Origin of the sequence: Pseudomonas svalbardensis (assembly GCF_030053115.1) — a bacterium.
Taxonomy (GTDB): domain Bacteria; phylum Pseudomonadota; class Gammaproteobacteria; order Pseudomonadales; family Pseudomonadaceae; genus Aquipseudomonas; species Aquipseudomonas svalbardensis.
This window is the reverse complement of record NZ_CP125619.1, coordinates 3,966,757-4,024,427: the sequence shown is the minus strand read 5'-3', so window position 1 is coordinate 4,024,427 and position 57,671 is coordinate 3,966,757. Positions and strand designations below refer to the sequence as shown.

Sequence of the window (57,671 nt, the reverse complement as noted above, 5' to 3'; positions counted from 1 at the left end):
CATGTGCGCCTTCCGACGAAAAAAGGGATGCGTTGTCATGTCGAACACAGCCGAGCGGGTCAACCTCATCGAGTCCCAGGTGTTGTCCCACGACTGGTACCTGCTCAAGAAAATCACCTTCGATTACCTGCGCAACAACGGCGAATGGCAGCGCCAGACCCGCGAGGTCTACGACCGTGGCAATGGCGCGGCGATTCTGCTGTTCAACCGTGAAAAGAAAACCGTCGTGCTGACCCGGCAATTCAGATTGCCGGTGTTCGTCAACGGCCACGATGGGTTGCTGATCGAAGTGGCGGCGGGGCTGCTCGAAGGTGCGGTGCCTGAAGAGCGCATCCGCGAAGAAGCGGAGGAAGAAACCGGTTATCGCGTGCACCACGTGCACAAGGTGTTCGAAGCCTACATGAGCCCCGGTTCGGTGACTGAAAAACTGCACTTCTTCATCGCTGAGTACGATGCCGCGTCTAAGGTCAGTGATGGCGGCGGACTGGAGGAGGAGACCGAGGAGCTGGAAGTGCTGGAGTGGAAGTTCGACGACGCGCTTGAGGCGTTTTATCGCGGGGAAATCTGCGATGCGAAGACCATCATGCTGTTGCAGTATGCGGCGATGAAAAACATCTTCGCCGACGCTTGAGCGTTAAATCAAAACAACTCCCCCGTCCTGCTGTTGCCCGACCACTCGCATCCTTCCAGCGTCAACAACCGTTCCTTCGCCTCAAGCCCACCGGCGAACCCCGTCAATTTCCCCGACGCACCAATCACCCGATGACACGGCGCAACAATCGATATCGGGTTTTTGCCGTTGGCCGCACCCACCGCGCGGACCGCATTGGGGTTGCCGATCTGCTCGGCAATCTGGGTGTAACTGCGGGTCTCGCCGAATGGAATGGTCAGCAGCGCCGCCCAGACCTTCTTCTGGAATATCGTCCCGGAAAAGTCCAGCTCCAGCTCGAAATGATCGCGCGTGCCGGCGAAGTATTCCTTCAACTGCTGAGCGGTGCGCAGCAGGATCGGGTTGTCCGCCGCTTCGCTCATCGGGCCGAGCCGTACGCGGTTTGGCTTGTCGTTTTCCCAGAGGATAGCCGCCAGTCTTGAGCCGTTCGCGACCAGCTTCAACTCGCCGACCGGGGAGGCCAGGGTGATGTAGGTGAACGTCATGCCGGGGGACTCCGTGGATGGGCTGAGCAGGAGGCCAAGCATACTGCCTCGACGGGGAGGCGCAATACGCAATCCCAGCCATACTTGCCTCTGCTCTTGAAGCCTTCCCTCTGTTTTTTTACAGAGCCTAAAAACAAAAAGAGACCGACTCATGAAGTTCGAACCTTTTGCCAAATCGCTGATTGCGACCTCATTGGCGCTCAGCTGCCTCAGTGCTTACGCGGCCTCTGTGGCGCCGGTTGCGGCCGAAAACGGCATGGTCGTTACCGCCCAGCATCTGGCCAGTCACGTGGGCGTCGATGTGCTCAAGAATGGCGGCAACGCCGTCGATGCCGCGGTAGCGGTCGGTTATGCGCTGGCGGTGGTTTATCCCGCGGCGGGCAACCTGGGCGGCGGCGGTTTCATGACCATTCAGTTGGCGGACGGGCGCAAGACCTTCCTCGACTTCCGCGAAAAAGCACCGCTGGCCGCCACCGCAGACATGTACCTCGACAAGGAGGGCAACGTCGTCCCAGACCTGAGCACCCGTGGCCATCTGGCGGTCGGCGTGCCGGGCACCGTGTCCGGGATGGAACTGGCGCTGTCGAAATACGGCACCAAACCCCGCAAGGAAGTCATCGCCCCGGCCATCAAGCTCGCCGAAGACGGTTTTGTGCTGGAGCAGGGCGATGTCGAATTGCTGGAGTACGCCACTGATGTGTTCAAGAAAGACATCAAGGATTCCGGTGCGATCTTTCTGAGCAACGGCGAGCCAATGCAGGTCGGTCAGCAACTGGTGCAGAAGGATCTGGCTAAAACCCTGCGGGAAATCTCCGAGAACGGCGCCGACGGCTTCTATAAAGGCTGGGTCGCCGATGCCATCGTCACCTCCAGTCAGGCCAACAAAGGCATCATCACTCAGGCCGACCTCGACAAATACAAGACCCGCGAACTGGCCCCGATCGAATGCGATTACCGCGGCTACCACGTGGTTTCAGCGCCACCGCCAAGCTCCGGCGGCGTGGTGATTTGCGAGATCATGAACATTCTCGAAGGCTATCCGATGAAAGACCTGGGCTATCACTCGGCCCAGAGCATGCACTACCAGATCGAAGCGATGCGTCACGCCTACGTGGACCGCAACAGCTACCTGGGCGACCCGGATTTCGTGAAGAACCCGATCGACCATCTGCTGGATAAAAACTACGCCACCAAAATCCGCACCGCCATCGATCCGCAAAAGGCCGGTGTGTCCCGCGAGCTCAAACCTGGCGTAGCGCCCCATGAAGGCAGCAACACCACCCATTACTCCATCGTCGATAAATGGGGCAACGCGGTCTCGGTGACCTACACCTTGAACGACTGGTTCGGCGCCGGCGTCATGGCCAGCAAAACCGGGGTCATCCTCAACGACGAAATGGATGACTTTACCTCGAAGATCGGCGTGCCGAACATGTACGGTCTGGTGCAAGGGGAGGCCAACGCCATCGCGCCCGGCAAGGCACCGCTGTCGTCCATGAGCCCGACCATCGTCACCAAGGACGGCAAAGTGGTGATGGTCGTCGGCACCCCCGGCGGCAGTCGCATCATCACCGCGACCTTGCTGACCATGCTCAACGTGATCGACTACGGGATGAACATCCAGGAAGCGGTCGATGCACCGCGTTTCCACCAGCAGTGGTTGCCGGAAGAGACCAACCTTGAGACCTTCACTACCAGTCCCGATACGGTGAAGATGCTCGAAAGTTGGGGGCACAAGTTTGCCGGACCACAGGACGCCAACCATGTGGCGGCGATTCTGGTAGGCGCACCGTCGCTTGAAGGCAAACCGGTCGGCAAAAACCGCTTCTATGGGGCGAACGATCCACGTCGTAACACTGGGTTGTCGCTCGGTTATTGAGGCAGATCCGAGGCCATCCAAATTCTTGAGGGTGGCCTCAGATTCCGTAGCAGCTGTCGAGCCTGCAAGGCTGCGTTCGACTGCGCAGCCGTCGTAAATCGGTTGACCGCGTTCATTCAGGTAGACCACATTTGCTGGATTACGACCGCTTCGCGCTCGAACGCAGCCTCGCAGGCTCGGCAGCTGCTACAAGTTAAAAGGGGAACGGATTCGAAATCCGTTGCCGATTCACCGACCCATCCAGGAAGGAAGCTCATGGCTACCGCACTGCTGATCATCGACGTCCAGCGCGCCCTGTGCACTGGCGAGTACGCCTGTTTTGAGATCAAGCGCGTTATCGAGAACATCAACGACCTCAGTGCCAAGGCTCGCGAAGCAGGCATCCCGGTCATCCTCATCCAGCACGAAGAAAAGGGCGACCTGCTGCAACACGGTTCCGAAGGCTGGCAACTGGCCGAAAACCTGAAGACTTCGCCGCAAGACCTTCGCGTGCGAAAAACCAATAGAGACTCGTTCTACCGGACCCACTTGCAAGCCCAATTGCAGGATTTGGGCACAGACCGCCTTATCATCTGCGGGCTGCAAACCGACTATTGCATCAACGCCACTGTCCGCCAGGCCCTGAACCTGGGCTATGACGTAGTGCTCGCCGCCGATGCGCATTCCACCGTCGACAACGGCAACCTCGCCGCCGAAGACATCATCGTTGAGCACAACGCAGACCTGGCGCACTTGACGGGGCCCGTGGCGCGGATCGACGTTATCCCGACCAGCGAAATCCATATCTGAAACTGGCGAGGGGCTTGCTCCCGTTGACGCTTACACGGCCCCGAAGATGTCGATCAATTCAGTCAAAAAAGCACTCACCAAATCCCGCTGACGCGCCGAATGCCTGACCGCCGCATGAAAGCCGACCTCATAGTGCAACAGCTCGGGATTCAGCGGATGCAACTGCCCCAACTGTTCATGCTTCGCCGCATAGTGCTGCGGCAGAAAGCCCAAATGCTGGCCTGACAGGATGAGCAGGGCAGCGCCATCCATGCTGTCCGTGAGTACCGTCAGGCGTTCAATCGAGGTGGGCGCCGGCATTTCCGGCAAAGGATGGCTGGGCCATACCCAATCGTAATCGCTGACGTCATCCCGGGTCAGCTCGCCCACTTGCTCGAACAGCGGATGAGTGGGGGCGCAGTAGGCGATCTGGGTTTCCTGGAACAACGCAAAGTAATCAATGTTGGGCAGGCGGTGCCAGAAATAGCCGATCGCCAGATCGATATGGCCGTTGATGATTTTCTCTTCCAGCAGCGATGACGACAGCTCTGTGAAATGGAAATACAGCCCTTCATGTCGGGACCGTAACCGCGCAATGGCCAGGGCGATTTTCTTGTTGGCAACCGGATCGATTTGACCGAGCAGGCCGATGTTGATGTTGCCCGACACCTTGCGATTGATGTGCTGGACTTCAACCCGGAACCCCTCGGCAGCCGCCAGTAACCGACGGGCCGCCTCGACAAACTGGCTGCCTTTGGGTGTCACCGAAAATCCACCGCGCCCGCGTTCGCAAAGACGAAACCCCACCCGCGCTTCCAGCGTTGCCAATTGCGCACTGATGGTGGGTTGCGTGGTATTGAGCGCCGTTTGCGCGGCCGAGATCCCGCCCGCCTCAACGACGGTCAGAAATACCCGGATCAAACGCAGATCCAGCTCCGATACAGTTCCCAGCATGCGTGCTCCCGATACTCACTTACATAGACGTGGATCTATGTGAACAGTGTGCCTGCGATATTTTACAGCCCTGACCAACGCTCTACATTGCAATGAAACCGGCGCCTTGCCCATAAAAACAACAATCACCAGCATAGGAACACTCATATGTCAGGGTCCCCTCAATCTGCGCACGCCATCGAGGCGAGCAGCGGGTTGGCCATCGAAGGCCACTCGATCGATTACATTCCGGAAAACGAACGTCACGCCAAGCTCAGCAGCCAGGGCCCTTTCTGGTTTCTAGGCAATTTCCACTTCTTCACCATCTCCATCGGGTTTGTCGGCCCAAGCCTTGGTTTGTCGGCGCTGTGGACGATGTTGGCCGGTGCGCTGGGCATCATGTTCGGCACCATTTTCATGGCGTTTCATGGCTCGCAAGGTCCGGAAATGGGCCTGCCGCAAATGATCCAGTCGCGTGCGCAGTTTGGTTATCGCGGGGTGATCCTGGCCTTGATGGCGACGATGTTTGTGTTCGTCGGTTTCAACGTGGTGAACATCTCGCTGATCATGAACGGCCTCGAACATGTGTTTGGCATCGACCCGACCATCGTCGCCATTGCGGTGGTGCTGATCGGCGCGCTGCTGTCGATCTACGGCCATGACCTGATGCACAAAGCCTTCAAGTGGGCGTTGCTCGCAACGTTGCCGCTGTATGCGCTGGTCACCATCGCCTTGATGTTCGGCGCAGGCCAGGAGGGCGTCACTCCGGCGACCGACCTGGGTTTCAGCTGGATTGCATTCGCCACACTGTTTGCCATTGGCGCGAGCTACAACATTTCCTATGCGCCTTATGTCTCTGACTATTCCCGCTACCTGCCGAAAAATACCAGTCGGCCAAAACTGATCGCCGCCGTATTTATCGGCGCTTCGTTGTCGGGCGGCTGGATGATCGGCCTCGGGGCCTGGCTTGCTCAGCAACTGAAAGCGGCGGATGCGCTGGTGGCGCTGAACCAGGTCGGTTCTTCGATGATTCCAGGCCTGGGCAATGTGTTGGTGATCGTTTCGGTGGCGGGCTTTCTGCCGATCATTGCGCTCAACACCTACAGCGCCATGCTGACGTTGCTGACGGGTGTGGATTCGATCAAAAAAATCACGCCGACACCTCGCGCCCGAGTGATGTCGATCTCCGCGATCAGCGTCATTTTGTTGATCTGTGTGCTGTCGATCAAAGGCGATGGGATCGCCCTGTTGAACACCTTCCTCGTACTGCTGCTGTACTTCCTCGTGCCGTGGACCGCGGTCAATCTGGTGGACTACTTCTTCGTGCGCAAAGGCCGCTACGCGATCCCGCATTTCTTCACGCCGAAGGGCATTTACGGCGCCTGGCAATTTCGCGGCATCGTCTCTTATCTGATTGGCTTCGCCGCCATGGTGCCCTTCTTCTACATCTTTGATGCGGCGGCCGGCAAAGAGGTGTTCGTCGGGCCGCTGGCGCGGATGCTGGAAGGCGTGGATATCGCCTGGCTGGTTGGCCTGGTGGTCTCGGGCCTGACGTATTACCTCCTCAGCCGTTCGATAGACCTTGAGTACGAACACCGGATTATCGACTCGATCACCGAGAGCGACATTGTTTCCATGGCTCATCAGTCTGTGGAGGAGGGGCGTTGAACAGCACCAAAAGTACCGTGGTCGCCTGCTGCCAACTGGCGCCAAAAATAGGCGACCTCGCTTACAACCGGAAGCTGACCGAACGGGCGATTCGCTCGGCGGCCTACCAGGGCGCCCAGGTGGTGGTGCTACCTGAGCTGGTCCAGAGCGGCTACTTGTTTGCCGACCGCAGCGAAGCCCTGTCCCTGGCGGAAACCGTCGAAGGGCCGACCTTGCTTCTGTGGACGGCGCTGGCCCGGGAATTGAACATCGTCGTGGTGGGTGGATTCTGCGAGCGGTTAGCCGGCGATAAACTGGCCAACAGCGCGGCGATGATCGATGCCCAAGGTCTGCGCGCCGTGTACCGCAAGGCGCACCTCTGGGATGGCGAGAACGAAATCTTCAGCGCCGGAAACGACGCGCCGCCGGTTGTAGAAACCGTTCATGGACGGATCGGCATGCTGATTTGCTACGACCTGGAATTCCCCGAGTGGGTGCGACTCCCGGCGCTGGCCGGTGCGGACCTGCTCTGCGCACCGGTGAATTGGCCCGATGGGCCACGGCCTCAAACCGAGCGTCCGGCCGAAGTTGTGCGAGTCCAGGCCAACGCCTCGGTCAACCGAATGTTCATCGCCGCCTGTGATCGGCATGGTCATGAACGTGGGGGCAGTTGGGTGCAGGGCTCGGTGATCGTCGATGCCGATGGCTACCCTGTGGCAGGGGGGGCGGAGCAGGGTGGCGAGCAGATTTTGTTGGCGACGCTGAATCTTGCTGAGGCGCGGAACAAGCGAATCAGTGCACGTAATGATTTGCATCTGGATCGGAGGTCGCAGTTGTATGGGTTGAGTAGTTTGGTTGAGTAATGCAGGCGGATGAAGCGGCGCATCCTCGAAGGTGGGCGAAGGGAACGCTGTTGCGTGCCCGGGTTCTGCCGACCACCTTGTAAAAATTGCCGCGCTGGTGAAAGTCAGTTGGTGACCAACAGTTCCGGGCCGAGGTAGTCGTTGATGTGGTCGATATCGTCGTCGCCCAGACTGCCCACCGAAGAGGCCAGACGCAGGCGCGACATCAAGTAGCGCAGCTTGGCCTCGAACAGATCGTGACGCGCAACGAAGAGCAGCTCTTCGGCATTGAGGACATCCGAGTTGGTGCTGGTGCCTCCTTCTTTGAAGCCTTTGCGTGTCGAAGTCAGCGAGCGTTCGTTGGACTCCACTGCTCTCTCCAGCGCTTGAATACGTGTGGCGCCGCTCTGTACGCCGCGATACTCACGGGTGGTACCGGTGATGACTTCCTGGCGCGTGGCGTCGAGTTCGTCCAGGGCCTTATAGCTATTGGCACTGGCCTGGCGGGTCAACGCGCTGGTGCCGCCACCGCTGTACAACGGGAAGTTTACTTCCAGCCCGATTGAGCCGTAGCGGTTGCGTTGATTGAGCTCGGAGATTGATTGACTATCGCCCGCGGTGTAGCCGGCAACGAAATCCAGTGTCGGCCAGTGGCCGGCCCTGGCGCGCTTTACTTCTTCTTCGGCGAGGTCGCTGCTATGACGGCGCGCATGGATCAGCGGGCTGTCGCTCTGGGCTTTGACCAACCAGTCCTGCAGGTTGCTCGGTAGCAGCGGTGGCGTATTGAAGCTCGGACGCAAGGTGGTCAGGGATTCGGGGGTTTCTCCGATGTACTCCTCAAGCTTGCGGCGCGCATTGACCAGGTTGTCCTGCGCTTCGATCAGCTCAACCGCGGCGAGGTCGCGGCGAGCGACCGACTCGTCGATGTCGGTGACGGTGCCGGCCCCCAGCTCCATGCGCCGTTTCGCCGAGGCGAGTTGCTCATCGAAGGCGCTCAGCTTGGACTTGGCGAGGACGATGGTTTCGCTGGCCAAAAGCACGTCGAAATAGCTTTCGGCGAGGCGCACCGCGGCGTCCTGACTCTTGGCATCGAACACCGCGACGCTGTAGTCGGCACGCTGTTTACCTTGGCGGTACTCGGCCATTTTCTGTTTGTTGAACAGCGGCTGGCGCAAGCGCACGTTAGCGCCCTTGGAGTCGTAGTCGAGATCCCTTTCGACGCCGCTCTGGCGCTGGGTGCCATTGACCTTGTTGTCGTAGGCCGAGGCACTGATCTGCGGTAGCAAACCCGCCATGCCGATGGCGCGGTTTTCCACACCAGCCTCCTTTTCATGCACGGCGGCGCGATAGACAGGGCCTTGATACTGCAACAGATCCCAGGCTTGTTTGAGGTCCATGGCGCTGGCCGGGAGGGACAGCGCCAGCAGGCAGAAGATCAGGCAATGACGGTCCATTTCATTGTTCCTTGAAGGAGCTGTCAACACGCTCAAGCATTGGTTTGAGAAGATAGCTCATCATGTTGCGCTCGCCAGTCTTGATGGTGACGCTGGCGGGCATACCGGGACGAATGTGATTGCTGCCAAGAAGGCTCATACCATCGGGCGTGACTTCTACCTGAGCCAGGTAGAACGGTTCCTTGCTTTCCTCGTCGAGCAGGCGGTCTGCGGAAACGGTTTTCACGCGGCCGGGTATGTTCGGCGTCTGGGCATGGTTGAAGGCCGGGAAGGCAATGTCTACGGCCAGGCCGGGGACCATCTTGTCGATGGCCTGCACGGGAATCATCGCGTCGACCTGCAGCGGTTCGTTGTCCGGAACGATTTCCATGATCTTGAAGCCGGGCTGAATGATCCCGCCGATGGTCGCAATGCTCAGGGACTGGACGATGCCATCGATCGGCGAGCGAATTACCGTGTGGGTCACTTCATAGTCCAGCGCACGCAAGCGGTCGGCCAGGGTGGTGTTTTCCTTGGCGGTGTCGGTGAGCTGCGATTCGACTTCCTTCTGGTAATCGTGCTGGCGCTGCAGGATGCGCAACTTGATTTCGGTGGTCTGGCTACGTATGCGAGCGATGTTATTGAGGTTCTCGGCCTGGCCGGCGGAGAGGTCGGCATTGCTGCGTTCCAGTTCAAGCAGACGGTTGCGCGGCACATAGCCTTCGGCCGCCAGCACGCGGGTGCCTTTCAGTTCCTGGTTGAGGAAGTTGATCTGCGAGGCGCGGGAGCCATAGACCTGCTGCAGTCCCTTGAGCTGCACCGCCGACGCCGCGAGGTTTTCCTGCAGGATGCTGATTTCGCCAGCGAGGCCGGCGCGCCGGGTGTCCAGCAGGCGTTGTTGCAGACTCATGGCGGCCACCAGGCGGTGGTCATTCCCGAAGCGCTTGAGCAATTCGGGATCGTAGTTCACCACATCGCGGCCGTCACGTTCCGCTTCCAGGCGGTTTTCCACCGTCTTGCTGACGATGTACTGGGCGCTGACCGCACCCTGTTCGGCAGCGGCACGCAGCGAGTCAAGGCGGACCACCTCCTGGCCCTTTTTCACTGAATCGCCTTCGCGAACAAGAATGGCCTCCACGGTGCCGCCGCTCAGATGCTGCACGGCTTTGCGATTGCTGGTGACTTTTACCGTGCCTGTCGCCACCACGCCGGCATCCAGCGGCGCCAGCCAGGACCACAGGAGGAAACCGCCGAAGCCGGCGAGCATCAGCAACATGCCCCAGCGCACGGGCTTACCGACGTCCAGATCCACTTCGTTCCTGGGATCGGCGAGAATCATGTCGGTGTGTTGGTTCATTTGCATGATCGTTTACTCCCGTGCTTTGACGGAGGCCAGCGGAGTTGACGCGCCTGCAGGCATCACACTGGCCTTGCGCAGCGCTGCGAATACTTCGTCGCGAGTGCCGAGCATCTGCACGCCGCCGTCGCGCAGCATCAGCACCTTATCGACGGCGCAGAGCACATTGGGACGGTGGGAAATCAGAATGACGGTGGCGCCGCGGTTTTTGAGTTGGGCCAGCGCATCGACCAAGGCCTTTTCACCGACGTCGTCGAGGTTGGCGTTCGGCTCGTCCAGCACAATCAGATTGGGTTCTCCATACAGCGCGCGGGCCAAGGCGATGCGTTGCTTCTGGCCACCGGAAAGCGGGCTGCCATCGGTGCCCAGACGGGTCTCATAACCCTGCGCAAGACGCAGGATCATCTCGTGGACTCCAGTCGTCCTGGCGGCGCGGATGACCGCGTCGCTGTCCACTTCGCCAAAGCGCGCAATGTTGTCGGCGATGGTGCCTTCGAACAGCTCCACGTCCTGTGGCAGGTAACCGAGCCAGGGGCCAAGTTCGCCCTTGTTCCAGGTGAATATGTCCGCGCCGTCCAGGCGCACCTTGCCGGCCTGTGCCGGCCAGACGCCGACCAACAGGCGGGCGAGGGTGGATTTGCCCGAGGCGGATGGACCGATAATGCCAAGGCTTTCGCCGGGGGAAAGGTTGAAGCTCACCCCGCGCAGAATCGTGTTGCCGGTGCCGGGGGCGCCGGCATACACATTCTCCACCGCCAGCATGCCCAGCGGCCGCTGCAGCGACATGCTCGGTGGCCGGCGCGGATAGTCGTTCAGCATCTCGTTCAACCGGCCCCAAGCCGAACGGCAGCCAAGCAGCTGCTTCCACGACGCGATGACTTGTTCCACCGGGCCCAGCGCGCGGCCGGTGAGGATCGAGCAAGCAATCATCATCCCGGGGGTGATCTTGCCTTCGATCGCCAGCAGCGCGCCGGCGCCGAGGATCAGCGACTGCAAAGTGATACGCACGAAGCGCCCGGTGCTGCTGATCAGGGCGGCACGGTCGGAGGCCAGGGTCTGCATTTCCAGTATGCGCAAATGGCTTTGGTACCAGCGCTTGCCGATCGACGGCAGCATGCCCATGGCCTCGATGACCTCGGCGTTGCGCAGGTTGTTGTTGGCGTAGCTGGCGGAGGAGAGGGCGGCTTGATTGGCTTCGGTCAGTGGCTTTTGCGTCGCCTTCTCGGTGAGATAAGCCAGGCCCACCAGAATCAGCGAGCCGATCAGCGTGATCAGTCCGAGCAGCGGGTGGATCAGATAGGCGACCAGCAGGTAGATCGGCGTCCATGGCGCATCAAAGAAAGCGAACAGGCCATTGCCGGTGAGGAACTGACGCACCTGCGCGAGATCCTGCAGGGCCTGGGCCGGATTACCACCGGCGCGGCTCAGGTTACGCTCGAATGCTGCGGTGAAAATGCGTCGATTGAGGTCCATGTCGAGGCAGTTGCCGACCCGGATCAGCACGCGGGTGCGGAACATTTCCAGCGTGGCCATCAGCATGAACAGGCCTATCACCAGAATGGTCAACATCGTCAACGTTGTGACGTTGCGACTGACCAAGGCCCGATCATAGACCTGCAACATATATATAGCTGGCGTCAACATCATGACGTTGATCACGCCGCTGAACCCTGCGAGCGAGTAAAAACTGCGGCGAAGTCGAAAGAGAGCGTCAGCCAGTTCTGATCGAGTGCTCGATTGTTTGTGCATTTTGGGTGACCCCTCTTCAAAAAGCCGTTTGCCCTTGCGGCGCAACAACTAACAGATGCAGTTCCGCAGGCAGCTGGTTGAGACGCAGGTTGGTCGCTCTAGGGGCGCATCACCTGCAAATCACTGCGTCGCTCTCATGGCTAGCAGCGTAGGTGTGGTCGTAACAATCTGAAATAACATTTCGCTCTAATGCTGCGAATGAATTCCTATAAGTCTCATAAAAACAGCTAGTTAATAGGTCAATCACCAGTCGTCTGTTTTTCGTGTCGTAAAATTGACAATTTTTCGCTATGGAACTTTAGTCTCAGTCATTGAGGGGGCCGGCCGCCTGGAGTCTGTCAACTTTTTGGCAACGCAAGGCGTCAAGATTTTCCCGATGGAGCACACATGTCGATGATTTCGTTCTTCTGCAGAGTGAAGGGGATGTTCAAGAAGTTCGCCTTTTCTTCAAGTTTCCATGGCCCTCCCAGGGCACGGGTTCGCTCTGCCTAATCGCTTAGTGAGCCATTCTTTCGCGAATTCCAGGCGTGCATCCCGGGGGGCCGTGTAACGGCTTTGCCATCCCGCGCCAGCGCTCGCCCAAAAAAAAGAACCAACACACTGCGCAAGCCAGCACCGGACTGGGCGTGGGAGGATTCTTATCGTCCCGTGCCCTTCCCCAAAGAGATCGAGGGCAATCTAAATGGCCAATTTCAACAAGTCGGACCTGGAGTTCATCCTCAAGCAAATCTTCATCGCAGAAGCGCATGCCGACGGCGCCAGCCTCAGTGATTTGCTACCCAACAGCCAGGTGCCATTCGGCCTGCGCACCGTCGATGGCAGCTACAACAACCTGGTCGCCGGGCAAACCGAATTTGGCGCCGCGGACAATTCCTTCTTGCGTCTGCTTGATGCCCAGTATCGAGCGGCGTACGCCGGGACAGGAACGGTGGTCGACCCGCAGCCACGGATTATCAGTAACCTGATTGCCGACCAGACCGCTAACAACCCGGCCGCAGTAGCGGCGAACGGCGGTGCAAACCCGGTGATCAGCCCCGGTCTGGATGGCGTGTTCGGTACGGCTGACGACAAGGAAGTGTTCTTCATCCCCAACCAGTCGCCGGACGTTGGTCTGACCGCCGGCTTCAACTCGTGGATGACCTTCTTTGGCCAGTTCTTCGACCACGGCCTCGACCTGCTCAGCAAGAGCAGTACCGACTTCGTGTTTATTCCGCTGCAGCCGGACGATCCGTTGTTCGTGCCGGGCAGCCCGACCAACTTCATGGTGCTGTCACGGGCAGTGCATACCCCCGGCGCGGACGGAATACTCGGCACTGCCGATGATGGCCAGCCCAACACCACCTCGCCGTTCGTGGACCAAAGCCAAACTTACAGCTCGCACCCCTCGCATCAGGTGTTCCTGCGCGAGTATGTCCTCAACGCGGCAGGTGACCCTGTTGCAACGGGGCGCTTGATTACCAACCGCGATCTCGGCGCCGACGGCAAGTTCGGCACTGCCGATGATGGCGATGGCGAAAATGGCGGCATGGCGACCTGGGCAGTGGTCAAGGCCCAGGCCCGTGACATTCTCGGTATCAACCTGACCGACGCCGATGTGCACAGCGTGCCGCTGCTGGCAACCGATGCGTATGGCAGCTTCATCCGGGGGCCGAGCGGCATGCCACAGGTGGTGATGCGCGTTAGTAACGGTGCTGACGGTATCGCCGGGACGGCTGATGACGTCACGCAACTGGTCGAAGGCAACCGGGATGCTCCGATCAGTCTGGCCAGCGCTGTGAGCACCGGGCATGGCTTCCTCGACGACATCGCCCACAATGCCGCGCCGGTAGTCGTCGGCGGGGTTCTGCAGGCGGATGCTGACGCCGATATCGGCAATGCGCAGCCCGTTGGCGCGGGCGGCAAAAACCTGACCTACGACAACGAACTGCTCGACGCTCACTACATTGCCGGCGACGGCCGGGTGAACGAGAACATCGGCCTGACCACGGTGCACCATGTGTTCCACTCCGAGCACAACCGCCTGGTCCAGCAATCCAAGGACACCCTCCTTGCCGCCGGCGATCTGGCCTTCCTCAATGAGTGGCTGGTGGACGACGTGACCGCGATACCGACTACACCCGCCGAAATCGCGGCGTTGGTGTGGGACGGCGAACGCCTGTTCCAGGCCGCCAAGTTCGGCACCGAGATGCAGTACCAGCACTTGGTGTTCGAGGAGTTCGCGCGGACCATTCAGCCGCAGATCGACGAATTCCTTGCACCCAACGGGTATGACACCTCGATCAACCCGGCAATCCTCGCCGAGTTCGCCCACGTGGTGTACCGCTTCGGTCACTCGATGTTGACCGAGACCGTCGATCGCTTCGACCCCGAGTTCAATCCGCTCCTCACTGACCCGAACAACCCGGACTCGCAACTTGGTCTGATCGCGGCCTTCCTCAACCCGCTGGCGTTTGTCGGCAGCGGGGCGACTGCGGACGAAGCGGCAGGGGCGATCATTCGCGGTGTGACCCGTCAGCTCGGCAACGAGATCGACGAGTTCGTCACCGAAGCGTTGCGCAACAATCTACTCGGTCTGCCGCTCGATTTGCCGGCCTTGAACCTGGCGCGTGGTCGCGACACTGGCATCCCTACGTTGAATGAAGCGCGCCGTGAGATGTACGCATCAACCGGCGACAGCCAACTCAAGCCGTACATCAGTTGGGCTGACTTTGCGGACCACCTCAAGCACCCCGAGTCGTTGGTCAACTTCATCGCTGCCTATGGCACGCATGACACGATTACGGCGGCGACCACACTGGCAGACAAACGCGCTGCAGCCTTGGCGCTGGTATTCGGCGGTACTGGTTCACCGGCTGACCGCCTGGACTTCCTCAACAGCACCGATGCCTATGCTAACGTAACGCTGGCCGGCAAGGATGGGCTGCTGGGTACTGCCGACGACGTGACGGGTGTGACGATCACGGGTCTTGACGACATCGACTTCTGGGTCGGTGGCCTCGCCGAGCAGAAAATGCCGTTCGGCGGCATGCTCGGCTCGACGTTCAATTTCGTGTTTGAAACCCAGATGGAGGCGTTGCAGAACGGCGACCGTTTCTACTATCTGTCGCGCGTCGCGGGCCTGAACTTCGGCACCGAGTTGGAGAACAACTCCTTTGCCAAGCTGATGATGCTCAACACCGATGTCACCCACCTGTCGAACACCGTGTTCCTGACGCCGACGTTCACCCTCGAAGTGAATCAGGCCAATCAGTTCACTAACCTTGGCGTGGACGGCAAAGCCGATCCTACTGGCGGCATCATGATCAACGGCGTGGAAATCGTGCCGCTGGTGATCCGCGACAACCCCAACACCGCAGGTCTGGACAGTAATTATCTGCAATACACCGGTGAAGACCATGTCGTCCTGGGCGGCACCGCCGACAATGACATCATCGTCTCCGGTGACGGCGATGACACCCTTTACGGCGACGGCGGCAACGACCGCCTCGAAGGTGGCGCCGGGAACGATGCGGTACTGGGCGGCGCGGGCGATGACATCATCACCGACTCGTTCGGCGACAACCGTCTGGAAGGCAATGCCGGTAACGATGTGATCGTGGCTGGCAGCATGCTGGTTGGAGGTAACCTGATCCTGGGGGGCGATGGCCAGGACTTCATCATCACCACGGAAGACGTCTCAACCACCTTCGGCGGTCAGGGTGACGATTTTATCCTCGGCGCCAAGACCAACCTGCCAGCTACCGGTGGCGAAGGTGATGACTGGATCGAGAAGGGCACCCAGGACGGTGCGCCTGGCGATAACGCCTCGCCGTTGCTCAATGACGATACGATCGGCAACGACATCTTTGTCGGTGGTGGTGGTTTCGACGAAATGATCGGCGAGGGTGGCGATGACATCTTTGTCGGCAGCGATGCCCAGGACAATATGGACGGCATGTCCGGTTTCGACTGGGTAACCCATAAAAATGACAGGGTCGGCGTGACCGTTGACCTGACCATGGCTGCGCTGGCGCAGCCACACGGCAACGCGCCAAACCAGAACAACGGGCCGTTCAATCCGGTCGGCGCGTCGCCGGCCTCGATTCTCGACCGTTTTGCCGAGGTCGAAGGCTTGTCTGGTTCGCAATTCGGCGATGTGCTCAAGGGCGATAATGTCAATGCGGTCACTATCGTCGACCACGGTGGCGCCACGGGCTCAGCGCTGACCAATGTGGCGTTGATCCGTGGACTGGAGCAGTTTCTGGCCGATGCCGGCTTGCCGACCACCGGATTTGCCACCGGCAACATCATTCTGGGTGGCAATGGCAGTGACCTGATCGAGGGTCGCGGTGGCGATGATCTGATCGATGGCGACAAATGGCTCAACGTCAGGATTGCGGTCTATGACGTCGGTGACGTCAATCATACCGGCCCCGAGATCGCCAGCTTCGACAGCATGGTCGATATGATCCCGTTCATGATCGACGGCACCTATAACCCGGGGCAACTCAAGGCCGTGCGGGAAATCCTGCCCGGCACCTCGACAGGCGGGGCGGCTTTCGACACCGCCATTTTCTCCGGGCTTCAGTCCGAGTATGTGGTGACGCGTGACACCCGCGGCACGGCCAATGTGGCGGACGATGTCTGGACGGTGACCGATACCGAAGTGGGTCGCGACGGCACCGATACCTTGCTGCATATCGAACGTCTGCAGTTCGCCGATACCCAGCAAGTGCTGGTGCCGGGGCTGAATGCACAACCGCTCGGCAGTCCAACCGTCACGGATGCAAACGGCGGCGCAATCACAGTGGGCGACACGCTGACGGTGAACGTGGCCGGGGTGCGCGATGCCAACAACATCGCGGTGGGTAATCTGCAGGGTTTTATCAACAACGCCTCGGTGTCCTACTTTTGGCAGTTCGAAGCCGACCCGGGCACCGGCATTTTCGAAGACATCATTCTGCTGCCTGCCGGTGACCTGGCATTCCAGAGCGCAGACGGCACCGCCTTCAAGGTCTCGCCTGATCTTGCCGGGCTGTCACTGAGGGTCAAGGCGATCTATCAGGATGGTCATGGCACGACTGAAGTGCTGTTCTCGCAGCCGACTGCCGTGGTGGAACCCGGCGCGCCGGTTGTGCCGACGGCCCAGACACCCGTCGTCAATGCTACCGCGGGCGGCGAGGGCCTCAACATGGTCCGCTCCGACCTCAACTTCATCCTTGATCAGATCAAGATTGCCGAGGCTGACGCGGCCGGTCAGGACATCCTTTCGCTGATCCCGAATATCCGCGCGCCGTTGGGCCTGCGTGCGGTCGATGGCTCGAACAACAACCTGATGAACCACAACGGCATCAACAATACCGAGTTTGGCGCCGCCGATAACGTCTTTCCGCGCGTGACCGATCCGGTCTTCAATCCCGCGGAAGGTGCGCCTGCCGGCTTCTTCGGCCCCGGCTCGCCGGCCATTCCGGGATCGTCGTATCAGCAGACCAGCGGCTACGTGTTTGACTCGCAACCGCGCACCATCAGTAATCTGATCGTCGACCAGACGTCGAACAACCCGGCGGCCTATGCCACGGCTTACGACCCGGGTGCGGACGGTGTGCTCAACTTCGGCGCGGAGGATAACGACGACGTGCTCAAGGATGGCACACGGATAGTCGCCAGCCCCGGCATGGATGGTCAGTTCGGGACTGCCGACGACCACGATGTGTACCTGTTCGAGAACACCACGGCGGATGCGGGGTTGTCCGCGCCGTTCAACGCCTGGATGACCTTCTTCGGGCAGTTCTTCGATCATGGGCTGGACCTGCTTACCAAGGGCGGTTCGGGCACCATCTTCATCCCGCTGCAACCGGATGATCCGCTGTATGTGCCAGGTGGCCACACCAACTTCATGGTGCTGACCCGCGCGACTAACCTGCCAGGGGCGGACGGCGTTCTCGGCACGGCCGACGACATCCATGAACACACCAACACCACGTCGCCATTCGTGGACCAAAACCAGACCTACAGCTCGCACCCGTCGCACCAGGTTTTCCTGCGCGGTTATGAGCTGACCGACAACGGCCCCATCGCGACCGGCAGGCTGATCACTAACCGTGACCTGGGGGCTGACGGCAAGTTTGGGACTGCAGACGACACCGAAATCGGTGGTATGGCGACCTGGAAAGTGGTCAAGGCGCAGGCCAACGACATTCTGGGTATCCACCTTACCGATGCCGACGTCGATAACTCGCCGCTGTTGGCGACCGACGCCTATGGCAATTTCATCAAGGGGCCGAACGGCTTCCCGATGGTCGTGATGAAGGGGGTTGACGGTCTGGGCGGCACGGCTGATGACGTTCTGGTCGAAGGCAATCCGCTTTCCCCCATTAGCCTGACCAATGCTGTGCGCACCGGTCACCAGTTCCTCGCCGACATTGCCCACAATGCAGCGCCGGTGTTCAGCAGTGGCGTGCTCGTGCCTGACGCTGATTCCGCTATTGGCAACGCAGTGCCGGCCAATCCGCACACCGGGGCCAACCTGGCCTACGACAACGAGTTGCTCGATGCGCATTACATCGCTGGCGACGGCCGGGTCAACGAGAACATTGGCCTGACCGCGGTGCATGCGATTTTCCACTCCGAGCACAATCGGCTGGTCGCGCAGACCAAGGACACCGTGCTCGATTCGGCTGACCTGGCCTTCCTCAACGAGTGGCTGCTGACCCCGGTGAGCGGTTTGCCCGCCAACCAGACGGAGATCGATGCGCTGGTGTGGAATGGCGAGCGCTTGTTCCAGGCTGCCAAGTTCGGCACCGAGATGCAGTATCAGCACCTGGTGTTCGAGGAGTTTGCCCGGACCATCCAGCCCAACGTCGACCTGTTCTTCGCACCGACCCAGGTCTATGACGTTGACCTCGATGCCTCGATCGTCGCCGAGTTCGCCCACACCGTGTACCGGTTTGGCCACTCGATGCTGACCGAGACCGTCGATCGCTTCGATGTCGATTTCAACGTGGTCGGCGATCCGAACAGTGCTGATCCTGATCAGCAACTCGGCCTGATCGCGGCGTTCCTCAACCCGTTGGCGTACGCCGCCAGTGGCGTAACGCCCGAGGATGCGACCAGTGCGATCGTGCGTGGGATGACTCGGCAAGCCGGTAACGAAATCGACGAGTTCGTCACCGAGGCGCTGCGCAGTAACCTGCTCGGCCTGCCGCTTGACCTGCCGGCGATCAATATCGCCCGTGGCCGCGACGTGGGGATTCCTTCGCTCAATGCGGTCCGCCGCGACATCTACAGCCAAACCGGTGATACCCAACTCAAGCCCTACACCAGCTGGGTCGACCTGGTGCAGCACCTCAAACATCCAGAGTCGTTGATCAACTTCATCGCGGCCTATGGCACCCATGACACGATCACGGCGGCGACCACGCTGGAAGGCAAACGCGCTGCAGCCCTGGCGCTGGTATTTGGTGGTACGGGTGCGCCGGCCGACCGTCTGGACTTCCTCAACGGCACTGGCACTTGGGCCAACGTGACGCGGGCCGGCAAGGATGGGCTGCTGGGGACTGCCGACGATCTGAAGGGCGTGACTGTCACGGGCGTCGATGCCATCGACCTCTGGATCGGCGGCCTGGCCGAAGAGAAAACTCCGTTCGGCGGCATGCTCGGCTCGACGTTCAACTTCGTGTTCGAGAACCAGCTGGAAAAACTGCAGGACGGTGACCGCTTCTACTACCTGGAGCGAACTGCTGGCCTGTCGATGAACGCCGAACTGGAAAGCAACTCGTTCGCCAAGCTGATCATGGCCAACACCTCGGCCACTCACTTGCCGGGGCTGGTGTTCTCGGACCCGGCGTTCTATCTGGAAAGGGACCAGAGCAAGCAGTACAACGATGGCCTGGGCAACGCCGATCCGCTTGGCGAGAATGGCGAGAAGGTGGTGTTCCGCGACAACCCGCTGACCGCGGGGCCGGACGCCAACTACATCAAATACACAGGTGAAGAGCACATCGTGCTGGGCGGCACCAACAATGCAGACATCCTCATCGCGAGTGAAGGTGATGACACGGTTTGGGGTGACGGCGGCAACGATCGCATCGAAGGCGGTGACGGCAACGACCAACTGCGCGGTGGCGCCGGCGACGACATCATCAGCGACCGCGGCGGCGACGATAACATCCAGGGTGGCGACGGCAACGACGTGCTGCACGGTGGCAACGGCGTCAACCTGATCATCGGCGGGTTCGGTAATGACTTCATCGTGACCGGCGAGGACGCTTCCGAGGCCATTGGTGGCCACGGCAACGACTTCATTCTGGGTAGCAAAGCCAACGAACAGGATATGGGTAACGAAGGCGACGACTGGATCGAAAAGGGCACCTCGGACGGTGCACCTGGCGACAACTTCGACCCGCTCGGCAACGACCCTGTCATCGGCCACGATGTGTTCATCGGCGGTAACGAGAACGATAAGTTCAACGGCGAAGGTGGCGACGACATCATGGTGGGCAGTCTCGGTTTCGGTGACCGCTATATCGGCGGCTCCGGCTATGACTGGGCAACCTTCAAGGGGCTCGCCCAGGGCGTGACCATCGATTTCACCGACCGCTTTTTCGATGTTCCGCCGCTGCCGGGTTCGGGTGCTTCGGCGCAGGTAAGTTTCGACATCATGGAAGGTCTGTCGGGTTCGTCCCACGGTGACTTCCTGCGCGGTGACAACGAAGATGCCACGTCTCTGCCCTCTGCGGGTGCAACCGGCAGTGTGTTGACCAACATTGACCTGATCGACGGCCTCGCTGATCTGCTGCCCGCCGGAGCGACGTTCTTCGACGGCGGCAACATCATCCTCGGCGGTGGCGGTAGCGACCTGATCGAAGGTCGCGGTGGTGACGACATCATCGACGGTGACAAGTGGCTGAACGTACGCATCAGCGTACGGGCGAACGCTGACGGCACTGGCGCGGAAATCGCCACGTTCAACAGCATGGAGCCACTGGTGCCGTTTATGCTGAACGGTACTTACAACCCGGGCCAGTTGGTCATCGTGCGGGAGATTCTGACCGGCACCGACAGCTTCGACACTGCGTTGTTCTCCGGTACTGCGGGGGAATACGGCGTCGAGATCGATGGCGACACGGTCATTGTGACCGACTCGGTGGCGGGGCGTGATGGCGTCGATCGCTTGACGGGCATTGAGCGACTGCAGTTCGCTGACGTTGCGCAGTTGTCCGGAGTGGGCACCGCGCAAAACAACGACCCATCGGGCCATCTGGCAATCCTCGATGCTGGCACCGGTGTGCGTGACGATACGCCTGTCGCCGGCCAGTTGTTGCGCGTCAGTGATCGAGCGGTACACGACGCGGACAGCCAAAGCGTAACCAATCCGACCGGTGCGGTGACTGGCGGGGTGGCTTACTTCTGGCAGGTCGAAAACATTGCCGGCTCGGGCATCTATGACGACATCACCTTCGTCGCCGCTGGCGAGGCAACGCGGGCGAGCGGCACCACCTACCGGGTGACGGACGATGTGGCGGGTCTGAACATCCGCGTCCGGGCGGTGTACCAGGATGCCAAGGGCACGCTGGAGATCGTCGACTCGTCCGGGAACAGTACACCGACCGAAGGGCCGACCGTTATCGGGCTTGCAGTACAGAACCAGCTGTTGACCGCTGACCCGACGAGCATCATCGACGCCGATGGCCTGAGCACTACGCAGTTCACCTACCAGTGGCAGGCGAACGACGGGCTTGGCTTCGTCAACATCGCCGGCGCTACCGGTAGCACGTTCGCGCTTGGCCAGGCTCAGGTCGGCCAGGAAGTGCGCGTGGTGATCGGTTACGTGGATAACTTCGGTGTGGCCGAAAGCGTTTCGTCCAACATCCTGGGGCCGGTGGACAACGTCAATGATGCACCAACTCAAGGGCCGACCGTAACCGGGCTTGCAGTGCAGAATCAGCTGTTGACCGCTGACCCGGCGAGCATCATCGACATTGATGGCCTCAGCAATCCGCAGTTCACCTACCAATGGCAGGCGAGCAACGGGCCTGATTTCGTCAACATCGCCGGAGCTACCGATAGCACGCTCGCGCTTGGCCAGGCTCAGGTCGGCCAGCAAGTGCGCGTGGTGATCGGTTACGTGGATGACTTCGGTGTGGCCGAAAGCGCTTCGTCCAACATCCTGGGGCCGGTGGCCAACATCAACGATGCACCGACAGGCGCGTTGCTGATCAGCGATACAACCCCGGATCAAGGGCAGGTGCTGACCGCGCTGACGGCCGGGATTGCCGATGCGGATGGGCTGGGCACATTCAGTTTCCAATGGCAGCAAGGTGTCGGCGCGTCCTTCACCGACATCAACGGCGCGACCGCTGCGACCTTCACCCCTGGTGCGGCGCAGGTCAATCTGCAACTGCGAGTGATCGTGCGCTACACCGATGGCTTCGGTACGCTGGAGTCGGTGACCTCGGCGGCGACGGTGGCGGTTGCGGCTCTGGGCGTGGTGCTGCAGGGCAACGCTTTGGACAACACCCTCACCGGCACCGTAGGTAACGATGTGCTGTTTGGCCTGGGCGGGAACGATACGCTGAATGGCCTCGCCGGTATCGACCAGTTGTTTGGCGGCACTGGCAACGACATCCTCAACGGCGGAGACGACAACGACGTCCTCAATGGCGAGGACGGCAACGACACCCTCAACGGTGGGCTCGGCGCGGATGCCATGAACGGCGGTGCTGGCAACGACACGTTTGTGGTCGACAACGTCGGTGACCTTGTCACCGAGGCGCTGGGTGGTGGTACCGATCTGGTACAAACCAGCCTGACAAGCTACCAGCTCGGTGCCAACGTCGAGAACCTGACCTATACGGGCGCCGGTGACTTCACCGGTACCGGTAACGCGCAGGCCAACACCATCACCGGCGGGGTGGGTAACGACCTCCTCAATGGCGGTGCAGGTGCTGACCGGATGTTGGGGGGCGCCGGCAACGATACCTACGTCGTCGATGCAGCCTTGGACGTGGTGGTCGAGGTGGCGGGTGGCGGTACGGACACCGTGCAGACTTCGCTGGCCAGCTACACGCTGGGCGGTAATGTCGAAAATCTGACCTACACCGGAGTCGGCAACTTCGTCGGCAACGGTAACGGGTTGAACAACGTCATCACCGGCGGGGGGGGTAATGACACCCTCAATGGTGGCGGCGGCAACGACCAACTGTTCGGTGGCATTGGCACGGATACCCTGAACGGTGGCACTGGCAATGACTTTATCGATGGCGGTACTGGCAACGATACGGTCACTGGCGGTGCCGGCAACGACATGATGGTTGCCAGCAGTGGCAACGATATCTTCATGTTCGCAGCGGGCTTCGGGACCGATCAGATCATCGGCTTCGATGCCGACGCGGTGGGAGGCCAGGACCGGCTCGATATTTCCGCGTTCGGCGTCACTGCTGCGACCTTTGCCGGCAACGTCATCATCACCGATGTGGGTGCGGATACCTTGATCAGCTCCGCAGGACCTGAGTCCATCCGCCTGGTCGGTGTGGCCGATGCAACAACCGTCACTGCCGCGGACTTCATTCTCGCCACTTGAGGTCCTGATCAGTACTGTCGCAGACGCGTGAAAAGCGGAGGGGAGGGCATGGATGCCCTCTCTTTTTTTCTTAAAAAAATCTGGCTGTTTGTTGAGCTGAAAATGGGTGAGCCGCCCTGGCAGGTCGGTATGTCGGACCGTAGGAAACGCTTGCTCCGGCCTTCACCCTGTAACCCAAACGTGATGAATTCTTCCCACTGACCTTAACTGCTGAACAAGCTGATAAGACTCCAGGCTGCCCCTATCGTAAAAATGAAAAGAATGAGTACCAGCGTGAGGATTAGCGGCTCGATGCGCATGAAAGTGACTCCTCGGAAGGGCTAGCAATGCGCGCCTGATCTGCGGCGCAGGTGCTAGTGAACACACAGCATTCTCTGTGCCAAAAAATTTAACAGCCTATAATTCCCCGCCGGCGGGGCAGCCTGCTTCTGTGGTCAGTTCTCCATCGGAAAAGTTGAAACAGGATGCGGGTAATACAGCCCATTTATGGGGAATTTCTCTCAACGCGGGTATGGCAATATCACTGATAGCTTCAGGTTGGTATTGGAGGCCGGTTCTGGAACGCTCTGTCCACTTATGGCCGGGATACGTGCTTGCGCCTTTCGCTACCTGCTGATATCGACCTGATGCGGACACTGAAAAAGGAACGGCGGTTGAACGAACAGACATTGTCCCAGCGCCTGGAGCGCGTGGCGGCGCATGTGCCAGCAGATGCGCGCCTGGCTGACATCGGCTCGGATCACGGCTACCTGCCGGTGGCGTTGATGCGCCGTGGCGCGATCGTGGCGGCGATGGCCGGCGAGGTGGCATTGACGCCGTTCCGCTCGGCCGAACGCACCGTGCGCGAAAACGGCCTGGACCAGCGGATCACCGTGCGCCTGGCCAATGGTCTGGCGGCGATCGAGCCGGGAGACGGGATCACGGCGATCAGCATCTGCGGCATGGGCGGCGAGACGATCCGCGACATCCTCGACAGCGGCAAGGCACGTCTGAGCGGCCAGGAGCGCCTGATTCTGCAGCCCAACGGCGGCGAGCAGCCACTGCGCCAATGGCTGATGGAAAATGGCTACCGCATCCTCTGCGAGGAACTGCTGCAGGAAAATCGCTTCGACTACGAAATCATCGTCGCCGAGCGCGCGGGGCCGGTGATGTACACCGCCGAGGAGCTTTACTTCGGCCCGCTGCAGATGCAGGCACGCAGCCCGGCGTTCCTGATCAAGTGGCAGCGCATGCTGCGCGAGAAGCAGAAGACCCTGACCCACTTCGCCCGTGCGCGGCAGGCCGTGCCCGAGGAGAAGGTGCAAGACATCGCCCGGCAGGCCCGGTGGATCACCGAGCTGCTGGCTTGAGCTCGGTCCAGGGGGTGTACGAAAAAGTCGCCGAGTGGCGATCAGGCAAGCCGAATTTTCCGAGGGCGACTATTTAGCTCCCTCGCCACAGGTCTCGCGCCGGACTTGTCAGGGCGCATTACCTCCCAGTACTAAAGGAGGTGCCAATGGAAGCTAAAGGACCATTCCAGTCTGGCGTCATAGGGTTAGGCTCAATCCCATGATCAAAAGATACCGGCTGCGATGGCCCATCCACCTCTGCATCTTAAAACACTGTTCGCCTGAACACTTGATGTAGCAAATCTCCCGCTGAACTTCGTCAATGATGACAATCAGACCAGCCTCACAGCCTGCGATATGAGTAGAAGACCTCACCTGATTTTCGGGTTTCCAGAATAAAAGAGGAATTATCATGAGCAGCACCTTCTTCATTCCATCCGTGAACATGATGGGCATTGGCAGTCTCGGCGAAGCAATGCTCGCAATCCGCAAATATGGTTTCCGTAAAGCCTTGATCGTCACTGATGCAGGCCTGGCCAAAGCCGGCGTGGCCGCCAAGGTAGCCAGTCTTCTGGCCCAGCAGGACATCAACTCCACCCTGTTTGATGGCGCCAAACCGAATCCGACGGTCAGCAATGTCGAGAAAGGTCTTGAGCTGCTCGGTCGCAGCGACTGTGATTTCATTATTTCCCTGGGCGGCGGTTCACCCCATGACTGCGCCAAGGGCATTGCCCTGTGCGCCGCCAACGGCGGGCACATCAGTGATTACGAAGGCGTGGATCAATCCGCCAAGCCACAGATGCCGTTGATCGCGATCAATACCACCGCCGGAACGGCGAGTGAAATGACCCGTTTCTGCATCATTACCGACGAAGTCCGGCACGTGAAAATGGCCATCGTCGACCGTAACGTCACCCCACTGTTGTCGGTCAACGATCCTTCGCTGATGGCAGGCATGCCCAAAGGCCTGACCGCCGCCACCGGCATGGACGCGCTGACCCACGCTATCGAAGCCTACGTGTCGACTGCGGCAACGCCGATCACCGATGCCTGTGCACTCAAGGCCGTGGAATTGATCTCGGCCAACCTGCGCACTGCCGTTGCCCAGGGTGACGACATGACCGCCCGGGAAAACATGGCCTACGCGCAATTTCTTGCCGGCATGGCGTTCAACAATGCATCGCTGGGCTATGTCCACGCCATGGCGCACCAACTGGGTGGGTTCTACGACCTGCCCCACGGCGTCTGTAATGCGATCCTGCTGCCCCATGTCGCCAGCTTCAACGCCAGCGTATGCCCGGCCCGGTTTAAAGACATTGCCAACGCAATGGGTGTCGACACTCAGCATCTGGATGCGGAAAAAGGCGCCGCCGCGGCCATCACCGCCATCCGTAAACTGTCTTCGGATGTCGGTATTCCGAGCGGTCTCGCCGAACTGGGCGCCAAGGCTGACGATATCCCGATCCTGGCAACCAATGCCATGAAGGATGCCTGCGGCTTTACCAATCCGCGTCCTGCCAATCAGGACGAGATCGAGCAGATTTTCCATACCGCGATGTAACCGATGTGAAGTGACGCCAGTGTCTAGTCCTGAACCAGGTTTACACCTGTTTCACCCTAACGCCCGATGCACCGCATCGGGCGTTTTGTACTTTAAGCAAAAGCTGCTATTGGTTTTGCGCGTTATGACAGGCGCGATTCGCGTGTCGCGCTGCTCAAGCGCTCGGCCGCTATACCGATGCGCGAAAACACCAGCCACACAAAAAGCAGCACGCTGCAGCCAATGAGGATTGATGCGACGGCAATCAATGGCTCGACTGACGGGAAGCCCTTGAGGCGCAGCGTCAGTGCGCCGAGCATCACCGGGACGCCAACGTTGTACGTCCAGAACTGTGCTGCAGCAGCGCGCCCTTCGGTGATCGACGGGTGCGCTGTGCCGATGAGTCCGAACAGTGCCATCGATACCCATCCCAACAGATTGACATGGGCATGTACCGCGAAGAGCGAGTGGTCGCCGAAAGCGCCCATCGCCACGCCCAACACGACGCCAATGGCAAAGTAGAGGGCAGCGAGCCGAAACCAGGTTGCGCGTAAGCAGCCGGCCAAAGTGTGGATGCTGCACGCCCGAGACAATGTATTGCCAGCGGTAGGCGCTCAGCACGGAGGCTTTGATTTGCGCTGTCTCATCGACACTGAACGATCGTGAAACATTTCGAATAAAGTAGTCGGCATCGGATGCCGATTGTGCCGGCAGGATTGTGTCGACGGCCGCCACCAGCGCAATCAGATCGTTCACTGCCTGGTCGCGCTCGGCCGGGGAGAGTTTCGCGTGCTCCGCCTCCCACTCCAGTTCATCGAGTACGACGTGCCGGCTTTCATCCTTCCAGTGAAATTTGAAGACATCCTTTAACAGTGGGCACAACTCCTCGCGCGGGGCGATGCTTTGCACGTAGTGCGTCTGAACAAACAGCTCGATATGACAGGTCAGCGCCAACACCGACCAGGTGCTGGCCGCCAGTACCGCGCGCGCCACATCGTTTGGATCGGCAACTTGACGATATCCCGTTGGCAATTGCGTACTAATCATCGTCTCAATGCGCCGGAACAGCTCCTGATGCTTGATCTCGTCGTTTGAAAAGCGCACCAGCGCTTCGAGTGCGAGCTGATCGTCAAAGACATGGGCCCGACCTTGATCGAGCATTTTGGCACTGATAAACGCTCGACCAGGCCAAAAATATACGCATAGGTTCGACCCTGAATCTGGCTAAGCAGGCGCGCCTCGTCCGCGGCGAGAAAGGTCAGGCGGTCGATCCGCGATAGTCAGTTAGACGTGCGCGCGACGGCTTCGGGCGCCTGGGTTGAAAGCTCATTCCGTTTCGCTGTCAGTGAGATCGCGGCGGGGCGCGTCGGCTCGACAACGGTCATCGTCAAGCTATCCGAATTGCTGTTCGTCGAAGCCGTCAGTCAGTATGTCGCGAACCTCCCGGCTGAGCGGCGCGGGTGGCTGGCGGGTTTGCGGGATCCGCATATCAGGCGCGCACTGGCGCTGCTCCATGCTCGTCCAACCGAGGGCTGGGCGGCAGAAGCCCTGGCGCTTGAAGTGGGCATGTCGCGTTCGGTATTCGCGGAGCGATTCACGGCATTGGTCGGACAGCCACCGATGCAATACCTGACGCTCTGGCGCATGCACGTGGCGGCTCAACACCTGCGCGAAGGTCGCGGTAATGTGGCGCAAATCGGCTTTGCAGTTGGCTACGAATCCGAAGCAGCATTCAGTCGCGCATTCAAACGCCAGTCCGGTATATCACCCGGCACCTGGCGCAGACAATCAGCATGAGAAGGTCCGGTGCCGATGGACACTCTGATCAAGCCAGGCAGCAAGTGTCTCCTCTTCAGCAGTGTTCAGAATGTCTCCATCTCGTGCTGTTACATCACGATGGGCATCGGTCAGATCGCTTGAGCAACGCACTGAGGACGCGCTGTCCATATAAACCGACGCCAAGACCCGACACGATGAGAACGACTGCAACGATTTTGTTAAGTGACAGGGTCTCATTGAAAATCATGACTGAACCGAGCAGGCCGAATACCGGCACCAACAATGACAATGGCGCGACGGTAGACACGGGATATCGTTTCATAAGTGAGTTCCACACCCAGTAGCCGAACAGTGTATTGGGGTATACCTGGAACAGGATCGACAGGACGGCGCGGTAGTCGAGTTGACTCACCAATGCGCTGTACCCCGTCGAGCCGTTAACAGCGTAATCAAGCGCGAAAAGAGGGATGGGCGAAAACGCGCTCGACCACACCAGGAAAGCGAAGACCTGCGTGGTCCTGGCTTTTTTGTTGATCACGTTGGCCGCACTCCAGGCGACCGCTCCCAGCAACACCAGGATCAGCCCGGCCATCGTTACTGTCCCATCAACGATGGAGACGATGCTCAACAAACCACACAGAGCGAGACCCATGCCCGCGTACTGAAAGCGGGAAATGCTTTCCTTGAATACCCATGAACCCAGCAGGATGGTGAAAAACGCGCTGAACTGAAGCACCAGCGAAGCGATGCCTGCGGAGAGACCAGACTTGATGCCAAGGTTAACGACGCCCCAAAGTCCGATACCGAAGACCAGGCCGTAACCAATGATGTAGCGCCACTGCACATCAGGTTTCGGAATGAAAAAGATCGCCGGGAGTGCGCATAGCGTGAAGCGAATGCCGGCAAGAATGAATGGGTCAACGGTGGTGAGCCCCAGTTTGATAACCGAGAAATTCACGCCCCAAATGGCAGTAATCGAGATGGCGAGTAGTAGGTGCCTGGCTTTCATGCTGATCTTCCTTGATTGGTCGTTGAAAAATGAAACGTGAGAAACCACAGAACCAAGGCAGTAGCGCTGATCAAGGCGCCCAGCAGGCTTACTGCTATCCAGCCCCAAAGCGCATAAACCTGGGTCGCGGCTGCGGCCCCCAGCGCACTCCCGACCGAGTAGAAGCACATGTATGCGCCGACCATGCGACTTTGGGCGTCGGGTCGTGCAGCAAAAATGAGGCTCTGGTTGGTGACGTGTACTGCTTGCACCGCGAAGTCGAGCAAGACCACTCCGCAGACCAGCGCGATCAAGGACGTCTCGGCAAAAGTGATGGGCAACCAGGAAAGCGTCAGGAGCCCCAGCGAAATGCCGGTAACTCGTTGTCCCAAACCTTGATCGGCCCAGCGACCGGCTCTTCTGGCAGCAAGGGCACCGGCGACGCCGGCCAATCCAAACATGCCGATGGCAGTGTGTGAAAGCGACAGCGGCGGGGCGCTCAACGGCAGCACCATGGAGGTCCACAGCACGGAAAAAGCGGCAAAGATCAGTAAGGCCAGAAGGCCCCTGGCGCGTAAAGTGCGTTCGGTGATAAACAGTTTGAAGACCGACTTTATGAGCGCCAGGTAGGAGTCTTGGCGCCTTGGAGGCGCCGTGACAGGAACCACTCTCCACAGCACCGCCGCGATGGTCAGCATCAATCCTGAGGAAACGAAATAAACGGCGCGCCAGCCCGCGATGTCCGCAATCAGCCCAGAGGTAAACCGCGCCAGAAGAATGCCCAGGACAATTCCGCTGGTTACGGTTCCCACTGCCTGCCCCCGTTGTGATGGCGTTGCCAGCACGGCGGCATATGCCACAAGCACCTGAACAACCACTGCCAGTAAGCCCATCACGATCATGGCACCCAACAGGGCCAGCCATTGCTGTGCTGCGCCGACCGCCGCGAGTGCAACCGCAGACAGCAGTACCTGAGTCAGAATCAGCCGTTTACGGTTTACCAAATCGCCCAGTGGAACGATGAACAGCAACCCCAACGCGTATCCAACCTGAGTGGCCGTCACCACGACCCCGATTAATCCTGAGGCGACGCCCAGGCTCTCAGCCATTGAGGCGAGCAAGGGTTGGGCAAAGTAAACATTGGCTACTGCAAGTGCGCAGGTGACAGAAAACAATAACGTGAGCGACGGGGAAAGCCCCGGAGACCGGTCGGTCCTGCTGCTTTCTCCGGTATCCGAATGCAGCAATCCCGGAGGCTGCCCGGAGAACCGTTTGGTGGCTGAGTCGGCATCTGCTGTCATGTACACCTCCATGGCGTTAAACTGGTTTCAATTAAGAACTAGATTCAATTGTTGTCGAATCAGGTTTTAAATTGCAACCACATTGCGCCAGTCTGGTGGACATACTTGGCAAATCCACATTCCGGAAGGTCAAAAAAGATGGTCGAAGACGCTTCACCGCAACGCAGCGAATGCCCGGTAGCAAGGACACTGGAGGCAATTGGGGATCGATGGTCGCTCATGATCATCCGCGACGCTTTTGATGACATTCGCCGGTTCAGCGAATTTCAAAAGAGCTTGGGCGTGGCCAAAAATATTCTGGCATCGCGACTGAAAACGTTGGTCGAGGTCGGGGTATTCGACGTTCGACCGGCGTCAGATGGAAGCGCCTACAAGGAGTACGTCCTTACGGACAAAGGACGGGAGATCTTTCCGGTTGTGGTCAGTATGAGGCAGTGGGGTGAACGGTTCCTGTTCGAGCCGCAGGAGACGCGTTCTGTGCTGATAGACAACGAGTCCGGCCAGCCGCTGATGCCGATTGATGTTCGCTCATCAAGCGGTCAAAAACTTGGACCGTCTGACTGCCACAGAGTGAGACTTGTTGACGGCGAGTCGTGAACCGAACGGGTGGGATGGTAAAAAAACAGACTGGTTGCGGTGGCCTGCGGATTCCACGCCATCCGCAGTGCCCGTTGCAGCGGGAACTTCAAGGTACTGGCCAAGGTCAACAGGGGCCCTGTATCGGCGATGCCGAGCAGCGCTGGTGGCCTGTTTTACGGCAGTGCCGTCCTAGATCAGCCGAGTCCGCCCCCTGATGCCAACCAAGAGTTTTCTGCCGGGTCTCCTCCTGGCGTTCTGCGCCGTCGCGTCGCTTTGCTCGGTTGCTGCCGAGCGTAGAGCGCCCTCGCAAAGTAACAGCGCATCAACCACGCTAATCGAAACCGCCTCGCGGCAGTATGAAAATGGCCAGCTGGACCAAGCCGCTGCCACGCTGGAGCGTGCCCTGCATATCCAGCCGAACAATCCCGCAACGCTGCATTACCTTGGTGTGTTGCGTCTTCAGCAGGGGCAGTACCAGCAGGCTGAAACGTTGGCGGCGCGCTCGAACATGCGGGTGGGTCGCAATGTCGAGTTACGCAACCGCAACTTCCAATTGATCCAGGCGGCGCAGCAGGCCAAGGCTTCGAGTACCTCACCCAACGCCAAAGAGGACCAGGTCGCAGTACAGAAGGGGCTCGAAGAGGAGGCCAAAAGGCGCCGCGAAGCAGAAATGGCCGCTGCTGAACAACCCAACGCTGGCAACTTCGCTAGCGCAAAGGCAGAGACCGTATCGGAATCGCCGACGGCTGGCAGGCCACGGTCCGAAGGAGAGTTGCCAGTGGCTTCCGTAGAGCCAGTGCCCGCGCACGATGAGATTGAGATTCCCCGCGGCCATTGGCCGCCTCCGGGCATCAGCCCGCACCCGGCAAATGCAAGAAGCTGCGATATCGGGTTCCGTCAGGAGCCTACCTGGTGCGCGGTTGAGTTTCTGAGTGTCCTTCTGGCCGGTTAAGTCGCAGGTGTTGCAGGCGGATAATCCCGTGGCTTTGCACTAGCGACGATAGTAGCGGCGATCGTCCTCGTAGCGGTTCCGCATGGCCCGATCGTGGTGGCGCTCCCAATCACGATGGCGTTCAGCTTCTCGGCGGGCTTGCTCTCTATGCCACTGATCTCTACGCCAGTCGTCTCGGCGCCAATCGTCTCTACGATTGTGCGAACGGCCGTCACGCCAGTATCGGTCGTCATGGGCAAGCAACGGCCCTGGCTGCTTGTCGGCCATACTGGCTAAGGTCGGCCTAGGGTTGCCGGCGGCCTGGACAGGAGCCTGAACGGCTGTGACTTCAGTTGCGAAAACAGGGGTTGAGGTCTTCATCTGTGTTGCTGATGCCGAGCCCACTGCCGCGAACGCGAACAGGCCGAAGAGCATCATCCGTGGGTCATGGAATTTCATGAGCGAAGACAACCTCTGATTGACAATTGGACGTGTGGCCATCTGGGTGCGAGAAGCCTGCGGGTTCGCGCTTACCGAGCGGATGTGCCTATCCACATAGACAGACAAATAAGGAAAAGTTCTAGGGAGCCGCTGCTTAAATAGCCAACGGACTCAGTGTTTGGCCCCTTTGAAGTTTGCTATCTCGATGTCCGCTTCTGGGCCGATAGCGGACACCCAAACGGCAGAGGAGAGTGAGCAAAATCGCGCCTCCCGCTCTTTCGCCAAGCCTGAGCAGGTAGCAATCGGAGAAAATTGGCGCCGAAAGGAGTAGCACCGGTGCTAACGTCTAACCGACTTACCCGTACATGTATAAAAGGCCGTCGATCAGTTCCAGTTCCTGTTGCGTGAATTGCACGTTGTTAAATCGCCTAATGTCTTCGAGCACGCCTCTGATGGGAACTTGCCGCGATGGATCCTGAACGATTTCGATCAGACGTTCGTAATCGAGATCTCTTCCCTTGAGGTATTTTTCGATTAGTTCTTTGAGTGATAAACGAGCCTGCTGGTCTGTTAGCACTTTTCATTTCTCCGGCAAAATAGTGACTTCATCCACCGTAATGACAGAGGGATTGCCCGGTTTTGGGATGAGTTGTTGCGAGCCACCCGTTCCGTATTCCGGGTGCGCTTTGGTGTTTGCGATCACTCACTATAGGTCGTGTGGCGTGCGAAACAGGCCGGAACTGTCTGGGCTCAACGTCCATACTCAACGTAGGGGCCCAAGTAGAAACCTTGCGTATCCCAGTTGATTCGATAAATCACTTCTTTCCCTGGCTTGATGTTGGCCGCGACAGTTTTGATCGCGACACCAGCACATAGTCCAGACTCGGCGAGCCCGGTGCCGAGGTTCACTTCACCTGCAGGCAAAACGAAAGATGCCTTCTGACCGGGACCTATCTTGGCTGCGCGCTGACCATCAATGTAGAACACGACGTCACATCCCGAACCGACAAACCCGTCATCACGGAGAATGGTCAGGCGTCCCGGATCTTTCGTACCCTGGCTTTTGAACGCGTACATCTCATTGGCCGGCACTGGCCGCGCTTCAGAAACCCGCATAGGTGATGTTGAGCAACCGCCCAAGGCCAGCAAGAGCGCCCCCGTTGCGATAATCCTTCGCATAATTTTTCCCTCCTGAAAAAGGGCGAATGTATCAGAGTGTCATACTGCTTTGCTTCATAAAGCCATTCGCCAAAACACCATCGCCAAGTACTACCAAGAGTGTCTGCTTTTAGCCGAAAGCTGCCTCTGACTATCATGCTTGAGTGGGTCGCCTGTATCTCATAAATACGGGGCATCTGTGTCTATCGAAAGTAGTACTGGATGGGTACGGTCCACAGACACTCCTTCATTGATGAGGCAACGATGGATCTTACGGCTGTTCCCTTTGGTACGACCGATTGGTCGTAAGCGTCCGCCGAAGTCACCTTGCATGACTCAGGCAGATACCCACTGATGCGGCAGCAGTTGGTCGATCTCACTCGCCCGCTGCGTCGGCAGCCGCGTCAGCACATCTTTGAGATAGGCATACGGATCGTGCCCATTCATACGTGCCGACTGGATCAAACTCATAATCGCCGCTGCCCGTTTGCCGCTGCGAAGCGATCCAGCAAACAACCAGTTCGAGCGTCCAAGTGCCCACGGCCTGATCTGGTTTTCGACTGGATTGTTGTCTATGGGCACCGCCCCATCGACCAGGTAGCGCGTCAGCGCTACCCAGCGTTTAAGGCTGTAATCCAAGGCTTTGGCCGTTGCTGATCCATTGGGCACAAGATCGCGCTGGGCCAACATCCAGTCGTGCAGTGCTTTGGCCAGCGGCGCCGCTTTTTCTTGCCGTATTCGACAGCGATCTCCATCACTCATGTCTCGCACTTGCCGCTCAACTTCGTACAAACCGCCAATCGAGTGCAGCGCCTGTTCTGCCAACTGACTTTTATTCGCGACATGCAGATCGAAAAACTTGCGGCGGGCGTGAGCCATGCAGCCGATTTCGATCATGCCTTTCTCAAACCCAGCTTTGTAACCAGCAAAGTCGTCGCACACCAGCTTGCCATTCCACGCGCCGAGGAAGTTACGCGCATGCTCACCGGCGCGGCTCGGGCTGAAGTCATAAACCACTGCCTTAAGCGCCGAAAACGGCGTGGTGCAGTAAGCCCAGACATAAGCGCGGTGAGTTTTCTTCTCTCCGGGCGCAAGCATCTGCACCGGCGTCTCATCGGCGTGGACAACTTGCTGCGCCAGGACGGCTTCTCGCAAGGCATCAACTAATGGCTGAAGCTGTACACCTGTTTGTCCAACCCATTGAGCTAGTGTGGAGCGCGGGATCGCTAAACCAGCGCGCCCGAAGATTTTCTCCTGCCGATACAGCGGCAAGTGGTCAGCGAACTTCGCCACCAACACATGCGCGATCAGGCCCGCAGTTGGGATGCCCTTGTCGATCACTTGGGCCGGTACCGGTGCCTGGATCAGTGTTTCGCACTGACGGCAGGCCCACTTCCCACGCACATGCTGTTCAACAGTGAACACGCCCGGCGTGTAATCGAGCTTCTCGCTGATGTCCTCGCCGATGCGCTGGAGTTGGCAGCCGCAAGTGCACTGAGTGCTTTCTGGTTCGTGATGAATGACGGTGCGTGGAAACTGCGGCGGCAGTGGCGCGCGCTTTGGTTTTTGGCGCGCCTCTTCTGGAGCAGGAGCCGGAAGCAGTGCCGTCAGCTCGGCGTCGATAGCCTCAAGGTCGGTGTTGAGCAGATCGTCGAGCAAGCTGCCTTGTTCAGGACTGATCTGCTCGCTGCGTTTGGCAAACCGGTGCCGCTTGAGGATCGCGATCTCGTGGGTCAGCTGTTCGATGATGGTTTGATCGCGGTGGATCTTTCTGCCCATGGTGTCGACCTTCGACATCAACTGCGCAGCGAGGGCGCGCAGTTGGTCGGGGGTCATTTGGTCGAGGTTGGGCAAGGAAGTCATGCCGTGGATTTTACCAAAGCAGACCGCCTACGGCAGTAGGCCAAGAAGCAAAATTAAAACTTTTAAAGCAGTGTAATTACGCCGCCAACGCCAACACGTTGCCAAGGTAGACCGAGCACCAACGCCCGAAGTTGCTCGGCATCCAGCTCCATCTCGCAACCTTGGCGAATGCCTGGCCAGTGGAATTTGCCTTGGTTCAACCGCCGTGCCGCCAGCCAAACACCAATTCCGTCATGAACCAGGACTTTCATTCGGTTAGCCCTGCGATTGGCAAACAGATAAGCACAGTGCGGCTTCGCCGCACCGAATACTGCGATCACTCTGGCCAGCGCAGTCTCGGTACCCGCGCGCATATCCATGGGCTCGGTGGCGAGCCAGATGGCGTCTATGCGGATCACTTGGCAAGCTCTCGAATAAATCGAGCGCACCCATCAGGATCGGAAACTGGCCACTTCACTGCGATGGCTTGTTCGCCAACGGGTATCTCGATGATCGCCGATGCCTCCGACGGCCGCTTAGGCGGAGCCTTCAACGGGACAAACGCAGGCAACGCGGCAACTGAGGTATGCCGGTAAAGCGGCAGCCATTTACGAATGACGTTGGCGTTGATGCCGTGAGCGATGGCAACGCTTGAAACGGTGGCCCCGGGCTGAAGGCATTCCTGAACGACCTGGGCTTTGAACGGTTTGGGATAAGAGCTTCGTTGGCGCATGGAAATCCTGGCGATTAAGGGTGATCGCGTCCGCTTAAAAATACGCGGACACCATCGCCCTTAATGCTGGAGTTTTGAAGGTGACATGGCCGGACGCTTACGATTGGTCGACTGTCGAACCTGTTCAGTATGTTGGACAGACGGGTACCGCCTATTGGCGTACCTGCCAGTTTGGTTCAACGCGTGTGCGGATGGTTGAATACAGTCCCGGATATCTGGCCGATCACTGGTGCTGGAGAGGTCATATCCTGTTGTGTCTGGAAGGCGAGTTGCACACGGAGCTGGAGGATGGTCGTCTGTTCACGCTCACCGCCGGGATGAGCTATCAGGTGGGCAGCAACGCTGAGGGGCATCGATCTTTCAGCACCACCGGTGCCAAGTTGTTCGTCGTGGATTAACGCTGGGACTACGCTAAAGCCATGCGGATCGTCGATCAATGGTGACCCACTGTTCGCGCTACGTCCGTCCCTGGAGCGTCCAATGCCGCCCATCACCACGCGCCTGGTGGCGCTGTTTGTTCTTTGCCTGACTCTTGAAGTGCCAGCCCAGACCAGCGTCTGCCCAGCTGGCGAGACACAAGTGTGCCTGGACGGCTGCATCTGCCTGCCAGTACCTGATGGCATCTACCAGATCGCGACACCGGCCCTGGCGATGTGGCTGACCCAGGCCCGCGCTGACGCAGCCAGCGCCGGCATCCAACCCATTCCACCGCACATCCGGGAACAACTGCTGCGCTGGTACGACCCCGGCGTCCTCGATACCGCGCGCTACAAAGTGAGCGACAACGGCCAATTCAACGCCGCCACTGCCATGCTGCAAAACCCCGATGTCGGTGCCGTGACGCTGATCGACATCATCCTCTTCCGGGACGCTCAAACCGCAGAACAGGACATCGCGCTCTGGGCGCACGAATTAAAGCATGTGCAGCAGTATCAGGAATGGGGGGTAGAAGGATTTGCCCAGCGGTATACACAGGATTTCAATGCTGTGGAGGCGCCGGCTTATGCCATACAGGCTGAGGTCAGGCGGTTGGTGCGGGAAGGGAATTACTGAAGAGTAGCGAACCCCGCGGCTCGGCCACCAACAGCAATGACTGCGGCACAGGGCTTTGCGGGTGCTGCGGTTCCTGCAGGACGGCCAGCTGAAAACCGGCCATGTCCAGCGCATTGAGCCAACTGGACAAGGAGCGGAAATACCACGGCATGGGTTGCCATTGCCCCTTGAATCCATTGAAGGTCTCTTCCCGCCAGCCATCCTGATAGTCGCCCGCCGCCGCGGTCCACGGATGCAGCGTCTGGATCACCAGCGCGCCGCCAGGGGCGAGCAGGGCGTTCATGGCGGCGAGCAGAGGGATGATGTCCTGGTGCAGCAGGGCGAAGTTGGCGCAGATCAGGCCGTAGTCGCGGCCGATGTCCACCTTCGCCTCCACCAACGCTTCATAGCTCGCCAAATGTACCGCCGAAGAGCCCGCCGCCCGCGCCGCCTCGACTAGCGTCGCATCGCCATCCACACCGACCGCCTTGATGCCCCGTTCAGCCAGCGCACGCAACAGCCAGCCCTCGCCGCAGCCCAGGTCGAGCACGCGCTCGGGCTGGCGGCTCAGCACCGCCAGCAGGATTGCCTGGTCGGTGACCTTGAGGCGGCTTTCGATGGCGCCGGTGCGGATGGCTTCGATCCAGGATTGGGCGTTGTGGTGCCAGCTGTCGAGGAGGGTGGATTCGGGGGCGGGCATTTCGGTGACCGGCGTTGTTGGTTGGATAAAAGGGTAGGACAAGTGCGGGAGGATCGAAAAATCCTTACCAGCCTTTCACTCCGCTCATATCGGGCAGCTTGTGAGCGATGCCCTTATGGCAGTCGATGCAGGTGGCCTCACCGTTGGCCAATGAAGTCGAGTGCATGGCCGAAGCGCGCTTGCTCTGGCGGGTAAAATCCATGAACTCGAAGTTGTGGCAATTACGGCATTCGCGAGAGTCGTTGGCCTTAAGCCTTGCCCACTCATGTTCGGCCAGTTCGCGACGCAGCATGAGGAATTTGTCGCGTGTATCAATGGTGCCGAAAATCTTGCCCCATACCTCTTTTGAAGCCTGCATCTTGCGCGCGATCTTGTGGGTCCATTCGTGGGGCACGTGGCAGTCCGGGCAACTGGCGCGCACGCCGGATCGGTTGGTGTAGTGGATCGTGTCCTTCAGCTCGACGAAAACGTTGTCACGCATCTCATGACAGGAGATGCAGAATTTTTCGGTATTGCTCAGCTCCAGCGCGGTGTTGAAGCCACCCCAGAAAATGATCCCGGCGATAAAGCCCCCCAGTGTCAGAAAGCCCAGGCTGTAGTAGAGGCTCGGACGACGCAGAATGCCCCAGTAATCCTTAAGCAGGGCGAACAGTGCTTTCATGTTGCCTCCTCAGGGTTTCTGCGCGGCATTGGCGTCGTCTTGCAATATTTTGTCGATCGTTTCGAAGCTGTTGCCCACCAAAGGCAGCACTTCTGTTTGCGGCACGTGGCATTGGTTACAGAAGTACCGGCGCGGTGACACCGCCGCCAACGCTTGGCCGTCGCGGTCCATGTAGTGGGTGATGCTGATCATCGTTGCCTGGGTCCGCGCGCTGTTGGCACGGCTGTGACAGGACAGGCACTTGTTGCCGTTTTGGTCGATCTGATAACCGCGAATGGTATGGGGGATGGTGGGAGGCTGGTCCGGGTAATTGCGTTCGCGCTTCAGGTCCTTGTTTTCTTCATTGGCAATGGGCGGGGCCGGCATGCTCTGGGTCAAGGTGCCACCGGGCCGGCGCCCATCCGGCCCGGGTGCATCGAGGGGGTAATTGACTTCTGCAGCCATCACCACGCCAATCGCAGCGAGCAGGAGCAACGGCAGGGTTCGCAAAGGCATGACGGTTCTCCTCAGGCCACGCTGATCAACTCAATTCGTATCGCGCATTTTTTGTAGTCGGTCTGCTTGGAGATCGGGTCGGTGGCATCGAGCGTGACTTTGTTGATCAGCTTGTTGGCATCGAAAAACGGTACGAAAACCAGTCCTGGCGGAGGCTTGTTACGCCCGCGGGTCTCGATGCGTGCACGGATTTCACCGCGGCGGCTGATCAACTTCACTTCACTGCCACGCCGCGCCTTCAAGGCCTTGGCATCTTCGGGGTGCATGTAGACCAACGCGTCCGGCACCGCTTTGTACAGTTCCTCGACGCGTTGGGTCATGGTGCCGGTGTGCCAGTGTTCGAGGACGCGTCCGGTGCTCAGCCAGAACGGGTAATCGGCATCCGGGGCTTCGGCTGGCGGCTCGTAGGGGAGGGCGAAGATAATCGCCTTCTTGTCCGGGTAACCGTAGAACTGCACCTCGCTGCCTTTCTCCACGTAGGGGTCGAGCCCCTCGCGGTAACGCCAGCGGGTTTCCTTGCCGTCCACCACCGGCCAGCGCAGTCCTCGTTCGCTGTGATAGCGGTCGAACGTGGCAAGGTCATGCCCGTGGCCGCGACCGAACTGGGCGTACTCCTCGAACAAACCTTTTTGCAGGTAGAAGCCAAACGCTTTGGCTTCATCATTTTTGTATCCGGCTTCCATTTGCTCGACCGGGAACTGGTCAACCTGGCCGTTCTTGTAAAGCACTTCAAACAGGGTTTTGCCCTTGTGCTCAGGAGACTTGGCCAGTAACTCGGCGGGCCAGGTTTCATCGGTGGTGAAGCGCTTGGAAAACTCCAGCAACTGCCACAGGTCCGACTTGGCGTCCCCCGGTGCGGTCACCAATTGATGCCAGAATTGCGTACGCCGCTCGGCGTTGCCGAAGGCACCTTCCTTTTCCACCCACATGGCGCTGGGCAGAATCAGGTCAGCGGCTTGCGCGGAAACGGTGGGGTAGACATCCGAGACAATCACGAAATTATCCGGGTTGCGCCAGCCCGGCAGGACTTCCTGCATGATGTTCGGCCCGGCGTGCATGTTGTTGCTGGCCTGGGTCCAGTAAACGTTGAGCACGCCGTCCTTGAGCATGCGACTCTGTTCTACCGCGTGAAAACCAGGCTTCTCCTGAATGGTGCCGGCGGGCAGCTTCCAGATTTTTTCGGCGATGGCGCGGTGCTTGGGATTGGTCACCACCAGGTCGGCGGGCAAGCGGTGAGAGAAGGTCCCGACTTCGCGCGCCGTACCACAGGCCGACGGCTGGCCGGTTAGTGAGAAAGGGCTGTTGCCCGGCTCGCTGATTTTTCCGGTGAGCAGATGGATGTTGTAGATCAGGTTGTTGGCCCAGACGCCGCGAGTGTGCTGGTTGAAACCCATGGTCCAGAACGACACGACTTTGCGCTTGGGGTCGGCATACAACTCGGCCAGGCTCTTGAGCCGTTCGACCGGAACGCCTGTCTCCTTGGCGGTTCGCTCCAGCGTGTAAGGTTTGACGAACGCTGCGTATTGTTCGAAGGAAATGTCGGTCCAGGTGTTGGCCTTGGCGGCATTTTTTGCCTTCATTTCCAGTGGATCGTCGGGGCGCAGGCCGTATCCGATGTCGTCGGCACCTTGGGCAAATCGGGTGTGTTTAGTAATGAAATCCTGGTTCACCGCGCCGCTTTCAATGATGTGGTTGGCAATGTAGTTAAGGATCATCAGGTCGGTTTGCGGCTTGAACACCATGGGGATGTCGGCCAGCTCGAAACTGCGATGTTCGAAGGTCGACAGCACGGCCACTTTCACGTGAGGCTGGCTCAGGCGGCGGTCGGTGACCCGGCTCCAGAGCACCGGGTGCATCTCGGCCATGTTCGAGCCCCAGAGCACAAAAGCGTCGGTGGCTTCGATGTCGTCGTAGCACCCCATCGGCTCATCCATGCCAAAGGTGCGCATGAAACCCATCACCGCCGAGGCCATGCAATGGCGGGCGTTGGGGTCGATGTTATTGCTGCGAAAGCCTGCCTTCATCAGCTTGTTGGCGGCATAGCCTTCCCACACGGTCCATTGCCCGGAGCCGAACATGCCGACCGACCCGGGACCTTTGCTTTTCAAGGCTTCCTTGAACTTCAGTTCCATGATGTCGAAGGCCTTCTCCCAGCTGATCGGCTGGAATTCGCCTTGCTTGTCGTACTGGCCATTCGTCATGCGCAAAAGCGGTTGGGTCAGGCGATCAACGCCATACATGATCTTCGAAAGGAAATAGCCCTTCACGCAGTTCAGTCCGCGGTTGACCTCTGCCTTGACGTCGCCGTGGGTGGCGACCACGCGGTTGTCCTTGGTCGCGACCATCACGCTGCACCCGGTGCCGCAGAAACGGCAGGGCGCCTTGTTCCAGTCCAGGGTGACCATGTCCGCTTCGGTCACCAGGTTGCTGGCGTCGGTAACAATCGGCAGGCCAGCAGCGGCGGCTGCAATGGCGGCGGCCTGGGCTTTGACGAATTCGCGGCGCGTCATGCTCATTCGATATCTCCTTCGGGTTCGAGGAGTTCGTGATAGATCAACGCCGCGTTGAGTACGCCGGGCAAGTTGTTGATCTGTTCGATGCGTTGAAGGATCTGACTTTCGTGTACGGCCTCAAGGACCACCACCAGTTTTCCCGCCGCACTTTCCTGATGCAGTTCCAGGCCGTCCAACAGGCGCAAGTTAGCTTTAACGGCATCGAACAATTCAGGCCTGGCAAGTACGACAAGACTGGCAATATGCAATGCTTCGTCCATGCGCTGGCTCCAATAGGCTTTCAGAAAGGCTATTAGTTAGTTGGGTGGTCCCGGTGGGCCGTACAGCATCTGGAAAAACCAGACGATAAAACCGTAACCGCCGACGATAGCGACCGACAGCAGCGGGAAGAGGCAGACGACAAGAAAGAGAAACAGCCGGGTTTCCTTGCGGCGCTGAGGTTTTCGTTCTTCAGCCAATGACATGAGTAATCTCCTGGCGAACGTGCAGTCAGACTAGATCACGAAGTTTTCGCAGGTTTTCTGGCAGGGGTTTTACAGACCGACGGTTGTTAACCCGTGCTCCGGTGTCGCAACGGGTTATAACGCTTTAAATCATTACTTCATTTAGTTACCAAGGTGCAGACATCCCTGCTTTCAAATCGACCGTTGATTCACACGCTGACTCAGTTCTTCCGCTGATTCCTTGCGTTCGGAGTAGCGGTCAACCAGATCCGGGCGCTCGCGCAGCAGCAACGTGAACTTCACCAGTTCTTCCATGACGTCGACCACCCGGTCATACAGCGAGGACGGTTTCATGCGGTTGCCTTCGTCAAACTCCAGATATGCCTTCGGTACGGAAGATTGATTAGGGATCGTGAACATCCGCATCCAGCGTCCCAGCACGCGAAGCTGATTCACCACGTTAAAGGATTGTGAACCGCCGCTGACCTGCATGACGGCGAGCGTTTTCCCTTGGGTCGGGCGAACGGCGCCCAGGGCCAGCGGCACCCAGTCAATCTGGGCCTTGAATACGGCAGACATGGCGCCGTGGCGCTCGGGTGAACACCAGACCTGTCCTTCAGACCATTGCATCAGCTCAAGCAATTCCTGAACTTTCGGGTGATCGCTGGGTGCGTCATCCGGTAGCGGTAGTCCCGATGGATTGAAAATTCGCGTCTGTGCACCGAAGCGTTCGAGCAGACGGGCTGCTTCTTCGACCAGCAGCCGACTGAATGACCGTGCGCGGGTCGACCCGTACAGCAACAGGATTCGTGGCTTGTGTCGGCCGTCGTCACTGGCAATGGTCTGAATCAATGACGCGTCGAGATTAGGCAGTGGTTCGGTCATGGGAGGCTCCGGTTACAGCGTGCTGATGCGGTCGAGTTCGCGCTTCAGTGCATCGCGATCAAGTTGGGCGAAGGGCAGGGCGAGGAACGCCCGGCAGCGCGTTTCGATGCGTGCCAGGGTCGAGTGAAATGCAGCGGCGACGACGGTCTCATCACCCTTCACCTCTGATGGATCTTCCAGTCCCCAGTGGGCCTTAAGGGCCGGTCCGAAGTAGACCGGGCAGGCCTCACCGGCGGCCTTGTCGCAGACGGTGATGACAATGTCCGGCGGGTTGGCCTCGAAGGCGTCGTTGCCCTTGCTGCTTAACCCGTCGATCGCAATCCCGGCCTCTTGCAACGTGGTCAGGCTGCGCGGCAGAACCTGTCCTTTGGGGAAGCTGCCGGCGCTGATCGCCTGGAAGCCTTGCGGTGCGAGATGATTGAACATCGCTTCGGACAGAATGCTGCGACAGCTATTGGCGGTACACATGAACAGAACGCGCATGGCGACTCCTCTTTCCAGACGGGCAGGTGCTAAACGCCCAGGCGCAAGGCCAGGGCAGATAAGGTGATGAACAGAATCGGCAGCGTCAGAACGACACCCACCCTGAAGTAGTAACCCCAGGTGATGCGGATGCCCTTGCGCTCCAGAACGTGCAGCCAGAGCAGTGTTGCCAGGCTACCGATAGGCGTGATTTTCGGGCCCAGATCAGAGCCGATGACATTGGCGTAGATCATGGCCTCACGCACCACGCCGGTGGCGTCACTGGCCTGGATCGACAGCGCACCCACCAACACCGTCGGCATGTTGTTCATGCCGGATGACAGCAACGCCGTGAGAAATCCAGTACCCAACGCGGCGCCCCAGATGCCGAATTCGGCAAAGTAGTTCAGGGCTACCGTCAGATAGGTTGTCAGGCCAGCGTTTTTCAGCCCATAAACCACCAGGTACATGCCCAGCGAAAAGGTCACGACCTGCCATGGCGCTTCACGCAACACACGTCGGGTTGAAATCACATGCCCACGCGCCGCAACGGCGAACAGCATCGCGGCGCAGACCGCCGCAATGACACTGATCGGAATGCCCAGTGGCTCCAGCGCAAACAGCCCAATCAGCAACAAACCCAGAACAATCCAGCCGACGCGAAACGTCAGCGGGTCTCGCACGGCACGTCGTGGATCTTGTAGATCATCCAGTGAATAACGTTCGGGTATGTCACGACGGAAAAACCAATACAGCACCCCGAGAGTGGAGCCCACGGCAACGAAATTGACCGGGACCATGACCGAAGCGTACTCGCTGAAACCCAGGCCGAAGTAATCGGCTGAAACGATATTGACGAGATTCGACACCACCAGGGGCAGGCTGGCGGTGTCGGCAATAAAGCCCGCCGCCATGACAAACGCCAGGGTAGACGCGGGCGAAAAGCGTAATGCGAGCAGTATTGAGATTACGATGGGGGTCAGTATCAGTGCCGCACCGTCATTGGCAAACAGGGCGGAAACGGCTGCGCCCAGTAGCACCGTGAATGCGAACAGGCGACGACCATCGCCCTTGGCCCAGCGTGCCACATGCAGGGCGGCCCACTGAAAGAAGCCTGCCTCATCAAGCAACAAACTAATGATGATGACCGCGATAAACGTAGCGGTGGCGTTCCAGACAATGCCCCACACCAGTGGAATATCGTCCAGCGTCACGACGCCTGCAATCAGTGCAAGAGCAGCCCCCAAGGAGGCGCTCCAGCCGACACCCAATCCCTTGGGCTGCCAGATGACCAACACAATGGTGACGAGAAAAATGGCGAACGCAGTAAACATGAGCAGTCTCGACGGGTGATGGGTCAGCAGCAGGCGGCAGTGTTGATAGGGCGGTCGCCCATTGCTTTGAGTCGAGTGCTGTTTGCCTCAAGCCAGTCGGCGTTGGCTTCCAGTGTGGTCTCAAGAATGGTGCGGACCCACTTTGGCAGTTCGGGGTTGAGCCGGTAATACACCCACTGACCCTGACGGCGGTCTAGAAGCAGGCCACATGCCCGGAGCTGCGCGAGGTGGCGGGAGATTTTCGGCTGACTGTCGTTCAGGGCGCAGACCAACTCGCAGACGCATAACTCTCCCTCACGGGTGATCAGCAAGGTGGCCCGCGTGCGAGTTTCGTCGGACAGGCATTTGAATACGGCGGCAGGGTTCAGCATGGAGGCGTCTTCAATACATGTGGTTATCCGAATATACGGTTATTCATATGTATTGAGCAAACCAAATCAGATCGACGTCAGGAAGACCGAACGGCCCGATTCACTGTCGCTCTATTAATTTTTGCACTCCGCCAACACCACTTTGCAGGTATTGGGTGTGCCACCGGATCGGCCGGCATAGCGTATGCAATTATCCAGGGATTTTTTGCGAGCCATATTCAAGGTGGAGCCCCAAGCCAGGCCGCCCTCGCCGGCAGTGGGCAGTGCTTTTGCATAGCAGCTGTAGCCTATGCTTGAGGCCGTATAGCGAGCTGTCGCAGCTTTGCCTGCACATCCCGCTGCCAGCGCGAGGTTGATGGCGAGCAGGGAGGGCAGGATCCATGACGAGCACTGGCGCGCTGTTTTTCCGGTCATCCCATTTCCCCTGTATCAATCGGCTAGAGGCATGTTTGTGGTCGTACTCTATTCAGATTAGACGGTGTTGCGCCTGCCCTTGGGTCTGTTTAGCGGAATAGCGCATTTGGGCGAACTTTAGGGTTGGCTCTCCCGAAACAACACCGCTCGCTGGACGCCATAACCGTCCCTATGGCATCGTCGAAAAAATACGCCATGTAGTAAACAGGATAAAAACAATGGAGGAGGGTGATGAGGTCGGCGCCAAGGCGTCGATGGCCACGCTGACAGCGTTCAATCGTTGCGTGTTGCGCCTGGGGCGGCTTGCTCGTGACCGCGGGGCATCCCAATTCATCGCCGACGGCTTGCAGGCCTTCCGCCAACTGGTGCCCTTCGCTTCGGCATGGTGGGGCGAGATGTCGACGTCAGACGCCAGTACACCCCCTCAAAGCTGGATGCACGGGCGGATCAATCTGCCCGAGTCGTTTGCCGTCGAATGGCACAAAGTGGCGGTCAGCGACAGATTTTCCCAGGAGACCTTAAGTCAACCCGGGGAAGTTGTGCGCGACAGTGGGTTCACCGACCCCTGTGAGGAGGTGAACGATTTCGCACGGCGTCACGATCTCTACCACCTGATGTGCATCACGTTCGAGCTCCCTGAAAGCGGCTTGATGTTCTTCGTCTGTCTCTACCGTGGCCTTCATGCACCGGCTTTCAATGACAGCGAGGCCGGGTTGTTCTCGGCGTTCTGCGACCATCTGTTGCAGTTGTGGCGGTTTCAGGTGCAGGACATGATTCGCTGCGACACGGGCAACGGGGCGAGTGACTTCGGGGTCGCCCGGATGGATGGCAGTCTGCTGTATGTGGGCGCAAGTCTGGGCGCCGCCATTCAGCGCGAGTTGCCCGGGTGGAGCGGTTCAATGCTTCCCTTCGATGTCATCTCACAACTGCAAAAGGCGCCCTGCGTAATTCGCCTGGGTCGCACTGCAATGACGCTTAGCCCCAACGCCGAGCACGTCATTCTGTCACTCGAAACACAGTCGCGCGGGGCAGTGCTGGCACCACGCGAGCGCACGGCGGCGATGCTGTTCGCCGCCGGCCATTCCTATAAGGAAATCGCCAAAATCCTTTCACTGAGTCCAGCCACAGTGCGCACCTATCTGCGCAACTGCTACTTGCAGCTCGGCGTGAAGAGCAAAGTGGAGCTGGGTTCTGTCCTGCGTTCGCCGACTTCGCTTGCGGAAACTGCACGTCGTAATTAAGCGCAGCGCCTTAAGCCATAACGCAGTCCTTGTAGCAGCTGGCGAAGCCTGCGTTCGGTTCGGGCCGCGTTCGGACGCAGCAGTCGTAAACCCTGAGTGCGCGGTGAGTCTGGTGCACCGCATAGTCTGACTTCACGACTGCTACGTCCGAACGCGGCCCGAACCGAACGCAGCCTTCGGCAGCTGCTACAAAGTATGCGTTGCTGCTCAACTGACTGGTATTTGCCTTACCCCTCCTCATTTGTGGAGGTCCATCCGACCGCCGCGCTCTATAGGGTATGCCCTGCATATCAGGGGCTTGCGACCGTCCGTTCGGGCCACTTCAAAAACTATAAAAACAGAGGTGAGGCAGTTGAAATTTTCCAGGCTATTTATCGCCGTTGCCGCGACAACGGCATTTTCCTGCGTGGCGCTGGTGGGGTGTCAGACACACGCTTCGACAGGCGCCGACATGGTCATGCGCAACGGCTATGTCTACACCGTCGACGGCAAGAATTCCGTGCAGCAGGCGATCGCGGTCACGGGTGGGAAGATCGTTTATGTCGGCAGCGATGCAGGGGTTTCCTCTTACATCGGCACGCAGACACAGCTGATCGATCTGGCGGGTCGCATGGTGATGCCGGGCTTCATTGATGCGCACATGCATCCGGGGGACGGAGGCCGCGCCATGACCTTGTGCGACCTGAAATACCAGACGATGACCCGCAAGGTTTTCCAGGAAACCATTCAGGCGTGCCTGGATGCCGACAAGGACAAAGGCCCCGATGTCTGGCTCGAAGTGGGCAGCTGGGACCGTATTGGCATGACCGGACTCGACGGCGACCCCGACAAATCGACACTGGACGCGCTCAAGACCAACCGTCCAATTCAAGTCCGTTCCACCGACTTTCATACAGTGCTGACCAACTCTCGTGGCCTGGCGGTCGCCGGCATCAACAAGCACACGGCCAATCCCGGTGATGGCAAGTACATGCGCGACAGCGCCGGCAACCCGAACGGCATCTGCGAAGACGGAGCCGCCGAAGCCATGGCCGCCGTGGTGCCGCCCGCCACCGACGCAGAGAAACTCAATCAGACCCGCGCGGCGCTCGACGCCATGCGCCAGCAAGGTATCACCAGTTTCTTCGATGCCTTGTCGGGGCCGGAAAACGGCAAAGCGTTTACCACCCTGCAGCAGTCGGGTGAGCTGACCGCCCGGGCCTTGCTGGCGATCAAACTCGACCCAGCGGCTGCCACGGCAGACCCAGCGAAGACCATCGCCGAAGCCAAGGCGCTGGCTGATACCTACGACCAGGGCGACGCAAAAGTAGCGCCGGGCGTGAGCATGCGCCACGTCAAATTGTTCATGGATGGGATCATCAACGCGCCGGCGGACACGGGTGCCATGTTGACGCCGTACCTGCGCAATGCCGGCACCGATACAGCGCCGAAGTGGACACCCGGCAAGAACACCGGTGAGCTGTACTTCCCGCCGCAAGTGCTTAATCCGCTGTTGCTGAAGGCCATTCAGGCCGGCCTCGATCCGCACCTTCACGCCACCGGAGACCGCGCGGTGCGCGATTCACTGAACGCCATCGAATATGTGCGCCAGCAACTGCCCGGCAATGGCTTCCGCCCGGCCATTACTCACAACGAGTCGGTGGACCCTGCCGACTATGCGCGCTTCAAGGCGCTAGACGTGACCGCCAACATGTCCTTCCAGTGGGCCCAGCAGGCACCGTCTACGGTTGACGGCACCAACGAGCATTTGGGGGCGGCGCGATTTGCCCGCATGGAACCCTCCGGCAGCATCGCTCGTGCCGGCGGCCGTGTGGCGTATGGCAGCGACTGGCCTGTCGACCCGCTCGACGAGTTCCTGGCGCTGAAGATCGGTGTCACCCGCTCAGGTGATCCGCTGAACCCGCACAGCTACGGTCCCAAGTATGCGGGCAGGCTGAATTCCGACCCGGCGCTGTCGCGCACTGAAGTGCTGCGCACCATCACCATGAATGCCGCCGAGCAGCTGAAACTGGACGCTGTTGTCGGTTCGGTCGAGGTGGGTAAGTTCGCGGACCTGATCGTTCTGGACAAGAACTTCATGCAGGTCCCCGAGGAGGAGTTGGCTCGAAATAACGTGCTGCTGACGGTCGTGGGCGGCCAGGTCGTGTGGGCCAAGGCGCCATTCGTTGGCCTTGATCCGAAGGCATTGTCCCAGGCATCAGCCGCCCGCCCAGCCCAATAAAAACAAGAGAGTGTTCCGATGCAGCGATTTATTCCAAACCTGTTGGCCGCAGCCCTGGCCTTTTCTTCGGTGCAAGCCATGGCCGCCGCTGACCTTGTGTTGTTCAACGGCAAGGTCTTCACCGCCGAACCCGGTCAGGGACTGGTCCAGGCAGTGGCCGTGCAAGACGGCAAGATTCTCAAAGTGGGCAGTAATGCCGAGATCAACGCCTTGGCCGACACCCGCACGCAACGGATCGATCTGGCGGGCAAGGTGCTGATGCCAGGAATGATTGATACCCACAGTCACCCGGTGGTTGCGGCCTTCGACAGCATGGGGGCCAACCTGCTGGATGAAGTCAAGCCGTTGCCGGAGCTTGAACAGTGGATTATTGAACAGGATCAGGCGGGCATTGCACGGGCCGGTGACGTGATCAGCATCGCCGGGGTCAGTTCGGCCTATTGGGACAAAAGCCGTGAACTGGGCCAGCGCTTCAATCAGGGGCGCTGGGCGGACCAACCGGTGGTCCTCAGCGGGATCGACGGGCACACCGGCTGGGCCAACAACGCCATGCTCAAGCGCCTGAAGATCGACGCGACACTGGTAAAAGGCCTGTCGGAACAGGACCGCAGCTTTGTGGGTCACGATGCGGATTTCATTCCCAATGGCTATTTTGCCGAGTCGCGCTGGGACCAGGTGCGCAGCCAGATCCCCGCGCCTAGCGACGAGATCAAGTTGAAAGCCGCCCGCGAGGCGGTGAAGGTCAACAATCAATACGGCGTCACCGCCTGGATGGACGCGGCGGCGAATGCCGGCAGTGGCGATTCGTTGTTCGATTTCAAGGCAACCGAGCAGAGTTACGGCGTTTTGCCGCTTTACCGCGAACTGGCAGAGAAGGGCGAACTTAGCGCCCACGTTGCTGCTCTGTTGCTGGCCAATCCAAAAAGCCGACCGGCCGACCTGGAGGTGCTGGCCAAGGTGATGAAGAAATTCGAGGGTGTGCCCAACCTGAGTTTTCCTGGCATCAAGGTATTCGCCGATGGCGTTCTGGAGTTTCCGGGGCAGACCGCCGCGGTGACTGTTCCCTTCAAGAACAGCCATAAAAACGGTCAACTGCTGATCGACCCCGCGCACTTCGGTGAGTTGGTCGTGGCAGCGGAGAAGCGCTACTGGATTGTGCACATGCATGCGGTCGGCGACCGTGCGGTGCGTGAATCACTCAATGGTTTTGCCTACGCGCGCAAACTCAACCCGACACCGGTGGCCCATAGCATCAGCCACCTGCAACTGGTCAACCCGAAAGAGTTTCCGCGCTTCAAGCAACTTGGCGTGATCGCTTCCATGCAATTGCTGTGGGCCACTGGTGAGAGTTACACCGTGGAGTTGGTCAAACCGTATATCAGCGCGTTTGCTTACGGTTATCAGTATCCCGCCAGGTCCCTGCATAACGCTGGTGCGGTCATCGCCGGTGGCAGTGACTGGCCGGTGTCCAGCCCCAATCCGTGGAATGCCATCGCTCAGGCCAGCACTCGCAAAGGGCCATTGGGCGTGTTGAATGCCAAGGAAAGCATCGATCGCCAGACCATGTTCTACGCCTACACGCTCAATGCCGCCAAGGCCCTGCGCCTGGAGCAGCAGATTGGCTCGCTGACACCCGGCAAACAGGCCGATCTGATCATCCTCGACCGCGATGTGTTCAAGGTCAGCGACGAAGAACTGTTCGACACCAAGGTCCTGAAGACCTTCTTCGCCGGCAAAGAGGTGTACGCGCCCGCGTCCTGACCCTCCCTTCACCCGCACCACGCAAAAGATGCCTGGCTCCTCGTATGACGAGGGGCTCGGCATCGCCATGCCTGAAATAACCCGCACCTCCATAAAAATAAGAGACTTGTATGAACGCACGCTCAGTATTGACCCTTGCCACTCTTGTATTGGCACCCCTGACCACCCAGGCACTGACGCTCAACGATAACTTCACCCTGGACATGACCCTGGGAGTCTTTAGCGACTACCGCACCCGTGGCATTTCGCAAACCCTGGGTGATCCGGCGGCTCAGGCCGGTGCCACGCTGGTGCACAGCAGCGGACTGTACGTTGGCGCCTGGACCTCGAATGTCGATTTCGGCGGCGTGTTCAAGACGCGGCAGGAACTCGAGTATTACGCGGGCTACTACTGGCAGGCGACCGAGGCCATCAGCCTCGATCTGGGGTACCTCAAGTACGACTATCCAAAGGAAGGCCAATTCAACCTGAGTGAGGTCTACGCCGTCCTTGACGTTTATGGCGTGAAGCTCGGCGCCAACTACTCAAACGATACGCCGAACTTCTTTGGCGAGGACCAGGACACCCTTTACACCTACCTCAGCTACAAAATCGAATTGCCGGCCGAAATCGGCCTGGACCTGCGCGTGGGTCGCAACGATGTCAAAGACCCGGCGTTCTGGTCCGCCAGCGGCGAAAGCCGTGATGCCTACACCGAGTGGGAAGCCAAGTTGAGCCGTGACTTCGTGGGCGTGACCTGGGGCCTTAGCTACATCGATACCGACCTGTCGAAAAGCGAATGCACGAGTTGGTACGGCTATGGTGATTTGTGCACGGCCACTGTGGTTGCCAGTGCCAGCAAGGCGTTCTAAGCGCTCGAGTCCACACCCTAAAAACAAGCGCCTCAAAGGAAAACAGCGTAATGACCAAGGTCAGCGATAGTCAGCAGCGAAGTCCCCTGATCGAGACACGTTCGATCGATTACATCCCCGAGGCTGAGCGGCATGGCAGCCTCTACAGCCAGTTCACCCTGTGGCTCGGCGCCAACCTGCAGATCACGGCGATCGTCACCGGCGCCCTGGCCGTGGTGCTGGGCGGCGATGTGTTCTGGTCGCTCTTCGGCTTGCTGATCGGCCAGGTGCTCGGCGGCGCAGTGGTTGCCCTGCACGCGGCGCAAGGGCCGAAGCTCGGGCTGCCGCAGATGATCTCCAGTCGTGTGCAGTTCGGGGTCTATGGGGCAGCCATCCCGATTGTCCTGGTGTGCCTGATGTACCTCGGTTTCAGCGCCACCGGCGCGGTGTTGTCGGGGCAGGCCATTGCTCAGTTGATCCATGTCAGCGACAGCGCCGGCATCCTGATTTTCGCCTCCTGCATCGCGTTCCTGACGATGTTCGGTTACCGGGTCATCCACTTGGTCGGCAAGGTGGCCAGCGTGCTGGGTATCATTGCCTTCGTCTATCTGTTTACCCGGTTGATGACCCTCAACGATATCGGTCTGCTGCTGGAAAATCGTCACTTTAGCTGGAGTACTTTCCTGCTGGCGGTGTCGTTGTCCGCGTCCTGGCAGATCGCCTTTGGCCCTTATGTGGCTGACTACTCACGCTACCTGCCGAGCAAGACCTCGTCCTGGAAAACGTTCGCTGCCGTCGGGCTTGGCACGGTGTTGGGCGCCCAGGCGTCCATGGTGCTGGGGGTGTTTGCAGCCGCGTTGGCCGGTGTGAACTTCCGCGGTCACGAGGTGGCGACCATCGTCGGGTTGGGCAGCACCGGTGTGATGGCGTCCCTGCTTTACCTGAGCGTGGTGTTCGGCAAGGTCACGGTGTCCACGCTCAATGCTTATGGCAGCTTCATGTGCGTGGCCACCATCATCAGTGGTTTCCGCAGTCGTCTGGAGATTTCCGCCCGGCAGCGCATGGTGTTTGTGCTGGTGATTGTCGCGGCGTCCACCACGCTCGCGCTGCTGGGCCAGTACTCGTTTCTCAACACCTTCAAGTACTTCATCCTGTTTTTGCTGACCTTCTTCACACCGTGGAGCGCGATCAATCTGGTGGATTACTACTTCATCAACAAAGAGCGCTGTGACATCCCGGCATTGTCCGACCCGGCGGGTCGTTATGGCCGCTGGAACATGCCCGGGATCAGCGTGTATGTCGTCGGTGTATTGATCCAGTTACCCTTCGTCGATACTCACTTCTACTCCGGGCCGATGGTCGCGCAGCTCGGCGGTGTCGATATTTCCTGGATCGTTGGTCTGGTGGTGCCGGGGATTCTTTATTACGGGCTGGCCAGGACGTCAATGCCGGTGGTGGCCCCTGCGCGGAACTGAAAGGCCTTAAGGAGGAAAGCGGAAATCTGGGTGAACCCAAAAAGATCGCAGCCTGCGGCAGCTCCTGTTTGTGGCGCTGCCGCAGGCTGCGATCTTTTGATCTACATTTCCCTTTTTCCGCTCATCACATCAATCCGCAAGGAGACGATCAACATGGACATCCAGGCCCTGCGCGCCGACGCATCCCACCTCGATAAAATCGCCAGCCTGTTCGACGCCTATCGAGGCTTCTATGGTCAGCCATCGAACCTGTCGCAGTCTCGCGACTTCATCGCCGAGCGCATTGCCCGGGACGAATCCGCGATCTTCTTCGCCCAGGCCCCCAGCGGCGAGGCGCTGGGTTTCGTCCAGCTGTTCCCGACGTTCTCCTCCATCGACGCTCACCGCACCTGGCTGCTAGGCGACCTCTTCACAACACCCGCCGCCCGAGGGCAAGGGGTCGGCACGTTGCTGATGAACACTGCGCGAGCCTTCGCATTGTTGACCGGCGCCAAAGGCATGGTGCTGGAAACGGCCACGGACAATGTCGGCGCGCAACGATTGTATGAATCCTTGGGCTATGTACGCGATACGGGTTACTACACCTACTGCCTCGATTTGAAACAAGGCTGAGCCAACCGCTACCGGTTACATCAACTCGTGCAGAAATGCAGCTTGAGCCTTGGGGCAGGTGAGGATGCGGTAACGCGTGCTCCGGGAAACACCACGGTCTCGAAAGCGCTCATACACCGCCTGGAAAACCTCACGGTTCAATTGCGGGTGCTGATGCTTCAGGTAGCGTTCACAACATGCGTTGTAGTGTTCAACCGATATGAACTTGTTGAACCAGAAGCGATAGAAGTAACCCAGCAGAAAACCCAGGCTGAAGTCGTGATCCAGCACCGAATGAGCGCAGCATTCGAAATCGATCAGGCGCAGCCTGCCATCGGGGCCAATCAGGATGTTCTTGGGGTGCGGGTCCATGTGCACAAACCCCTCGACCAGCGTCTGCCCAAACAGTTGGAAAATGTCCAACAGCAGCGTTTGCGCCTGCTCGGGTTGGGCGATCAGTCGATCATCGACGCTGCAATGATTGTCGAAAAAATTGACCAGCAAATACTCTTCCTTGAGAAATGGAAAACGTCCGACGTGGCCGAATCCAGCCACTCTGGGCGACGATTCTGACTTGGCAGCCACAACGGACAGATTGATGAATTCGTTGGTCAGGTCATGCAGCCCGAACACACGCTTGAGGCCCAGGAAGTTCTGCAGCTGCTTTTTCCAGTGGATCAGGCGGTTGTGTTTCAACACCCATTTGCGCTCACCTTCGAGCAGGAACACGCTGCGGGTTTCCTCGGGGATATCCAGCAAGGCATGTTGATCCGGCTCGGCAAAAAAACGCTGAAGCACCGTCACCAGTTCGTTCTGATCAGACGGATCGAGATGGAACGTGACGTCAGCAATCTTTTGCTGATTCAGAGGGGAAGTAAGGTGTCTGAGGTGACGCATGTAAAGTCCCTGCTAATGCTTTGCGGTCCATAAAACGCCGGCAATCGAGCGCGACGCTTTTTCGTTATCGGCAGGACGCTGCAGACCCTTACTCACAGGGTTGATTTTTTATCGCTGGGTTGGCCGCACCTACGCCGTCAAGCTCGACCAGGCTGTGCCTCGCGATGCGGGGTACAGCCTTGCCAATACGAGACGGTCTTCGATTCTATGCAAACCCGAGAAACGACAGGATAACCACGACAATCACAATTACCCCGACGATGTAGATGATGTTGTTCATGAATTCCACCTCTCAACCTGAATTGGATGGCGACGCGAGGGTGTACAAATACAAGGTAGTGCACCTTTGCTCCCACTTCCATCAAGCAGCACAGTTCCCGCGCCACTCGACTTATAGCCAGTATTCCCAGAGTCGCCCCATCTGCTCCTTGGCTCTCAAAGCGAGCGAGCGGCGCTGCCACTTTTCCAGCTTGATTTCGCTCGATTTGGCCAGATCAGCCATGAATGCCGCCTGCATCTTTTTTGCAAATCCGGTGCCCAGCACAACGACGTTGACTTCATCGTTGTGCAGGAAGCTGCGCCAGTCGAGGTTGGTGGAGCCGACACTCGACCACACGCCATCGATGACGGCAGTCTTGACGTGGAGTAGCGCGTCACGGCGTTCGTAAAGTTTGACGTTGGCCTCCAGCAGCTCGCTGTAGTAGGCGCGTCCGGCATGGAACACCAGCCACGAATCGGTGCTACTGGGCAACACCAGCTTGACGTCGACGCCACGTGCTGCCGCCTCCTTGAGTGCCGCCAACAACTGCGGATCGGGCACAAAGTAGGCGTTAGTCAGCCATATCTCGGTCTGCGCGCTATGCAGCGCCGAAATCAACGTCGCATAGATCTGGCTGAACGGCTCATCTGGGGAGCTGCCGATGGCGCGAATCACCTCGGTGCCTTTGCGCTCCAGCGGCGGAAAGTAGTGGCGAGGTGCGAGTGGTTCACCTTTCTGGGTCGTCCATGTTCCGATGAACAGCTTCTGCAAGTCCGCAACCACGGGCCCCTCAATGCGCAAGTCGGTATCGCGCCAGGGCAAATCACCCGTTGGGCGAGTCTTCGAGTGTGAGCTGAACGAGCCCCCCGAATAGACGCTGCTGATGTTGATCCCGCCGAGAAAGGCTATACGGCCGTCCACTATCAGCAGCTTTCGGTGGTCGCGCTGGTTCACGTCCCAGCCCGCTTTGGCCGTCACTGGATTGATAGGGTTGTACTCCAGCACTTTGATGCCCGCATCGGTCAATCGAGAGAAAAACGCTGAGGGTGTTCCAAGGGTTCCGACGCTGTCACGGATCAGATTGACCTGTACGCCTTTGTGTTGCTGAGCGATCAGTGCGGCGGCGAAACGCTGACCGACTTCATCATCGTCGAGGATGTAGGTCTCCATGTTGATGTGGTCGCGCGCAGCTTCAATGGCTTTGATCATCGACTGGTAGGTGGTGGGACCGTCCTGCAGCAAGTCGACCTTGTTTCCTTCCGTTAGCGGGCTACCGGAGATGGACTCTTCGATTGCGAGGTGCACATCGAAGATGTTGGTCTGTGCGCCGGTGGACTTGAGTCGGTCGAGAATGGCTTTGCTGCGCTCGGCTGACAGAGGTCCGTTTATCCCGTCGAGTTGCACCGGCGCAGAGGGCGCGTGAGCCATGTCCGGCACTATCCTCGGCAAAGCACTGGAGCCAATCACAAATGTCAGGAATACAGCCACGCATAGCACCAGAGCAATACATGCACCCTTACATCGGGTTAGAAGATTCATTAGGCCCCCTCTTGGTGAGGACGGTGATAGCGCTCTGTCCGGGCGTCTTGCGGACTACGCAAGGCGCCTTGATGGACGGTTTTCAGCGCTTGATCAGGGAAATCTTCGTGCCCTCGATACTGATCCCGGCCATTAACCCCTGCTGGTCGAAAATGAACGCGTAGGCATCGTCCTTCACTGTCGTGCTGGACAGATTCTTCGCCACCCCGTCATCAACCAATACAACGGTGGGTCCTACGCCGACTTCCCAACCCTTGGTCTCACGAACATAATTTACGGCTTTGTCGGTCATCAGGAACACTGCATAACCGTACGATTGGGCGCCTGCCTGCAGTCCCCAGGACCCGGTTACGGAGTTGTAATAATTCTCTACTTGCGAGCCTTTCATCAGCACGCCTTCGCCATAGCTGCCACCAAACACAAGGCCGGCCTTGATGATTTTCGGAAAGACCAGCACCGCTTTGGCATTCTGCGAAATGGTTTTGGCAGATGGGGTGGTCTTGTAAAGCGTTTGCAACGCTTGCCGGGAGTCGGCATTCAGGTCCTCGGCGGTTGCCGCACCTGCATTGTTCAGGAGGCTCGCTGATGCCAACGATGCTGTGGCGAGGAAGATCGAAAGGAAGAAGCGCATTGACTGAGTCATTTTCGTACTCCGGTAAGGGAGCAGGGGATGGGAGCAGCAGTCAGCACCTGCACCAGACAGGATCCGAACCTACTGAACGTTATCCGGCGCACCCTGATGTGTGTGAATTGCAAAGCTTCGCTCTTGAATGAAGCAGGCACAAGGCCTTTGATCAGTCGCGATGCCGTCAGATGTTTGGACCACTGTGCAACGGCCGGGTTCGTCGTCAGAGGCAAAGAGGTCGATGAGCCCAAAGAAACGCCAGGCCACGACAGACTCAAACGCCCCATCCCTCGCGCACAGCCCTTCGAATGCCCTCCAACAGCATCGCAAATGCCGGGTTGTCATTGTTCTCGCGCCAGATCAAATGCAGCTCGCTCTGCACACCTTCGCCCAAATCGATATCGCGAAACACTACGTTCTTGAACACCACGCTGGTGGCGCAGCGAGGCACCAGGGCCAGGCCCATTCCGGCGTTGACCAAGGCCAGGATGGTCAAGGATGAACCGAGCCATTGCACGTATTCCGGGGCGACGCGGGCAGAGCGGAGCATGCCGGTCAGCAGTTCGTTGAACGGCGGGTAGGCGGCGTGGGCGTACATCAGGAACGGTTGCGCATCGAGGTCTTTGACCGAGACGGTTTCTGCACTCGCCAGCCGATGGTGGCTGGGGGCGGCCAGTACGAACGGCTCGCGCACCAGGCATTCGGTGGCGTATCCCGGCTCCAGCAAAGGCGCGCGAACAATGCCCAGATCGATACGCCGCGCACGCAAGGCTTCATGCTGCTGGTAGGTGTTCATCTCCGTCAGGTCGATTTTCACATGCGGCTGTTTGAGCCGTGCTTCAGCGATGACCTTGGGCAGGAATTCATACACCGCGCTGCCGACGAAGCTGATGTTGACCGAGCCGATGTCGCTCTCGGCAAAACGGCGGGCGGTGACGGCGGCTTGCTGGGCGCGCTCCAGCAGGTTCTGCGCTTCGAT

The 57,671-nt window shown here is 59.1% G+C and carries 44 protein-coding genes and 4 pseudogenes (1 of these 48 running past the window's edge); 19 read left to right on the top strand and 29 right to left on the bottom strand.

The genetic code is table 11. The annotated features are described in order from the left end of the window. Positions 1-37: 37 nt before the first annotated feature. Entirely contained in the window at positions 38-631 is a 594-nt protein-coding gene (locus tag QFX16_RS18560; RefSeq protein WP_283180845.1) for an NUDIX domain-containing protein, read from the top strand. Between the two features lie 8 nt (positions 632-639). Here the strand turns inward: QFX16_RS18560 and QFX16_RS18555 are convergent, their stop codons facing one another. Further along, positions 640-1,155, bottom strand: a complete 516-nt coding sequence (locus QFX16_RS18555; RefSeq protein ID WP_283180844.1) for a methylated-DNA--[protein]-cysteine S-methyltransferase — start codon at positions 1,153-1,155, stop codon at positions 640-642. A gap of 151 nt (positions 1,156-1,306) precedes the next feature. Between QFX16_RS18555 and ggt the strand changes: the two genes are divergently transcribed. Together ggt and QFX16_RS18545 are read left to right on the top strand one after the other, a co-directional pair. Then, positions 1,307-3,034 (top strand): gamma-glutamyltransferase, encoded by a 1,728-nt coding sequence (gene ggt, locus QFX16_RS18550; RefSeq protein ID WP_283180843.1) that lies wholly within the window; start codon positions 1,307-1,309, stop codon positions 3,032-3,034. A gap of 255 nt (positions 3,035-3,289) precedes the next feature. Beyond that, positions 3,290-3,823, top strand: a complete 534-nt coding sequence (locus QFX16_RS18545) for a cysteine hydrolase family protein (RefSeq protein ID WP_283180842.1) — start codon at positions 3,290-3,292, stop codon at positions 3,821-3,823. 30 nt (positions 3,824-3,853) lie between these two features. Here the strand turns inward: QFX16_RS18545 and QFX16_RS18540 are convergent, their stop codons facing one another. Beyond that, on the bottom strand, positions 3,854-4,756 hold the full coding sequence (locus tag QFX16_RS18540; protein ID WP_283180841.1) for a LysR family transcriptional regulator: 903 nt from the start codon (positions 4,754-4,756) through the stop codon (positions 3,854-3,856). A gap of 147 nt (positions 4,757-4,903) precedes the next feature. Between QFX16_RS18540 and QFX16_RS18535 the strand changes: the two genes are divergently transcribed. Then, positions 4,904-6,403 carry a purine-cytosine permease family protein gene (locus tag QFX16_RS18535; protein ID WP_283180840.1) on the top strand — a complete coding sequence of 500 codons (1,500 nt, stop codon included), beginning with the start codon at positions 4,904-4,906 and terminating at the stop codon, positions 6,401-6,403. Beyond that, positions 6,400-7,245, top strand: a complete 846-nt coding sequence (locus QFX16_RS18530) for a nitrilase-related carbon-nitrogen hydrolase (RefSeq protein WP_283180839.1) — start codon at positions 6,400-6,402, stop codon at positions 7,243-7,245. Before QFX16_RS18535 ends, QFX16_RS18530 begins: the two co-directional genes overlap by 4 nt. A 104-nt stretch (positions 7,246-7,349) precedes the next feature. Here the strand turns inward: QFX16_RS18530 and QFX16_RS18525 are convergent, their stop codons facing one another. The 3 genes from QFX16_RS18525 to QFX16_RS18515 are packed head-to-tail and all read right to left on the bottom strand — an operon-like array spanning position 7,350 to position 11,763. Further along, entirely contained in the window at positions 7,350-8,678 is a 1,329-nt protein-coding gene (locus tag QFX16_RS18525; RefSeq protein WP_283180838.1) for a TolC family outer membrane protein, read from the bottom strand. 1 nt (position 8,679) lies between these two features. Then, on the bottom strand, positions 8,680-10,020 hold the full coding sequence (locus QFX16_RS18520; RefSeq protein ID WP_283180837.1) for an HlyD family type I secretion periplasmic adaptor subunit: 1,341 nt from the start codon (positions 10,018-10,020) through the stop codon (positions 8,680-8,682). 6 nt (positions 10,021-10,026) lie between these two features. Next, positions 10,027-11,763 carry a type I secretion system permease/ATPase gene (locus tag QFX16_RS18515; RefSeq protein ID WP_283180836.1) on the bottom strand — a complete coding sequence of 579 codons (1,737 nt, stop codon included), beginning with the start codon at positions 11,761-11,763 and terminating at the stop codon, positions 10,027-10,029. Between the two features lie 682 nt (positions 11,764-12,445). On the opposite strand from QFX16_RS18515, the gene QFX16_RS18510 reads away from it, so the two are divergent. The 3 genes from QFX16_RS18510 (at position 12,446) to yiaY (ending at position 26,212) form a co-directional block, all read left to right on the top strand. Then, entirely contained in the window at positions 12,446-23,323 is a 10,878-nt protein-coding gene (locus QFX16_RS18510) for a peroxidase family protein (protein ID WP_283180835.1), read from the top strand. A 653-nt stretch (positions 23,324-23,976) separates the two neighbouring features. After that, positions 23,977-24,672, top strand: a complete 696-nt coding sequence (locus QFX16_RS18505; protein WP_283184600.1) for a tRNA (adenine(22)-N(1))-methyltransferase — start codon at positions 23,977-23,979, stop codon at positions 24,670-24,672. Between the two features lie 391 nt (positions 24,673-25,063). Further along, positions 25,064-26,212 (top strand): L-threonine dehydrogenase, encoded by a 1,149-nt coding sequence (gene yiaY / locus QFX16_RS18500; RefSeq protein ID WP_283180834.1) that lies wholly within the window; start codon positions 25,064-25,066, stop codon positions 26,210-26,212. A 122-nt stretch (positions 26,213-26,334) separates the two neighbouring features. Here yiaY and QFX16_RS29565 read toward each other — a convergent pair whose 3' ends face one another. After that, entirely contained in the window at positions 26,335-26,757 is a 423-nt protein-coding gene (locus QFX16_RS29565; RefSeq protein ID WP_349294098.1) for a hypothetical protein, read from the bottom strand. After that, a pseudogene (locus QFX16_RS18495) lies at positions 26,720-27,471 on the bottom strand (diiron oxygenase); the annotation flags it as partial. The pseudogene QFX16_RS18495 and the gene QFX16_RS29565, both read right to left, overlap by 38 nt. A gap of 1 nt (position 27,472) precedes the next feature. Here QFX16_RS18495 and QFX16_RS18490 point away from each other — a divergent pair. Beyond that, a pseudogene (locus tag QFX16_RS18490) lies at positions 27,473-27,988 on the top strand (helix-turn-helix transcriptional regulator); the annotation flags it as partial. A gap of 94 nt (positions 27,989-28,082) precedes the next feature. Here QFX16_RS18490 and QFX16_RS18485 read toward each other — a convergent pair. Both QFX16_RS18485 and QFX16_RS18480 read right to left on the bottom strand, forming a co-directional pair. Then, the gene (locus tag QFX16_RS18485) at positions 28,083-28,979 is read right to left on the bottom strand and encodes an EamA family transporter (protein ID WP_283180833.1); all 897 of its coding nucleotides are present in this window, start codon (positions 28,977-28,979) and stop codon (positions 28,083-28,085) included. Then, on the bottom strand, positions 28,976-30,259 hold the full coding sequence (locus QFX16_RS18480; protein WP_283180832.1) for an MFS transporter: 1,284 nt from the start codon (positions 30,257-30,259) through the stop codon (positions 28,976-28,978). The genes QFX16_RS18485 and QFX16_RS18480 overlap by 4 nt, the downstream gene beginning before the upstream one ends. Positions 30,260-30,397: 138 nt before the next feature. Here QFX16_RS18480 and QFX16_RS18475 point away from each other — a divergent pair, with 138 nt between their 5' ends. Then, complete coding sequence (locus QFX16_RS18475) at positions 30,398-30,856, top strand: winged helix-turn-helix transcriptional regulator (RefSeq protein ID WP_283180831.1); 459 nt, start codon at positions 30,398-30,400, stop codon at positions 30,854-30,856. Between the two features lie 196 nt (positions 30,857-31,052). Continuing rightward, positions 31,053-31,762, top strand: a pseudogene (locus QFX16_RS18470) (tetratricopeptide repeat protein). 67 nt (positions 31,763-31,829) lie between these two features. On the opposite strand, the gene QFX16_RS18465 reads toward QFX16_RS18470, so the two are convergent. The 5 genes from QFX16_RS18465 to tnpA form a co-directional block, all read right to left on the bottom strand. Beyond that, positions 31,830-32,228, bottom strand: coding sequence for a hypothetical protein (locus tag QFX16_RS18465; RefSeq protein ID WP_283180830.1), 399 nt, complete (start codon positions 32,226-32,228; stop codon positions 31,830-31,832). Between the two features lie 732 nt (positions 32,229-32,960). After that, positions 32,961-33,389 carry a hypothetical protein gene (locus tag QFX16_RS18460; RefSeq protein WP_283180829.1) on the bottom strand — a complete coding sequence of 143 codons (429 nt, stop codon included), beginning with the start codon at positions 33,387-33,389 and terminating at the stop codon, positions 32,961-32,963. A 315-nt stretch (positions 33,390-33,704) separates the two neighbouring features. Next, positions 33,705-35,231 carry an IS66 family transposase gene (tnpC, locus tag QFX16_RS18455; protein ID WP_010465918.1) on the bottom strand — a complete coding sequence of 509 codons (1,527 nt, stop codon included), beginning with the start codon at positions 35,229-35,231 and terminating at the stop codon, positions 33,705-33,707. Positions 35,232-35,293: 62 nt separating this feature from the next. Next, positions 35,294-35,629: an IS66 family insertion sequence element accessory protein TnpB gene (gene tnpB, locus QFX16_RS18450; RefSeq protein ID WP_010465920.1), complete on the bottom strand. Its 336-nt coding sequence runs from the start codon at positions 35,627-35,629 to the stop codon at positions 35,294-35,296. Beyond that, complete coding sequence (tnpA, locus tag QFX16_RS18445; RefSeq protein WP_010465922.1) at positions 35,626-35,943, bottom strand: IS66-like element accessory protein TnpA; 318 nt, start codon at positions 35,941-35,943, stop codon at positions 35,626-35,628. Before tnpA ends, tnpB begins: the two co-directional genes overlap by 4 nt. 74 nt (positions 35,944-36,017) lie before the next feature. Between tnpA and QFX16_RS18440 the strand changes: the two genes are divergently transcribed. Both QFX16_RS18440 and QFX16_RS18435 read left to right on the top strand, forming a co-directional pair. Beyond that, positions 36,018-36,341 (top strand): DHCW motif cupin fold protein, encoded by a 324-nt coding sequence (locus QFX16_RS18440; RefSeq protein ID WP_283180828.1) that lies wholly within the window; start codon positions 36,018-36,020, stop codon positions 36,339-36,341. An 82-nt stretch (positions 36,342-36,423) separates the two neighbouring features. Beyond that, a complete protein-coding gene (locus tag QFX16_RS18435) occupies positions 36,424-36,996 on the top strand; it encodes an eCIS core domain-containing protein (RefSeq protein ID WP_283180827.1) in 573 nt (190 codons plus the stop codon). Here QFX16_RS18435 and QFX16_RS18430 read toward each other — a convergent pair. The 11 genes from QFX16_RS18430 to QFX16_RS18380 form a co-directional block, all read right to left on the bottom strand. Continuing rightward, positions 36,965-37,675 carry a class I SAM-dependent methyltransferase gene (locus QFX16_RS18430; RefSeq protein WP_283180826.1) on the bottom strand — a complete coding sequence of 237 codons (711 nt, stop codon included), beginning with the start codon at positions 37,673-37,675 and terminating at the stop codon, positions 36,965-36,967. The two genes, QFX16_RS18435 and QFX16_RS18430, sit on opposite strands and share 32 nt — an antisense overlap. 64 nt (positions 37,676-37,739) lie before the next feature. Continuing rightward, positions 37,740-38,336, bottom strand: a complete 597-nt coding sequence (locus QFX16_RS18425; RefSeq protein ID WP_223430525.1) for a cytochrome c3 family protein — start codon at positions 38,334-38,336, stop codon at positions 37,740-37,742. Positions 38,337-38,345: 9 nt separating this feature from the next. Beyond that, the gene (locus QFX16_RS18420) at positions 38,346-38,831 is read right to left on the bottom strand and encodes a nitrate reductase cytochrome c-type subunit (protein WP_283180825.1); all 486 of its coding nucleotides are present in this window, start codon (positions 38,829-38,831) and stop codon (positions 38,346-38,348) included. 11 nt (positions 38,832-38,842) lie between these two features. Beyond that, entirely contained in the window at positions 38,843-41,347 is a 2,505-nt protein-coding gene (gene napA, locus QFX16_RS18415) for a nitrate reductase catalytic subunit NapA (protein ID WP_283180824.1), read from the bottom strand. Then, complete coding sequence (locus QFX16_RS18410) at positions 41,344-41,604, bottom strand: chaperone NapD (protein WP_033059994.1); 261 nt, start codon at positions 41,602-41,604, stop codon at positions 41,344-41,346. The genes napA and QFX16_RS18410 overlap by 4 nt, the downstream gene beginning before the upstream one ends. 36 nt (positions 41,605-41,640) lie before the next feature. Then, positions 41,641-41,808 carry a periplasmic nitrate reductase, NapE protein gene (gene napE / locus QFX16_RS18405; RefSeq protein ID WP_033059995.1) on the bottom strand — a complete coding sequence of 56 codons (168 nt, stop codon included), beginning with the start codon at positions 41,806-41,808 and terminating at the stop codon, positions 41,641-41,643. 171 nt (positions 41,809-41,979) lie between these two features. Continuing rightward, the gene (arsH, locus tag QFX16_RS18400; protein ID WP_283180823.1) at positions 41,980-42,672 is read right to left on the bottom strand and encodes an arsenical resistance protein ArsH; all 693 of its coding nucleotides are present in this window, start codon (positions 42,670-42,672) and stop codon (positions 41,980-41,982) included. Positions 42,673-42,684: 12 nt separating this feature from the next. Beyond that, the gene (locus tag QFX16_RS18395) at positions 42,685-43,155 is read right to left on the bottom strand and encodes an arsenate reductase ArsC (RefSeq protein ID WP_008154752.1); all 471 of its coding nucleotides are present in this window, start codon (positions 43,153-43,155) and stop codon (positions 42,685-42,687) included. 29 nt (positions 43,156-43,184) lie between these two features. Continuing rightward, entirely contained in the window at positions 43,185-44,468 is a 1,284-nt protein-coding gene (locus QFX16_RS18390) for an arsenic transporter (RefSeq protein WP_283180822.1), read from the bottom strand. 23 nt (positions 44,469-44,491) lie between these two features. Continuing rightward, the gene (locus tag QFX16_RS18385; RefSeq protein WP_283180821.1) at positions 44,492-44,839 is read right to left on the bottom strand and encodes a metalloregulator ArsR/SmtB family transcription factor; all 348 of its coding nucleotides are present in this window, start codon (positions 44,837-44,839) and stop codon (positions 44,492-44,494) included. 114 nt (positions 44,840-44,953) lie between these two features. Further along, positions 44,954-45,253, bottom strand: a complete 300-nt coding sequence (locus QFX16_RS18380) for a hypothetical protein (protein ID WP_283180820.1) — start codon at positions 45,251-45,253, stop codon at positions 44,954-44,956. A 218-nt stretch (positions 45,254-45,471) separates the two neighbouring features. Between QFX16_RS18380 and QFX16_RS18375 the strand changes: the two genes are divergently transcribed. The 6 genes from QFX16_RS18375 (at position 45,472) to QFX16_RS18350 (ending at position 53,393) form a co-directional block, all read left to right on the top strand. Further along, the gene (locus tag QFX16_RS18375; RefSeq protein WP_283180819.1) at positions 45,472-46,494 is read left to right on the top strand and encodes a helix-turn-helix transcriptional regulator; all 1,023 of its coding nucleotides are present in this window, start codon (positions 45,472-45,474) and stop codon (positions 46,492-46,494) included. 352 nt (positions 46,495-46,846) lie between these two features. Further along, positions 46,847-48,715: an amidohydrolase gene (locus QFX16_RS18370; protein WP_283180818.1), complete on the top strand. Its 1,869-nt coding sequence runs from the start codon at positions 46,847-46,849 to the stop codon at positions 48,713-48,715. An 18-nt stretch (positions 48,716-48,733) separates the two neighbouring features. Further along, entirely contained in the window at positions 48,734-50,476 is a 1,743-nt protein-coding gene (locus QFX16_RS18365; RefSeq protein WP_283180817.1) for an amidohydrolase, read from the top strand. Positions 50,477-50,586: 110 nt separating this feature from the next. Further along, positions 50,587-51,327 carry a TorF family putative porin gene (locus tag QFX16_RS18360; RefSeq protein ID WP_283180816.1) on the top strand — a complete coding sequence of 247 codons (741 nt, stop codon included), beginning with the start codon at positions 50,587-50,589 and terminating at the stop codon, positions 51,325-51,327. Positions 51,328-51,377: 50 nt separating this feature from the next. After that, entirely contained in the window at positions 51,378-52,781 is a 1,404-nt protein-coding gene (locus QFX16_RS18355; RefSeq protein ID WP_283180815.1) for a purine-cytosine permease family protein, read from the top strand. Between the two features lie 153 nt (positions 52,782-52,934). Next, positions 52,935-53,393, top strand: coding sequence for a GNAT family N-acetyltransferase (locus QFX16_RS18350; protein WP_283180814.1), 459 nt, complete (start codon positions 52,935-52,937; stop codon positions 53,391-53,393). A gap of 15 nt (positions 53,394-53,408) precedes the next feature. Here QFX16_RS18350 and QFX16_RS18345 read toward each other — a convergent pair whose 3' ends face one another. The 4 genes and pseudogenes from QFX16_RS18345 to QFX16_RS18330 form a co-directional block, all read right to left on the bottom strand. After that, complete coding sequence (locus tag QFX16_RS18345) at positions 53,409-54,269, bottom strand: phosphotransferase (RefSeq protein ID WP_283180813.1); 861 nt, start codon at positions 54,267-54,269, stop codon at positions 53,409-53,411. A 391-nt stretch (positions 54,270-54,660) separates the two neighbouring features. Continuing rightward, positions 54,661-55,956, bottom strand: a complete 1,296-nt coding sequence (gene cls, locus QFX16_RS18340; protein ID WP_283180812.1) for a cardiolipin synthase — start codon at positions 55,954-55,956, stop codon at positions 54,661-54,663. 193 nt (positions 55,957-56,149) lie between these two features. Continuing rightward, positions 56,150-56,710, bottom strand: a complete 561-nt coding sequence (locus QFX16_RS18335; protein ID WP_283180811.1) for a lipid-binding SYLF domain-containing protein — start codon at positions 56,708-56,710, stop codon at positions 56,150-56,152. A gap of 256 nt (positions 56,711-56,966) precedes the next feature. After that, positions 56,967-57,671 (bottom strand): annotated as a pseudogene (locus QFX16_RS18330) (LysR family transcriptional regulator) (it continues 182 nt past the right edge of the window).

Bases quoted from the DNA above. Each gene is read 5' to 3' on its own strand.
- QFX16_RS18420 (WP_283180825.1), bottom strand. From the start codon at position 38,831: ATGCCTTTGCGAACCCTGCCGTTGCTCCTGCTCGCTGCGATTGGCGTG.
- QFX16_RS18385 (WP_283180821.1), bottom strand. From the start codon at position 44,839: ATGCTGAACCCTGCCGCCGTATTCAAATGCCTGTCCGACGAAACTCGC.
- QFX16_RS18560 (WP_283180845.1), top strand. From the start codon at position 38: ATGTCGAACACAGCCGAGCGGGTCAACCTCATCGAGTCCCAGGTGTTG.
- QFX16_RS18365 (WP_283180817.1), top strand. From the start codon at position 48,734: ATGCAGCGATTTATTCCAAACCTGTTGGCCGCAGCCCTGGCCTTTTCT.
- QFX16_RS18410 (WP_033059994.1), bottom strand. From the start codon at position 41,604: ATGGACGAAGCATTGCATATTGCCAGTCTTGTCGTACTTGCCAGGCCT.
- QFX16_RS18555 (WP_283180844.1), bottom strand. From the start codon at position 1,155: ATGACGTTCACCTACATCACCCTGGCCTCCCCGGTCGGCGAGTTGAAG.
- ggt (WP_283180843.1), top strand. From the start codon at position 1,307: ATGAAGTTCGAACCTTTTGCCAAATCGCTGATTGCGACCTCATTGGCG.
- QFX16_RS18390 (WP_283180822.1), bottom strand. From the start codon at position 44,468: ATGTTTACTGCGTTCGCCATTTTTCTCGTCACCATTGTGTTGGTCATC.
- QFX16_RS18535 (WP_283180840.1), top strand. From the start codon at position 4,904: ATGTCAGGGTCCCCTCAATCTGCGCACGCCATCGAGGCGAGCAGCGGG.
- QFX16_RS18335 (WP_283180811.1), bottom strand. From the start codon at position 56,710: ATGACTCAGTCAATGCGCTTCTTCCTTTCGATCTTCCTCGCCACAGCA.
- QFX16_RS18425 (WP_223430525.1), bottom strand. From the start codon at position 38,336: ATGAAAGCACTGTTCGCCCTGCTTAAGGATTACTGGGGCATTCTGCGT.
- QFX16_RS18485 (WP_283180833.1), bottom strand. From the start codon at position 28,979: ATGAAAGCCAGGCACCTACTACTCGCCATCTCGATTACTGCCATTTGG.
- QFX16_RS18345 (WP_283180813.1), bottom strand. From the start codon at position 54,269: ATGCGTCACCTCAGACACCTTACTTCCCCTCTGAATCAGCAAAAGATT.
- QFX16_RS18460 (WP_283180829.1), bottom strand. From the start codon at position 33,389: ATGCGAAGGATTATCGCAACGGGGGCGCTCTTGCTGGCCTTGGGCGGT.
- QFX16_RS18515 (WP_283180836.1), bottom strand. From the start codon at position 11,763: ATGCACAAACAATCGAGCACTCGATCAGAACTGGCTGACGCTCTCTTT.
- QFX16_RS18540 (WP_283180841.1), bottom strand. From the start codon at position 4,756: ATGCTGGGAACTGTATCGGAGCTGGATCTGCGTTTGATCCGGGTATTT.
- QFX16_RS18475 (WP_283180831.1), top strand. From the start codon at position 30,398: ATGGTCGAAGACGCTTCACCGCAACGCAGCGAATGCCCGGTAGCAAGG.
- QFX16_RS18375 (WP_283180819.1), top strand. From the start codon at position 45,472: ATGGAGGAGGGTGATGAGGTCGGCGCCAAGGCGTCGATGGCCACGCTG.
- QFX16_RS18360 (WP_283180816.1), top strand. From the start codon at position 50,587: ATGAACGCACGCTCAGTATTGACCCTTGCCACTCTTGTATTGGCACCC.
- QFX16_RS18520 (WP_283180837.1), bottom strand. From the start codon at position 10,020: ATGCAAATGAACCAACACACCGACATGATTCTCGCCGATCCCAGGAAC.
- cls (WP_283180812.1), bottom strand. From the start codon at position 55,956: ATGGCTCACGCGCCCTCTGCGCCGGTGCAACTCGACGGGATAAACGGA.
- QFX16_RS18510 (WP_283180835.1), top strand. From the start codon at position 12,446: ATGGCCAATTTCAACAAGTCGGACCTGGAGTTCATCCTCAAGCAAATC.
- QFX16_RS18480 (WP_283180832.1), bottom strand. From the start codon at position 30,259: ATGACAGCAGATGCCGACTCAGCCACCAAACGGTTCTCCGGGCAGCCT.
- arsH (WP_283180823.1), bottom strand. From the start codon at position 42,672: ATGACCGAACCACTGCCTAATCTCGACGCGTCATTGATTCAGACCATT.
- QFX16_RS18525 (WP_283180838.1), bottom strand. From the start codon at position 8,678: ATGGACCGTCATTGCCTGATCTTCTGCCTGCTGGCGCTGTCCCTCCCG.
- QFX16_RS18355 (WP_283180815.1), top strand. From the start codon at position 51,378: ATGACCAAGGTCAGCGATAGTCAGCAGCGAAGTCCCCTGATCGAGACA.
- tnpA (WP_010465922.1), bottom strand. From the start codon at position 35,943: ATGCGCCAACGAAGCTCTTATCCCAAACCGTTCAAAGCCCAGGTCGTT.
- QFX16_RS18380 (WP_283180820.1), bottom strand. From the start codon at position 45,253: ATGACCGGAAAAACAGCGCGCCAGTGCTCGTCATGGATCCTGCCCTCC.
- QFX16_RS18350 (WP_283180814.1), top strand. From the start codon at position 52,935: ATGGACATCCAGGCCCTGCGCGCCGACGCATCCCACCTCGATAAAATC.
- yiaY (WP_283180834.1), top strand. From the start codon at position 25,064: ATGAGCAGCACCTTCTTCATTCCATCCGTGAACATGATGGGCATTGGC.
- QFX16_RS18545 (WP_283180842.1), top strand. From the start codon at position 3,290: ATGGCTACCGCACTGCTGATCATCGACGTCCAGCGCGCCCTGTGCACT.
- QFX16_RS18465 (WP_283180830.1), bottom strand. From the start codon at position 32,228: ATGAAATTCCATGACCCACGGATGATGCTCTTCGGCCTGTTCGCGTTC.
- napE (WP_033059995.1), bottom strand. From the start codon at position 41,808: ATGTCATTGGCTGAAGAACGAAAACCTCAGCGCCGCAAGGAAACCCGG.
- QFX16_RS18430 (WP_283180826.1), bottom strand. From the start codon at position 37,675: ATGCCCGCCCCCGAATCCACCCTCCTCGACAGCTGGCACCACAACGCC.
- QFX16_RS18395 (WP_008154752.1), bottom strand. From the start codon at position 43,155: ATGCGCGTTCTGTTCATGTGTACCGCCAATAGCTGTCGCAGCATTCTG.
- QFX16_RS18435 (WP_283180827.1), top strand. From the start codon at position 36,424: ATGCCGCCCATCACCACGCGCCTGGTGGCGCTGTTTGTTCTTTGCCTG.
- napA (WP_283180824.1), bottom strand. From the start codon at position 41,347: ATGAGCATGACGCGCCGCGAATTCGTCAAAGCCCAGGCCGCCGCCATT.
- tnpC (WP_010465918.1), bottom strand. From the start codon at position 35,231: ATGACTTCCTTGCCCAACCTCGACCAAATGACCCCCGACCAACTGCGC.